Raw genomic sequence first — 56,671 nt, 5'->3', positions numbered from 1 at the left:
TTGATGCCGAGGAAGCGAATCCGCAGGGGGCCGGCCCCGGGAGGCGACGACATCCGGAAGGAGCCGCGCGGCAGGAATCCCAGAGTCTCGGTGTAGAAGCGGTAAGACTCGTCGAAGTTCGTGGTCGGCATCACCACGTGCCCCAGACCCTGCTGACCCGTGACGAACTTCTGACCGTATTTCGTGATCACCGGGCTGTGATCGAGAGCCGGCCCGTGGAACATCTCCAGCGGCGTGCCGCCCGGATCCTTCAGCGAGATACCGGCTTCGATCCTGCGGGCGTCACAGAGGTCTTGCGACATCGGCGCGTACTCGATGCCCTCCGCGTCGAGCGTGGACATCAACCGCCGAAGGGAGAGATTGTCACGGACCTCCCAACCCACCGCGCTGACACGGTTGACATCAGCGCGCTCGACGGTAATCCGCGACGGCCGCTCGTCCATCCGGAAGTGCAACGCGTCCTTCTCAGGACCAGAGCCGGGCGCGAAACCCAGTACGTCGTATCCCAATTCCCGCCAGCGGTCGATGTCGGTGGCGAACACCCGCACGTACCCAAGGCCTTTGATCTCAGTCATAACGTTCTGTCCTCGACTCGTCCGGCTCAGATCAATACTCGAAGCGGTCCGGCAGGGACCTCGACTCCGAGCGACGACAACGCCGATGCGTGATACGTCGTGCTGGTCACATGAATCGCATGGTGCAGACCAGCGTGGGCGTCGCGCCAGAAACGCTGTAGCGGATTGTCCATCCGAAGAGCGTTCCCGCCGGATCGATCGAACACGTCATCGGCGGCCCGCACGGCACGCCATGCCGAACGAACCTGGTTGCGTCGCACCGCTGCCCGGGTCTCGAAGTCGACATCCCTCCCGGAATCGACGAGGTTCCAGACCCGGTCGACGTTGCTCAACAGCTGTTGCCGGGCCGCATCGATCTCCGCGGCGGCTTCACCCAATGCGTGCAATACGTAAGGGTCGTCCTTGATCTTGGTACCGTTGGCGTTCACTCGCGCGCGCTGGTAGTCGATCCCGGCGGCGAGGACACCCTCGCAGATACCGATTGTCGCCGAGGTGATTCCGAGTGGGAACATCGTCGACCACGGCATCTTGTACAGGGTCTCGGTGACGCCGTACTCCTTGGCCGCGGTACCGTCGATGACCTCCTGGGACCTCATCACCCGGTAGTCCGGGATGAAGGCATCGGTAACCACGATGTCCTTGCTGCCGGTCCCGCGCAGGCCGACCACGTCCCACGAGTCGTCGACGATCTCGTAGTCCGACCGCGGCAGGATGACGTGCAGTCCGGTTGGCGGCATCAAGGGCTTGCCGTCGTCACCACCCACCATGGCCCCCAGGAAGATCCAGTCACAATGGTCGGTTCCCGACGAGAACTGCCACCGGCCGGTCATGCGGTACCCGCCCTCGACCGGGATCGCGACGCCACCAGGCATGTACGGCGACGCCTGCCAGGTGTCGGAGTCGCTGCCGAGCACCTCGTCCTGGACCTTAGGGTCGGCGAAGGCCAGCTGCCAGGGGTGCACCCCGACGATGCCGCCAACCCAGCCGGCCGAACCGTAGATGCTCGCCGTCTTCATGACGGTCTCGGAGAACTCCCGCGGGTGGGCTTCGTACCCGTCGTACTTCTTGCGCTGCAGGAGGCGGATGATCCCGGACCGCTTCAGCCCTTTGGCGACGTCATCGGACAGGCGTCCGAGTTTCTCTGATTCCTCAGCGCCGGAGCGCAATTCGTCGGCGCTCTCGACGATCTTGTCGAGGACTTCGTAGCTCATGTTGTTTCTCCTGGTATGTGTCAGGTCGGCCGCGCGGGCGGTCAGGATGCCGAGTCGGCCGAGGCGGATGTCAGGTTCGGCGCGAATGCACTTCGACCGGCCGCGAGGTTGTCATCGACCTCCGCCTGCCACGACTGCAGCGCTCGCTCGGTGTCGATCTCGTACTCGAAGCGGTTGACCATCTCCGGGGTCACATCGTCGACGTCGACGTAGAACTGCTCGTACCAGCGACGGAGCTGGTATACCGGCCCGTCCTCCTCGCAAAGCAGCGGGTTGTCGATGCGCGACTTGTTCTTCCAGATGTGCACGTCCTGCTCGAAGCCGATGGCGACACCCTTGGCCACCGCCTGGGCGATCTGCTCGGCCTGTTCGTCCGCGAGTCCGGCAGGCTTCTCAACGATGACTCCGTACTGGAGTCGGAACGAGGTCGCCGAGATCGGGTAGTGGCAGTTGATGAGATAGATGTTCGGGCCACTCTCGTGGTCGCGGCCACCGCTCCACAGTTTGTCGATCATGTAGGACGGCCCGTAATAGGTGGCGTCCGACTGACTCTCGGTGCTGTAGTTGGTGCTCTGACTGACGCCTGCCGCGTCCGGCCGGGGCCGTGTGCGCATCGATTGTGTCGCCGTGTGCCCCTCGAACACGTTCCGGAAGTACGTCGGCATCCCGTAGTGGACATAGAAGAAATGGGCCATGTCCACGACGTTGTCGACGATTTCACGGCAGTGTGACCCGTTGACCTCGATCGAATTCCAGACCCAGTCGGTCCACCCCGATTCGCCGTAGGTCGGGATCTCGGGGATCGCGAACTCGGCCGGCGGCTTCTTGTTCTGCGGGTCGTGCCAGACGAACAACTGTCCGCTGACCTCGGAGGTGTGCCACGACCGGGTCCGGGCAATCGGTGGGACGCGCTTCGCGTATGGGATGGCCGCGCACTTGCCGTCGCCGCGCCACCTCCAGTCGTGGAAGGGACAGGCAATGGTGTTGCCCTTGATCGTGCCTTGCGCGAGGTTGCCGCCCATGTGCCGGCAGAACGCATCGAGGACGTTGATCTTGCCGTCCTCGCCTGCGAACACCACGAGTTCGGTGCCGAACGCGGAGATCTGATGGGGCTGGCCGTCTGCAAAATCGCGCACCAACCCGAGGCAGTGCCAGCCGCGCGCAAATCGCTCCGGCGGCGCTCCGGCGTCGATGACCCTGACCTCGTCTTTGGTGTCGGTGGTGGAACTCACTGGGCCTCCTGATCGGATTCTGGCGACGTTCGTCGCTGCATCGCGGTGTGATCAGCTTGGCAACCGCAGGTCCACTTGTGACGCGCGTCTCCCATCGAATGGGAAGCCGATTCGAAACCCGGGCGGGTGGGTTTCAGTACTCGATCTCGATGACTGCGCTGACCGGTTCAGCCTGACACGCGAGGACATACCCCTCCGCCACATCTTCTTCGGCCAGAATCTCGTTGTGCGCCATGGTTAACTCCCCCGTCCTCAGAACACAGACACAGGCGCTGCAGGCGCCCTCCCGACAGGAGTAGGGCGCGTCGAGACCGGCCGCGAGCAGCGCGTCGAGCAGCTTCTGCTTCGCCCTCCATTCGACGGTGCGCCGTTCGCCGTCGAGGTCCACCGCGACCGTGCAGACAACCCCACCAGCGTCGGAGCCGATGGTCTCGGGCGACTTGACGGGGTCGAAAGGATTGCCGTGCAACGACAGGAACCGCTCGGTGTGGACGTGGTCATGTGGGAAGCCGACCTGATCACACACGTCCACGGTGAGATCCATCAGCGGTGTGGGTCCGCAGACGTAGACGTTGCGATCGGTCATCGGCCGCAACAGCGCCGACAGCCCCTCGCCGGTCGGGTATCCCTGGACCGACTCCAGGATGTGCACCACGGTCAGTCGCGTGGCGAACCGCTCAGTCAGCAAACGGAGTTCGGCAGCGAAGATCACCGATGCCTCGTCGCGATTCGCGTAGACGAGGAAGACGTCACCGGAACCGCTGAACAGCAGCGATTTGGCGATGGAGATCACGGGCGTGATGCCGCTGCCGCCGGCGACCAGGACCACCGGTTCTGTCAGCGAGCGCGGACCGAAGGTACCTCCGGGCGGGAGGACCTCGAGTTCGTCCCCCACTCCGACGGTGTCACAGATCCAATTCGAGCCGTGCCCGCCGAGAACGCGCTTCACCGTGAACTTCACGTCGGTGTCCGCGTGCGGTGAACTCGCCAGCGAGTAACACCGCGCACTGCCCGTGCCGGCGTCGGGTACCCGAACAGTCAGGAATTGACCGGAGGCATACTCGAACTCGGCTGCGTCCTCGGGCCGGGGACGCACCACGATCGACCGGGCGTCGGCGGTCTCGTCAATGACCTCGACCACGCGGACACGTCGGCCACGACCTCCTTCGGCGGCCGCTCCGGCTGCCGGGAACGCCTCCATGTCGACGTCGGCGATCACGTCGTTGGGCATCAGTCTCCTCATTGGTTCTGGGGGGGTGGCCGCATCGACCGAGCGAAGACCGGACGCGCGCGAACCTACAAACGGTCCGCGAAAGGATAGGCATGTCCGACAAAAAGGAAGCAGGACCGTTCCGCTGGCCGGGAACACGAGGCGACGGGGGGTCGCCTCTACTGCCACCGTCGAGGCGACCGACGTGCCCTGACGAGCCGGTCGCCACGCGAGGGTATCGTGACCGGTATCACACAAGGAGGTCAGGTGAGAACGACACAGACGGGCGGCGCCCCGATTTCCGTGGTGGACAGGGTGTCGACGGTGCTCGAGGCCTTCAACGGGACCGGGCCGTTGACCCTTGCGCAGGTCACCGCGCGGACCAAGTTGCCGCGATCGTCCGTGCATCGTCTGCTCGAGCAACTCGCCGGTGCCGGGTGGTTGGCACGTTCGCCGGATCAGACCTACGAACTCGGCGTCAAAGCCTACGAGCTCGGTCAAGCGGCGCTGAATCAGAACCGGCTCCTCCAAGGCGCGCGCCCCGTGATGGCCGCGTTCGCTCGTCGGACGGGGTACACAATGCAACTCGGCGTCGTCGACGGCGGCGACATGGTTTACCTCGCAAAGGTCAACGGACGACTGTCGGGCCCTACCCCGACCGCCGTGGGCCAACGCATCCCAGCACACCTGACCGCGCTCGGGAAAGTCGTACTCGCCTACGCGGAGATATCGCCGCGACGCATCTCACCTAGAGGTCTGCACACAGACGAGGATGGTGCACTCGTCCGGCGTACCGCGCTCAGCATCACAACGGCATCGCGATTCGACAGCGAGCTCGCGCAGATCCGTGATCGTGGTGGCGCGTTTGATCGGGGAGAGGCTTTCCCGGGGATCGCGTGCGTAGGTGTGTCGATTGGCCCCCCCGACCACATCTACGGCAACATGGCCGGCCTCTCCATCTGCGGCCCGGTGGGAGCGCTCGATCATCGCAAACTCCTCGGCCCGGTCCGGATCGCAGCGCGCGAGATCTGGGACCGGTGTGTCGCCGCCGATCTGGCGGACCACTGAGCTGCAATTCTCCCCCGCCTGAACGCCCACCGAGTGGGAGACGTAGGCGACGCACCCCTCCCCTCGGGGCACGATCGAGGCCCAGAGTCCTCGTGTACTGGACGGGGCGACGAGAAGGAGGAACGGATGAATCGATTCGACGGCCGACGGGTCCTGGTCACGGGCGCAGCATCGGGTATCGGCAGGGCCACCGCTCTGCGACTGCTGTCCGAGGGTGCCACCGTGGTCGGGGCTGACGTCTCGGGCGACGGGCTCGCCGCAACCGCGCAGGCGGCAGCCGACGTCGCGAAACCCGACCAGTTCGTCTCGCGTGCCATCGACATCGGCAACGAGGATTCGGTCCGTGACGGCGTCGCTTTCGCCACCGAACACCTCGGCGGACTCGACGTACTGGTGAACGCCGCCGGGATTCTCCGCAGTGGACACACCGAGCAGGTCACGCTGCAGGAGTGGGATCAAATCATTCGCATCAACCTGACCGGTACCTTCCTGATGATCCGTGAGTCGCTGCCGGCGTTGATCGAATGCGGCCGCGGCGTGATCGTCAACTTCAGTTCCACCTCGGCAAGCTTTGCGCACCCCTACATGGCCGCGTATGCGGCCAGCAAGGGCGGCATCCAGTCGATGACGCACACCGTCGCGCTCGAGTTCGCCAAGCAGGGCATCCGGGCCGTCTCGGTAGCGCCCGGCAGCATCTCGTCCGGGATGACCTCGGCGCCCGGCTTGCCGCACGACTCGGACGCGTCGTTGTTCATGAAAATGCAACCGGTGGTGCGGGTCGAGCGCGCGGAACCACCGGCCGTACCCGGCATGGCGGGACCCGAAAAGGTCGCTGGCGTCGTGGCCATGCTGGCCTCCGACGACGGGGCTTTCATCAGCGGCACCGAGATCCGCATCGACGGCGGCAGTCACCTCTGAAACGGATTCGTCGATCGGCCTGAGACGGACATGGAGCCGGGCCGCGGCGCGCATTCTGCTGCGCCACGGCCCGGAGTCTTTGTGGAACGCGCGTTCCGGATCGAGCTCCAGATCGTTTCGCCGTCAGGCGGTTTCGGCTGCCCGTCCCGCGTCAGCGAGATGTGAGGCCATGTCTGCGACGGCACGGTAGGCCATGACCATCCCGGAACCGAGTGGTGTGCCCGGACCCGGATAGACCTCCCCCGAGATCGAAGCCGTGGAATTACCGGCCGCATACAGTCCGGGCACCACGCCGTTCCCGCCGGAGCTGAGCACGGCACCGTCGCCGTTGATCACCGCCCCGCCCTTCGTCCCGAGATCACCGAGGACCATCCGAACCGCGTGAAAGCGTGACCCGTCCAGGGCGACGAGGCACTGGCCGGCCGTTTGTGCACCGAGGAAGAACCGGCCGTACGGGTCCTCGCCACGCTGGAAGTCGTCGTCGCTGCCCTGCGCGGCCAGCTGATTGAAGCGATCCACCGTTGCGGTGAGCGCCGCGGCGTCGATCCCGATCGCGGTGGCAAGGTCCTCGATCGACGTGGCGGTGTGCCACAAACCGGCCTCGGTCATCGCCTCGCGGTCCGGGGACGGCGCACAGATCGCCGGAAGGTCGTCGCCCGATCGGTCATCGAAGATGTACCAGAACCCGTCACCCTTGCCGGCCAACATCCGTTCGCGCATTGCGCGACCCATCTGGTCGTACGGGAGCAGTTCGTTCGCGAAACGGCTGCCCGTCTCGTCGACGATGATCCCCGCGCGCAAGCCGAGCGTGAACACCGCGTGGCCGTTCGGGAAGAGCGTCGCCGGGCACCACCATGACTGGTCGAGCAGATCCAGCTCGGCGTCGACACTCCGGAGCATCGCGAGGGCGTCGCCCGATCCCGTGGCCGGGTGCGACGAGGTCCACTCCGACGAGGGCATGTGCTGAAGATCGTGTCTCAGCTCAGCGTTGCGTTCGAAGCCACCGGCCGCGAGCAGGACCCCGCCACGCGCCTGAATCCTGCGTTCGTCGTTCGCACTGCGGACCACGACGCCGGTGACCCGTCCGGAGTCGTCGGAGACCAGGGACTCGGCCGCGGTCTCCTTGTACAGATCGGCGCGCCCGGATTCGTCGAGAGCCAACAGCATCCGCGCGATCCACGCCTGCCCGCCGTCGAGCACCGTACGGTCCATGTCGATGCCGAACTGATCGGCAGGGACCATCGGTCGGATGTCGTGGACTCGAACGCCCACCTCGTCGGCGGTGATCGGCTTGGCGAAGATGCTCCGCCCGTAGTCCTTTCGGCCCGGCGCCGGGAAGTAGTCGGGGAACGGTCGGTGTTCGAGCGGAATCCCGATCTTGTTCTCGAGAAAATCGGCAACAACCGGTCCGGTCTCGATGAACGTACGTTGCACGCCGGGGTCGGTCCGCTCGCCGACGGTGTTGCGGAAGTAGGTGAGCCCGGTCTCCACCGAGTCGTCGACACCGTCGCGCGCGAGGACGTGGTTGCCGGGCAACCACACGCTGCCGCCCGAGTAGGCCGAGGTTCCGCCGAACCGGTCGGTCTTCTCGACCACACACACCGTCAGTCCGCGCGAGGTCGCCGCGAGCGCGCCGGCCAGTGCGGCACCGCCCGAACCGATGACGACCACGTCGTAACTGCTGTTCCAAGTCATTGCGCACTCCGTGTTCTGCCGCCGCGCCGGCCGTCCCGGCGCGCGCGGTTGTCGATCTCGCGCCGGCCGCGCTCCTGGTCACAACCGACAGCGGCCACGCTAAAGGCCTCGCGGTGACCCATACCCTTCAGTTCCCGCTCAGTGGTCCTTGTCATGCCCGGGGTTGCACCGGCCCGACAAATTCCAGTTCGTATCCGTCCGGGTCGGCGATCACCCCGATCGTCATCCCGTACTCGGGATACTCGGTGGCCTCGGCGATCACGCTGCCGCCGAATCCGAAGGCACGGCCGATGACCGCCTCCGGGTCGTTCGTGTTGAGGACGAACTTGCGCAGCATGTCGCCGTGCTCGGCGGGTTCGGAGGCCGCGCCGTCGGTGGGCAGGATGAGTTCGAGGCCCGCCGAGCCGGCGCGGACGATCGCCGCGGTGAATGAGGGTGTGGTGAACTCACGCTCGATCTCGAAACCGCAACCCTTCGTGTAGAACTCGACCGACCTCGACAGATCGCTGACCCGGATCGCGGTGAGCGAGAGGGTGACCGCGCCGACGCTCATCGCGTCTGCGACCCGCCGTTGAAGTCGAGGGTCTGGCCGGTGATGCCGCCGGCCTCGTCGGAGGCGAGGTACGCGCAGAACGCCCCGACCTCGATCGGGTCGCCGAGTCGACCGATTGGGATGGTCTGCAGGATGGCGTCGATCATCTCCGCGGGCATCTTGTCTTCGAGATTCTTCTGGTGGCCGAGAGCGACGATGTTCGCGGTGATCCCGTGTTGTCCGGTCTCGGCCGCAAGGTGGCGGATGAAGCCTTCGATTCCGCTTTTGCCCGTCGCGTACAAGGTCTGGTTGATGTTCTGGCCGGTGCGCGCCGAGCCGGACGAGATCTGCACAATGCGCCCCCAGCCGGCATCGCACATCCCGTCCAGGACGACCTTGATGCAGTTCATCGCCCCGAAGATGTTCAGGTCGATGGGCCCCCGCCAGTCTTCCGGTGACAGATCGCGGAACGGTTTGATGATTCGACCCTCCGCGACGCCGGCATTGTTCACCACGATGTTCACCTGCCCGCCGAGTGCGGCTTCGGCGGCGCGGATGTTGTCGCGCGTTGCGTCATAGTCGGTCACGTCGAACGCCGCGGCGACAGCCCGGTTGCCCTCCTCGACGATAGCTGCGGCGACCTTCTCGGCGCGATCGTTGTGCAGATCGTTGACGATGACGGATGCGCCCTGTCTACCAAGAACTTTCGCGATTCCTTCACCGACACTTTGCCCCGCGCCGCTCACGAATGCGGTGCGTCCCGTCAAATCAAACATGTCTACTCCTCTTCTTTTCGGCCGCAGTCGTGCGGCCCGTATTGATCAACGATGACGATGCGATGCGCGCCCGAAGAGCAGGTGACATCCGCGACGCCCTTCAGAATCGGCGACCGATTCCACCGTCGTGGTAGAGCGAGGCTCCGGTGACGAAACGAGCTTCCTCGGATGCCAAGTAGACGAATGCGTGCGCAGTGTCCTCGGGCCGGCTGCTCGTGTTCAGTGGCGCGGCACTCGAGATAGCGGCCTCGGCTGCGTCCCGATCGGACCACAGACCGCCGTCCACGTACTCGACGAGCGCCTCTTCGATCAACGGGGTCATCGTCAGTCCCGGATGGACCGAATTGACGCGAACCCGCTGCGGCCCCAATTCATCTGCGGCACACAGTGTGAGCATTCGCCCGGCGGCTTTGGACACCGAGTAGGCCAGATTGTTGGGATTGGACATGTACGACGACATCGACAGGTTGTTGATGACCACGCCGCCACCGGCGAAGCGCTCGTGGGCAGTGAGCAACTGCTCGAGGCACGCCTGCATACCGAGTAGCAGCGCGTCGTGGTTGACCGCCATCACCCTGCGGATGTCCTCGAGGCTGCTGCTGGCGACCCCTCCATGGACCGAGATCCCCGCATTGTTGACGAGAATGTCGATGACTCCGAACTCCCGAACCGTCGCATCGACCACCGTCGTCCAGCCCTCAGCGGAGGTGACGTCGTGTTGCAGCAGCAGGAATCGTCCCTCGCCGAACTCTGCGCTGATCCGCTCGTTGATCTGTTCGGCTTCGTCGGTGCGGAAGTCGGTTCCCACGACACCCGTGCACCCCTCGCGTAAGAACGCTTCGCACACCGCGAGGCCGATGTTGCCCACTCGTCCCGCGCCCGTGACGATGGCAACTTTTCCTTCGAGTCTTTTCATGTCCATCCTCAAATTCGACGATTGTTCGGTTGTGACGTCGAGGCGACGTCAAGGGCGCGTGGCGCCGCCGCGGTACGGGACCTCAGCCGTCCAGATGGACCCCAGCTTCTCGCGGGCCGACTTCTCGAAGTCGTAGACCTCGACGCCCACCATGACGTAGAGCGTCGACCGTTCGGGGCCACCCAGAACACATGCGGCGGTCGACCCGACCGAGAGCGGGATCGGTACGGCGTCGGTGATGCCGTCTCCGGTCACCCGCACGACGTGGCCTCCTCCGGGTAGCGCCGCCCAAACGCCGCCTTCCTCATCGAGCGCGATTCCGTCCGGCAAGAACGGGCACCCCGCGAACTCCTCGGGCGCGCTGAGACTGCCATCGGACGCTCGGTCCATCATGACGATCCGCGAACGCAACACCTCGGCCGCATACACCTGCGAACCATCCGAGCTGATCCCGATCCCATTGGCGCACTGGAGAGGTCCGACGGCGCCGGCGGTGTGTGGCGAACCGTCCGGCTCGACGACGATCAACGGCGACGAGGCCACCTGAGGGTTCTCGGTGAAGATGTCGAACCCGAGTTGTGTGACATAGGCACGGCCGTCGGCGTCGACGACCATGTCGTTGGCCGCCGACGGGCAGAACGGCGCGAGGTCGGCGTACACCTGCAGGTCGTCCTCGTCGCGCCCGCCGTGCACCAGGACCAGTCGCTCGTGCATGGAGACGACGATCAGTCTGCCATCCGGAAGCCACCCGAAGCCCCCGAGGACGATGGGGACACCGTCTGGGGTCCGGCGCCCCGTCGCATCGACCGCGATTTTCACGTTTCCCGAGCTGTCGAGGGTCTTCAGCGTGGCGGTGTACATGTCGGAGAACCACAAGGTGTCGTCGTGCCAGCGAGGACACTCCGGCCACGAGAATCCGGTGGCGAACTGCCGGGGTTCGACGACTCGAGCTCCAGAAGCGACGACAGCAGGCGCCACGAGCGCAGGATCAGGATAGGTCATGCCCGCCAACGCCTTTCGGACCAAACTCGGCAACGGACGCAGCGCCGGCCTGAGATCTACACGTCATTGCACTTCCCGTCGTCGTCCGGCCTGGGCGCGGGTGGCGGAAGGCGCACACGCGTCGTGCTCGAACCGAGACACTAGTGACGCATGCAACATCTGACCGCCGCCGTCCCATTCAGCGGTCGGATGGGAAATGGTCACGACATATTGGATGTCTTTTTGTATCCAATCTTGTAGAGTCGGCGTCATGACTTCCCGGCCAGCCACCTCCGAGACCATCGACGACCCTGAACAGCCCTCTGTCATAACCACTTTCGCGGACGGCGTCGCGCGCTTGACCCTGAACAATCCGCGCCGCAAGAACGCCATCAGTCTCTCGATGGCAGCGGCGTTCGACGATTTCTGCGACTGGGTGATCGGCGATCCGACGATCGGAGCCGTGGTCGTAGACGCCGCGGGCCAGTACTTCTGCAGCGGCGCCGACACCCGCGATCTGGCGACCTCGTCGTCCGATCCGGCGTCGCCAGAGGCGGTCTCACGTACCTCGGCCGTCTACGGCGCGTTCGTACGGGTCGGGTCGCTGCCCGTGCCGACCATCTCCGTGGTGGTGGGCGGCGCAGTCGGTGCCGGACTGAATCTGGCCATGGCCACCGACATTCTCGTCACCACCCCGGACGCGATCCTCGACAGTGGATTCCTCGCGCGCAGCATCCATCCCGGTGGCGGTCATCTGTCCCTGCTCGGGCGGGCAGTGGGCTGGTCGACGACGATTGCCATGGCCGCCTGCGGACAGAGCCTCACCGGCACCGAGGCGGTCGCGAAGGGTCTCGCACACGCTGCTGTCCCCGCCGAAGAACTGCCCGCACTCGTCGACGGGCTGACCGGCCCGGCCGCACGTGATCCTGAGCTGACGCGCCGGATCATGACCAGCGCCCGACTCGAACTCGGTCCGCCGGCGGTCAGCTGGTCGTCTGCCCTGGAGATCGAACGCGGCGTGCAGATGTGGTCGATGTCCCGTAAGGGGCAGCAGGCTTGGTCGTCGCGGGGCCCAAAGCAGTGACGACCACCTCCTCGCCGCGGCAATCGGTGACCGCCGACGAGCTCGAATCACTTCGGGCCGATGTTCGCGCATTCCTCCGCGACGAGATCGACAGGGGCGGCATCGTGCCCGATGTCGACAGCTGGATGACCGGATTCGATCCCGGTTTCAGTAGCCGTCTGGGCGAGCGTGGGTGGGTCGGTATGACCATGCCGACCGAGTACGGCGGCCACGGCCGCACGCCGGTCGAACGTTTCGTCGTCACCGAGGAGCTGCTCGCGCACGGCGCCCCCGTGGCCGCCCACTGGATCGCCGACCGCCAGATGGCACCGGGGATCCTTGCGAACGGAACCGACGAGCAGAAGCGACGATACCTGCCCGGGATCGCGTCCGGCACAACCTTTTTCGCCATCGGCATGAGTGAGCCGGACGCCGGCTCCGACCTGGCTGCCGTTCGCACGCGCGCCATCGACAATGGTGACACGTGGACGATCAGCGGCACCAAAGTCTGGACCACCGGCGCCCACCTCGCACACGCGATGGTCCTGCTGGCACGCACCGACGGCGTCCCCGATGACCGACAACAGGGATTGTCCCAGCTCGTTGTCGACCTCCCCCACCCGAACATCGAGATCCGGCCCATCCGGAGCATCGACGGACAAGCGCATTTCAACGAGGTCATCTTCCACGACGCGGTTGTCGACAGGTCGGCGCTGCTCGGCGAACGCGGCCAGGGCTGGGCCCAGGTCATGGGCGAACTCGCTTTCGAGCGTTCCGGCCCGGAGCGCTACCTGAGCACGATGCCTCTACTCCGCGCCTGGGCGGGCGAATTGCGTGCACACGGCGCGACACCCGAGCAACGCACGACACTCGGGACGCTCACCGCGGTGGCGTGGGCACTGCGCGGAATGTCGCTGCAGGTGGCCGACGAGCTGTCCGCGGGCGGCAAACCGGACGTCCTCGCGGCGATGGTCAAGGACCTCGGCTCCACCTTCGAGGGCGACCTGGTCAACGCGATCCGGAGCTCCTCCGGAACCGTGGCTCGCCGCGACGGCGGCACTCCAATCGAGCGTCTGCTCGCGCAAAGTGTGCTACACACACCGGCTTTCACCCTGCGGGGCGGAACGAACGAGATCTTGCGCGGGATCGTCGCGCGCGGATTGGGGATTCGATGAGCGACCTGGCCAACGAGTTGACCGCGGCGACCCGCTCGATGCTAGATCGCATCGACATCGACACCGAGACCCCCGCCCGGGGGGTGTCGGACGCACTCTGGGCTGCGCTCGTCGAGGCGGGCTTCACCTCGGTGGACGTCCCGGCCGAAGCCGGCGGCCACGGATGCGACACCTCCGACGCGATCGCGGTGCTGTCCACAGTGATCGGGAGCGGCGCACTCGTACCGTTCATCGAACATGCGATGCTCGCCGCGTGGGTGTCCGGAACGGCCGGACAGGATCTCGGCCAGGGCACCGCGACGATCGGCGTGGCCGACGCCGGACTCGTCGTCGACGATTCCGTCGAGCCACTGCGCGTGAGCGGTATTGTCCGCGACGTCGTGCATGTGTCCGCGGCATCGATGCTCGTGATTCTTCTTCCCGAGAGCGAGAACTCCGGCGCCCGCGTGGCGACCATCTCGCTGGACCACGACGGCGTGTCGGTGACCGCGGGCCGCGACCTCCTCGGCGCATCGATCGGCAGCGTCACCCTGGACTACGTCCCGGCGACCACTGCGAACTGCCCGGTCACTGCCGCCGAGGTGCGACAGCGCGGTGCGCTCATCTACGCCGCCGCGATGGCGGCGGCCGCCGGCACGGTCCGCGACCGGACCGTGCAGTACGCCTCCGAGCGGACCCAGTTCGGCAGGCCACTGACCAAGTTCCAGGCGATCCAGCAACGACTCGCTTCGATGGCCGCGTCGACGACAATGATGGAGATCGCGTCCCGCCGGGCTGCCGCAGCGGCGTCGAGTGCTCCGCAATCCGCGCGAAGTGCCACTGCGGCAGCGAAAGTCGTCACGTCGCTCTACAGCCACGAGGTCGCTGCGGCGGGTCATCAGATCCACGGTGCCATCGGCTTCACCTCCGAGCATCCGCTCGGACGCTCGACCACGGCGTTGTGGGCGTGGCGCGATCGCTACGGCGCCGAGCGAGAGTGGGCGGACGTGATCGCCTCGGACGTCCTGGATGCCGGGTCCGATCCATGGGACCTCATCACCGGCACCGCGCCGCCATCTGGCACCGCGGCCGCACCAGACGACGGCCACGCCAAACCCTCGTCAACAGAACGGATTTCGCAGTGAGCACGACCATCTCCGGCGGCAACGACACCGCACCCGAGCCGGGGACGACAGTCGACCCGCGCGCCGCGTGGAGGGCCGCCGACACCGCTGAGGGCAACGGCGTACTGACCGGCGTCCGGGTGCTCGATCTGAGCCGGGTGCTCGCCGGGCCCTACTGCGCACAGACCCTCGCCGACCACGGCGCCGAGGTGATCAAGGTCGAGGCCCCGAGCGGCGACGAGACCCGGGGCTGGGGACCGCCGTTCGTCGACGACGACACCAGCAGCGCCTACTACAACAGCCTGAATCACAGCAAAGAGAACATCTGCCTGGATCTGCGGACCGACGAGGGACGCGCGGTCCTTGCCGACCTTCTCGCAGGAGCCGACGTGGTGATCGAGAACTTCAAGGCGGGCACCATGGCCCGCTGGGGCTTTGATTACGAGACGGCCCTCGCCGCACGGCATCCCGGTTTGGTGTATTGCCGCATCACCGGCTTCGGGGTGGACGGACCGATGGGCGGCCTACCCGGCTACGATGCGGTACTCCAGTCGTTCGGCGGTCTGATGAGTATCAACGGCTACCCCGACGGCAGCCCGCTGCGCGTCGGAGTCCCCATCGTGGACATCGTGGCGGCGAACATGGCGGTGAGCGGCATCCTGCTCGCCCTCCTCGAGCGAGAACGCAGTGGGCGCGGACAACTGATCGACATGACACTGCTCGACTCGGTCATCTCGATCCTCCATCCGCATGCTGCGAACTGGGTCGCGAGCGGTCGGGTCCCACAACGCACCGGGGACTTTCATCCCACGGTCACGCCGTATCAGGTCTTTCCCGCGCGCGACGGCGACTTCTTCGTCAGCGCCGCCAACGATCGCCAGTTCCGGTCGCTGGTCGAGACACTCGGCATCGCGCACCTCGCCGACGATCCGCGCTTCGCCTCGAACAAGGACCGTTACGCCCACCGCGAGCTTCTCGCCGCGACGTTGGGTGAGCGCATCGCCGAGCACGATCGCGCAGACCTCGCCGCCCGCCTCGAGGCCGCCGGGGTGCCCGCAAGTTCGGTGAACACCATCGACGAGGCGCTGACCTCGCCGCAGGTCCGGCACCGCGGCCTGTTCCTCGAGACCGGGGACTATCGTGGTGTCGGCGTGCCGATCTCGCTGAGCAGCTCGTCGCATCGGAAGCCCCGCCCGGCCGCGCCTCGGGGCGCGCACACGACCGGGGTTCTCGTGGCCATAGGGTACGACCCCGAACGGGTCGCGTCGCTCCGCATGGCGGGAGTGTTCGGCGACGCATGACAGGGGAGGTTTGATGGGCGACGGTTCGGGCAAGCCCGCGGTGTCCCGCGCGGCGACGCGCGTGGTCGTCGAACTCGAGCGGATGATCGTCACCGGCGAACTCCTTCCCGGACACCCGATCCGGCAGGAGCTGATGGCCGAACGCCTCGGCGTCAGCCGAGTACCGGTTCGCGAGGGGCTCCGCCAGCTCACTTCCGAGGGACTCGTTCAGCACGAGCACAATGTCGGCTACACCGTTGCAAGGCTCAACCAGTCGGAGTTCGACCAAATCTACCTCATGCGAGCCGCTTTCGAGCGAGAGGTCCTCGCCGTGCTACCGAGACTCGACAATGCCGCGCTCGACGAGATTCGAAAGCTCCGCGATCTCGTAGAGGAAGCGGCGGAGGCCGCCGACATCCTCGAGATGCGTCTGCGCAACCAGAGGTTCCACTTCGCCGTCTTCGAACGGTCGCCCTTGTCCCTGGTGGTCGCGGAGCTGCGGCGGCTCTGGAACCTGGCCATGCCTTATCACGCCGCCTATCTGTACGACCCGGGCGTACGCCGCAAGGTGTGCGACGAGCACGACGACATGGTCGACGCACTCGTCGCCGGCGACAACAACCGACTCATCGAGCTGATGAATGTCCACCGCAAGGGCGGCGAGACGAGCACAGGCGTGATGCTGGGCACGACGACACCGAGATCCATGGACGAGCGACCGGAACAGTGACGCCCCGTCGACGACCGAACCCGAGCCCGCGCAGTCGCTGGGCACAGCACTACACGACACGACCGAGGTGACACCAAGATGACCGCCAGTACGCCGCACGACGCCGGTCCACCCTGGGATCCGGATGTTGCCGAGATCGTCGACCGGCTTATCGCGGCCGGCGCCAAGGCATCCTGGCAGCGCGGCGTCGAGAAGACCCGGGAGATGCTCGAGTCCATTGTGCGGCCGCCGGGCGCAGATATGGCGTCGGTCGAGGACGCGTCAGCCGACGGCCCACACGGGCCAATTCCGTTGCGAATCTATCGCCCCCACGTCACGCCGGCCGTCGGCGCGCCCGCGCTCGTCTGGTATCACGGCGGCGGCATGATCATGGGTTCGCTCGACTCCTTCGACCGGCTCGCGCGCGATGTGGCCGACGCCACCGGCGCCGTCCTGATCAACGTCGACTATCGCCTCGCCCCCGAAAACCGTTATCCCGCAGGCAATGACGACGCGTTCGCCGCACTCGAATGGACGCACCGCCGCGCGGAGAATCTCGGCGTGGACCCGTCGCGCATCGGGGTCGGCGGCGACAGCGCCGGAGGCGGGCTCGCCGCGTCCACCGCGCTACGCAGCCGAAACCTCGGTGGCCCGCGGATCGCCCAACAGGTGATGTTCTACCCGGGTATCGCACGCCGCGACGACACCGCGTCCATGCGCGAGTTCGGTGACAGCGTGTTCCTCACCGCCGAGGACATCGACTGGATGAAGAACATGTACCTGGGTGAGGACCCGTCCCTCGACGACGAATACGGCACGCCGGCCATCGCCAAGAATCTGGCCGGTCTACCGCCGGCGATCATCGCGGTCGGACAGGGGGACCCGATCCGCGACAGCGTCGAGCTGTACGGCGATCGGCTGCGCGATGCGGGAGTCCAGGTCGCGCAGCTGCGGTATCCCGGTGTCGGACATGGATTTGCGATGCAGACCGCGTCGGTGGCACGGGCGCGCCTGGCGATGGCCGAAGTCGGCGCACTGGTCGCCGCGCGATTCGCCTCCCAGACATCCTGACGCCGGGAGGCGAATCGGCTACATCGGAAGATCCGCGTCCCACGCGGGTCAGGCTCGAACCGGCGCCAGCAGCTTCTTCAGGGGTACTGACGTGTCGGCCAGTATCGCTGCGGACGGACGGGCTCCCCGAGCAAGGGCAGACCGGAGAGCGACAAAATCGGCGGGCGAGTTCAGACACTCAGCCGCGACCAGCACGTCGTCGGCGAAGTACAGTGCGACGCGGCGACGCGGTCGTTCGGGATCGATCCGGACGAGCACCGATGTGTGCCCGCCGATGAGTCCCACGATCTGCAGTTTCTGATCGCCCTGATCCGACCAGAACCATGGCGTTCCGCGTCGCGGGACCTCTGTGCCGGCGATCACGCTCGCCGCGGCGACTGCCTGTTCGGTGGCGTTGTCGACCGATTCCAGTCGGAATCGCCGACCGCTCTCTGAGACATGGATGGTGCAGTCGCCGATGGCGAGTGTCTCTCCGTCCGACGCGACGCAGTTGCCGTCGACCACGACACCGCCATCGGTGTCCAGACCGAGCTGGTCGGCGAGCTCAGTACGCGGACTCGCGCCTACGCCGACCAGAACCGTTGCGGCTGGAACCAGCCGCCCGTCGTCGAGGCGAACCCTGACGAGACGTTCGCCGTCGGCGACGATCTCGGCCGGCACGGCGCCCAGTTCGACGTCGGTCGCCATTGCCCGGTGAGCGGAGAGCAGGGTCTCGGCCGTCGACGGACCGACCGCCCGTGCGAGCAGACGATCGCCTGCCTCGATCACCGTGACGTCGGCACCGAGTCCGCGTGCGGTGGCGGCGACCTCGAGGCCGATGAAACCTCCGCCGATCACCGCAACCGGCCCCCGTGCCACTCGCGCGAGGAGGCGATGCGCGTCGTCCATCTCGCGGAGCACCAGGACGTCGGGATGGTCCGCCCCCGGCAGATCAAGGGTTCGTGCGCGCGCCCCGGTCGCCAGGACCAGTCGATCGACTGACATTGTCTCCGTACAGTTCTCGCGAATCATCTCGAGCGTGTACCGCCCGTCGGTGCGCGTGACCCCGGTGACGTCCGTCCCGATGCGCAGCTCGATGCCGTTGTCCCTGTAGTAGGCGGGGTCGCGCAGCAGCACCGAGTCCGCAGAGGCCTCCCCCTTGAGCATCGCCTTGGACAGCGGCGGTCGCTGGTACGGAAGGTGAGTCTCGTGCGAGATCAGCGTGAGGTCACCGGTATACCCGATCGCGCGCAGCCGGTCGGCGAGGTGGACCGCGGCGTGCGAGGCGCCGACCACCCCGACACTGCGCGGGGCCGGCGCCTCAGAACCGGTGAGGTGGTCGGGTCCCACGGTCACGTCAGACCTGCTCGTCCGGAATGGTGACATGGACATCGACACCCTCGGACAGGATGAGCTGACAGGAAAGTCGCGAGTTGTCCTCCCGGTCGGAGGCCGTGCACTCGAGCATGTCGTCCTCGTCCTCACCCGGTGCGGCGAAGTTGTCCATCTCGGCCGGGTCGAGATAGACGTGACAGGTTGCGCACGACAGCGTCCCGCCGCACTGCCCGACGATCCCGGTGATGCCGTGACGAACTGCTGTGGCCATCACCGAGTCACCAACCGCTGCGTCGATGATCTTCTCGGCGCCGTCTGATTGTGTGTAGAACACCTTGGGCACGAGGTTCCCCTACCAGGAGACAGGGAGGTTGGTGACCGGCTGCGTGAGGTTGGTTTCGTCGACGACGACCTCGCCGGCAAGTCTCAAGTCCGGAAAGCGCTTGAACAGTTCGGCGAGACCCACCTGCATCTCCATGCGTGCCAGCGGCGCGCCAAGGCAGTGGTGTAGTCCGTAACTCAGGGTCAGATGCGGATTGTTGGGACGGGTGACGTCGAAGGGCTCCGCGTCACTCTCGATCACGATTCCATCGTGATTGGTGGATGCCGGGTCGACCAGCACGGCCTCACCTTCGGCGATGAGATGCCCGTCGATCTCTACATCCTCGGTGGCAACAAACGGCACCAAGCCGCTCCCCCCAGCTATTTTGTCGTCGATTGCAAAGCGACCAAAACGAAGCACCTCTTCGACGGTCGTGGGTGCCAGACCGTCCGGGTCACCCAAGAAGACCTTGAGCTGATCGGGGTTACGCAACAACGTCAGTACACCCAAGCAGATGAAGTTCGCGGTGTTGTCGAATCCGGCGATCACCAAAAGCATGGCAATCGGCAGTATCTCGCCGTCGGTGAGGCTATCGTCCTTATCTCGGGCATTGGCCAGATCGCTGATCAGATCCTCCTGGGGATCACGGCGACGCTTCTCGATGAGCTCGAAGATGTAGCCGAAGAGCTCGGTCATGTTCGCGGTGACCTCGTCCTCGGACATGTTCGAGGTGGACAAACTCGCCGAACTCCACTTCTGGAACTTCGCCCGGTCCTCCGGGGGCACCCCAAGCAGGTTGGAGATCATCTGAATCGGTAGCGCGACAGCGTATTCAGAGACGAGGTTGACGGGATCGAGGTTCTCGCCCCTCGAGTCGATCATCGAGTCGATCAGCTGGTTGGCATACTCGACTGCCGAATCCCGCATGGCCTTAACCCGCTTCGGGGAGATGGAGCGCTGCACCAGCTTTCGCAACTTGGTGTGGTGGGGCGGGTCCTCGAACTGAAGGGTCGACTTCAGGAAGTCGGGAAACTCGACGAAGTACGGGACCACCCGCTCGCCGGTACGAAACGGCTTGCGGACGAACCGTCCGTCACCGAGCATCTCGCGGGCGGCTGCGTTGCGGTGGATGACCCAGACGTCACCGCCGTAGGGCATCGTCATCTTGGTCATCGGACGATCGGCGGCGATCGCCCGATACCGCGCAGCGGCCTCGTTCGGCGGGACGGCGACGAACGGATACTCGGTACTCGTCGGGGTGGCTTCGGTTGTGCTCATGTCGTTACTCCAGAAATCGGGGCTGTTCGGACGGTCAAGAAACCGGCATCTGGGCGGGCGCGACCACCTGCGGGATCGCGTCGGGGGTGACGGCCATGATCTGCTCCCACTGCTCGGCAACGGTCTCGACCGTGAGGGAGGGATCGTGGATGCCCACCGTGTTCACTAGGGCGAGCCGGTTCACGATGCCGCCGGCCACGTTGAACACCTCGCCGGTCGCCTCGCACGACGGGTGCACCAGAAACGCGGCAACCGGGGCGACGTGCTCCGGGAGCAGCTGAGTACGCATGTACTCCATGATTTCCGGCGAGAGCGTGTCGGCGGCGGCCTCGGCCATCCGGGTACCTGCCCCGGGGGCAATGGCATTAACCTTGACGCCCGCTTCGAGGCCCTCGAGCGCGAGATTGCGCGTGAGACCGAACAGCGCGCCCTTCGACCCGCCGTAATGCGACATGCCAGGGTTGCCCAGCATCGCCTGCGAGATCGTGTTGACCACGCGCGGGGCCGGTGACACGAGCAGATGCGGCCACGCGGCGCGCAGCAGCCGCATAGGTCCGAGGTAGTGCACGTCGAGGTGGCGCTGGTACTCCTCGTCGGACACATCACGGAACGGCGCCGCCCGCACGATTCCTGCGTTGTTGATCACGGCGTCGAGTCGGCCGAAGTTCGAGATCGCCGCGTCAACGAGCGCCGTTGCGCCCTCGTCGGTGGTGATGTCCGAGTTGACCGCGACTGCCTTGCCGCCGGCAGCGGCTATTTCCGCGACGACATCGGCGGCCGGGTCACCTGATTCCACTCCCGAGCCGTCGGTGGTCGAACCGAGGTCGCCGACCACGACCGCGGCGCCGCGCGAGGCCAGTAGGAGCGCATGTGCGCGGCCGATGCCGCGGCCCGCGCCGGTCACGATCACGACGCGATCGGTGAAGTCGAGTTGTGCTGTCATTTGTCGTCCTTGAAATGGGTCGAAACGATGAGGTGTGCGGTTGGAGGTGATGGTGACCCTGCAGGGGCGGGTCAGGGGCGCGTCTGGCCGCCGTGGTTCTTGACGTCGGCGACAAAGATTCCGCCGAGCGCTTCACGTGCGGACTTCTCGAAGTCGAAGACCTCGTAGCCGACCGTCATGTAGAGCGTGCTGCGATCGGGTCCGCCGAGCAGGCAGGCGGATGCGATGCCCCCTTCGAGCGGCATCGGAACCGCGTCCGTCAGACCGTCCGCGGTGAACCGAGCGACGTACCCCCCACCTGGCATGGCTGCCCAGACCCCGCCTTCCTCGTCAAGGCCGATGCCGTCCGGCATGAACGGACAGGTGGCGAAATCCCGCGCATTCGAGAGCGTTCCGTCGACGGCGCGATCGATCACGGTGATCTTCTGCGCCATCACCTCTGCCACGAAGAGCTTGGTACCGTCAGCGCTGATCGCTATACCGTTGCCGCAGTTCATCTCCGGGACACCCGCGGGCTTCGAGACGGTGCCGTCGGGCTCGACGACTATCAGCGACGAGGTGATCGGGGCCTCCCCCTGGAAGATGTCGAAGCCGAGTTGGGTGATGTAGGCACGGCCCTCGGCGTCGACCACCATGTCGTTGACGGCCTTGATCGCGAACTCGCTGACGTCGGCGTGCTCGGTGAGATCGTCCGGCCCGTTGCCGCCATGGACGAGAACCTTCTGTTCGTGCATCGAGTTAACGATGAGGCGTCCGTCCGGTAGCCATCCGAACCCGCCCAGGACGATGGGGACGTCGGTGTTCGCGGCCCGTCCGTTGGCGTCGACGACCACGGTCGCGTTGCCCTCGGCATCGAGGGTCTTGAGCGTCCCGGTGTACATGTCCGAGAACCAGAAGGCACCGTCGTGCCAGCGCGGGCATTCCGGCCACGAGTACCCGGTCGAGATCTTGCGGGCCTCGAAGGTGGGCGCGTCCGCGGCGGCAACGGCCGCGGCTACGGTATCGACGGGATTGGTCATCGGTGTGAACCCTTCCGTGGGACGAACTGTTGACAACTGTTGTGCGAGAGCCTTTGCGAGCATCCGCTTGGCACAGGCCGCCACGGCGTGGTCCGTTCCCGCCGCTGCCGACTGCTCGCGACATTCGATTCGCGTCGCTCGTGCCCCGCCCGGCGATGCCGGGCCGTGAACTGGGTCACAGGGACGCGCACGAGACGAACATTAGGTGCTCGGCGGCGGGGCGGTTGAGGGCTTCCCATTCAGTGGACGCCGAACGCCGCCCTGCGTCGTCCGAAGCCGTTCAGTCAGGGACGGTCTCGGGGTACACCTGCGCGAACCACGCTCGCTGCTCGTCGTCGAAGGTGCCGAGTTCCATCGCCCGCCGACCCCAGGCCTTGATCAGATCGAGGAAGCTCGTGACGTCGTAGACATCCTGCTGTTGCGAGAACTTCCCGTCCCCCGCGTAGGTGAGGACGCTGATGTGCGGGGCTCCGAATCGACTCCCGTCACCGGGATCGCTCATCACGTTGTCTAACCGTGCCACGATCGTCCCGTTGGTCTCGTCGATGACGTGCCAGTACTCGGGGAAGCTCTCGGTGTGCGAGCCCGGGAACGTCGCTAGGCTCGGTTCAGCCCACGCCCAGATCCCCTCCTTGCCCTTCAGTTCCCCCGCCATCTGCTCGTGATAGACGACATCGTCGGTGAACAGGTCGAGAAAGTCCCGCCAGCTCCCCTCCCCCGAACCCGCACGGTTGATGGTGACGAACCACCTCCGATACGCCTCTTCGAGTTCTTGTCTTGTCCATGTGTTTGCCATACGTCAGAGGCTATTCCCGGAGCACGCTAGCCGCGGCCCGTGCGCCCGGTCACTGGGATAAACTCGAAATACGTTCTCGCAGACTAGAATTCGTCACCAGGCCCGCCCAGGAGGAGCCACGATCGTGCCGATCACACACGGGTTGTTCCCGGTCAGCGGAAGTGTCGCTCGACACCGAGCGTCCCCCGCGGTCGAATGCACTGGAACTCCAGCGCGATGCCATTCTCCTCATCCGACGAAGCCGAGGGCCAATCTGTGTCGTCACTTCCCCACTCAGACAACGACAGTCGGATTCAACCCACAGTCGTTTATTCCTGGCGAGCCCCTGGATTGTCGACTGAATCAAGGAGTGTTTACTGCCGTCATCACCGTGGTGGTATTCGGGGTACTGAACAACCCTCACATTGCCGTGGTATCCGAGGGCGCGAGCTTCTAAGACTCTCCCGGATGCACCACGGTCTATCTCATAATCGCCGCAGTCGCCGTTGCAGGGCTGCTGCTCTAGGCCCTGACATTGCCGAGACCGGTAGGCCCGGCCCACCATGACCGCTCTTTGAATCAAGCTGACAGCTGACCAGCAACACCCCGAAATCGGAAGGGTTACCCGTCCATGCGAACTTTCACCAGCCTTGACGAGGTGAGATCGACCGTCGGCGAAGAACTCGGTTCCAGTGCCTGGCTGGAGATCTCACAGCAACACATTGATGCGTTCGCGAACGCGACCGGCGATCATCATTGGATGCATGTCGATCCAGAATGGGCGGCGGCGGGCCCATTCGGGACCACCATTGCACACGGATATCTGACCATGTCGTTGCTGTCGTCGCTAGCCGGAAGCATCTTCGCGATCGAAGGTCCCAAGCTGACACTGAATTACGGAATCAACAGCCTGCGGCTTCCGAACCCGGTGAGAGTGGGCGCTCGTGTCCGCGCGAACGCGGCGTTCACCTCGGTCGAAGAAACACCGAAGGGCGTCCGGCTGATCATCACCAACACGGTCGAGATCGAGGGCGAAAATAAACCAGCCTGTGTAGCTCAGAATGTGCGGCTCCTGATCTTCTGAGAAATCGGCGAGACCCGTGGGCGTGTAAAAGCCCCAGGACAATGTAAAGGGACCGTGATGACCATTTCTACACACTCGTCGGCCGATTGGATAGGTCGCGAGTTGGGCTCGCGTACAGTGCAATGGGACGAACGCGACGCAATCTTGTTCGCATTGGCTGTCGGTGCGCGAGCCGATGATCTCGACCTCGTGTACGAGCGAGAGCTGCGCGTGCTCCCGACTTTCGGACTCACCCTCGGCCAGTGGGCCCCAGACGAGCTCGGCTCACAGGGGGCGTTCCCCGTCGGGACGTCGCTCCACGGCTCCCAGCATCTCGTCGTACACGGCGAGCTGCCACCAGCGGGTGGGGCGACGCTTTCCGCACGGGTCCACAACGTCTGGGACAAGGGTTCGGCGGCGATCTTCGACGTCAGCGTCAGCTGTGTCTACTTCACCGCCGTGTGGTCCATCTTCGCCCCGGGTTGCGGCGGCTTCGGCGGTGAGCGCGGACCGGGTGTGGCTGTAGCCGAAGCGGTCTCACCCGCTACCTCGGTGCGCACCGCCGAGAACGCAGCGGCACTCTACCGATTGTGCGGGGATCGTCACGCGATCCACATCGACCCGGTGGCCGCACGTGCGATCGGCCAGGACCGGCCGATCCTACACGGCTTGGCCACGCTCTCCACCTCGGTTGTTGCACTGGCGCGGCACCGAGGCGCTCATCCCGCCGATCTGGCCTCGCTCTCGGGACGCTTCCGGTCGGTGGTCTTCCCGGGCGACGAGCTGCGTATTGACGTCACCGATTCCCCGACAGGCGGATTCGTCGTGTCCGGACCTCAGGGAGTCGTCATCGACAACGCGGTCGCCACCTTCGGGCGCTGACCGGGCGGCTCGGGACGACACGACGAGGACCAGAGTCCACAACGACGGCGCCTACGGCGCAGCCGTCGACCCCGACCGGGAGGGCGTCGTCAGTACTGAGCAACCGGACTGGGTTACCTTCTTTCTGGTGCATTCATGGCGCTGTACAGCTTCCTGTCCTACCGCCTGCTACAGCCGTCCTTCTCGCTCCCGAGCCGGTAGTGGGTTGGTGTTCGTCCTGTATTTGGTCGGGACGGTCTCCGCTGCGACCGCCGGCCGCCTGGGCCGCCGGGTGAATCGGAGCCGAATACTGATGGGGGCCACGGTGGGCGTCGGAGTGGCGCGCTCACCCTGTCAGACAAGCTGATTGTGCGATTTGTCGGTGTCGCGTTCAGCCCACTGCCCGCCGGTCTGCTCAGGCGGGACCGCAGCCAGGGAGACTTCGGCCAGACTAGAAAGGCCAAACCCATTGCGATACCGAAGATCGACATGGCACGGACGATGTAAGCCGAGTCGGAGTGGACCAAGGCAATCGGCAGCAGGCTCAGACCCGACTCCGTGACCGAGACCGAGACCTCGTAATCCGAGTCGGCCATAGCCTTGCAGGACTTTCGGCTTGATTCTCTGTCTGCAAACAGTATTCGACGCCGTGTCCGCAACGACTGGCAGGCGTGACTCGAAGGCCGCAGCCTACCGCCGTCGATCCTACCGACGGCCCCCACTCGACGCCCGCAATTGTTGTGCTACAGCGACTTCCGCGCAAGAGTACCACCGAGATCTCACGCTGGGTCTTGCGTTGATACTCTCCGCGCTGCGGAAACACGTCGACAGCACCATCGCTCGCTTCTTATGCGGCAACCTGTCCGCTGATCCAATCGCTCGGACTCGGCTCGCACCACCTGACAAAGGCATCTGCGGCTCCTCGCTGTCACTATCGTCTACACGTCGGCGGCGCGCCTTCCGTCGTGAGCTCGCGGGTTGCATACCGCCTATCGTGGCACCCGCCGGGCGGACGTCATCCGGCGCTCGGTCCTCCGGGTAGCCCTACATGGTAGTGCCCGGCCGACCAGCCGCCGTCCACGGCGATCTCCGCCGCCGTGACATAGGACGCCGCGTCGCTCACCAGGAAGGCGGTCACCTCGGCGACCTCGGCCGGCTCACCGATGCGGCGCAACGGCACCCGGCTGTACGACTGGTTGAGCCCGGCGCCGGACTGCCCCATCGGGTTGCCCAGAGCGGTGTCGATTCCGCCGGGATGCACCGAGTTCACGCGAATCGACGGGCCCAGCTCGTATGCCTGAGCCTTGGTCAGACCCCGCAGCGCCCACTTGCTCGCGACATAGGCACTCATTCCGTTGACCGCGCGTAAGCCGTCGAGCGAAGAAATGTTCACAATGGACCCTGACCCTGCGACGCGGATCTGAGGAACGACGGTCTTCACCCCCAGGATTGCTCCAAGGACATTGATGTCCAGCAGTCGCCGGGCCTTTCCCGCATCAATGTCTTCCACCCCGCAGAAATAGTTGATTCCGGCGTTGTTCACCAGTGCGTTCACGCCACCGTACGCGTCGATCGTCCGATCGAGCGTCGTGCGCCACTGATCCTCGTCGGCGACGTCGAGATGGCTGAAGACCGCTCGGTCTCCGAGTTCTTCGACGAGGGTTTCACCCGCCGCATCAGCGATGTCAGCGACCACGACGCGCGCTCCGCGCGCATGGAGCAGCCGCGATGTGGCCGCCCCCATACCTTGCGCCCCGCCAGTGATGATGGCGACAGTATTCGTGAGATCGGTCATGGCACAAGCCCCTTCGTTGCATTCATTGATCTGGGCGCCGTTCGTGTCGGCGCACCTATCGGGTCTCCTGGCGTATACGCGCCAGACGCATTGCGTCGATCCGCCACGCGCCGTCGACCTTTCGATACTTGTCGTAATAGTGGCCGAAACCGTGCAGACTCTTCATCGCCGCGCCCTCGGGCCACCACAGCATGTCCTCCATGGCCCAAACTCCCGTCGCCGACGATTCCGACTCGACCACGAGCTCCGGAGTGTGGCCGTGATGTACGGTCGCGACGCCGTCGAGTGTCGAGCGCAAGAGTTCGATATAGGCGCCCTTGGAGGTGGTGACTTCGCCCCCGGCCTCGGTCATGTCCACAACCACACCCTCGGTGAACAGCTCGGCCAGTGCCCTCCAGTCCTTCGTGTCCATGAATCGGAAGTACTTGGCCTTGAGCTGATGCATCTCAGTGATCGCGATCGACTCCTGCTCGGCGGTGAGCGATCGTCCGCGCACCGAGGGCGGCTTCAGGACGTCGATGTTTCCCTGAAAACCGCTCATTACCTTCGTGCGGTGGGACATCCGCCAACCACGCTCGGTGAACGCCCACCGGTCGTGGTAGTCCCCGAGGGTGAAAAAGGGTTGCCCCTCCAGGGAACCCGTGCCGAGGTGGAGGTCGGAGACGTAGACGGCGCTCGTCGCGGTCCCTGCCTCGAGGTCGACGTCGACGATTATGTTTCCGAGGAGGTGCTGGGTCGCTCCGCAGTGATCTAGGAAGGAACGGATCAGGTCGACCACGGCATCGGGCCCGTGGAGTGATCCGGTCCCGAGCTCGGCGGTCACATCGGACAGCATGATCGATCTAAGCTCATCCCAGTTCCGGCCGTCCATGGCTCGCGCGAAGCGAACCACCTGCCGGGTGATCTCGCGCTCGGCGAGAATACTCTCGGCGTTCATGGTCTGGTCTGCGTTCCAACAGGACTCGACAATTCGAAACTGCCTTCCGGGTGATTTGGCGTCGGCACTGGCGCGGCGTGCAACGGACCGGCGGGGATCGTCACCGCTAGCTCGTGATGACATCCTCGGGGGCCCAGACCGCGCGCATGCTCGTGATCTTGAGATCGTCATCGAACGTCATCACATCGATGGGCTCCACGACAACCGTCTGGTTGGGCAGGTGCGAGGTGACGCGGAAGTGGAAGGCCGCGGTCGACCCGCCGGACCGGACGGTCAGCAATTCCGCAGTCGAATCGATGGAGTCCAACGCGCTGTAGAACTTCTCGATCTGCGCTCGGCCGACATTTGTCCCGGAACCGATTGGATCCTCGAGCGTCGCATCCTCTGCATACAAGGCGGCGATCTCGGCCGACGTACCAGTGCTGACTCTTGCTATGTACTCGGCAACAGCGTCGCGGATCTGATTGGTTGAGGGAGACATGGCAACTCCTTTGTCGACTGGTCCCGTACGCCTCGAGCGAAGGGCGTGTTCTCCGTTGTGCGTTCGAACCTGATCGAATCAGTAAGCCACCCCACCCGCCACACCCTTTCCCGCTGGACGAGACACGGTCACCGGAGGCCCGTCGACGGCGCGGGCAGCACTGCTCCGCTACCGGAATCCACCCGACCCGTCAGCCCACCGCCGGCATCACATTTCTGGAACGTGTTCTAATTCAGATAGGACACGTTCCAGCTGCCCGCACGCACGAAGGGGACCCGTTGGGCCCCCACGACTACGACGTCAAAGGTGTCGGGTTCAGCCTGGGAGCCGCAGGGACCCGACGGAAACCACTGGGCGCTGGTATATCCACGACGCGGACCCAAAGGCGCTGCTGTACCGGCTGTGTGGTGACCGCAATCCAATGCACTCGGGCCCCGAATCCGCTCTCGCGCCAGCTTTCCCGGCCGATCCTGCGCGGCCTGTGCACTTACGGCTCGGTCTGCAGCGCGATCTCCGACGAGGTTCTCGGTGGCGAGGTGACCGCGGTCGCCGACTACTCGGCATCGTTCTCGGGTGTGGTGTGCCCAGGCGAGACCCTCGCGGTCGAGGTCTGGGAGGACGGCCGCCGACCCAGCCGTGCGGCCGCACAGAACTTCACCCAAATCCTGGGCACCTGTGGCAGCGACGCCTTCGCACGTGCTCCGCGAGCCTGTTTACCTCGGTTGGTGCCATTCCTGCAGGCTGCGCACACTGTCGCTGCGCTGATTGGATTTAGCGCGGAACCTTTATACCGACTGCAAGTGCATAGATCGCAAGAATCACAGCGCTGCAATTGTTCTCAGACACCTGGGGCTGATCCGCCTCCCCATTTTGCGGTTTGGTGTGTCCCGTTCCGCGAGCCTGCCGACCAACGGCTCGAAGCTGAACTACAGGTTTCCGGTGGCTCGCGACCGGAATGCGCAATCCCGGCTGAGCTCAGCCACACCGAGCCACCGGCACAATTTCACATGCCGGAGCCCTTCGGGGGCTTGGACGCCAGGTCGCGAACAGCTGCCATTTCCACCGCCTCGTTGAATGGGAACCACATTCGAGGCGACTGATGGGCAGCCCGTTTTGCCACCGGGGCCGGAGCGGCAAGTTGAGGCACGGACCCTCAATATCCAAAGCGGCTCGACGACGACAACCGAGATCCGACCGGTCATCAACAGGTCCACGACACAGATCGCGGCGTCCCGCCGCCCTGGAGCTGGCGGACCTCTTGCGAGGCGAAGTCCGCTCCAATATGGCCGCCGCGTACCCGAAATCACCCATCACTTTGAGGGCAAAGTGATGGGTTGGACGAAGTTGATCGAGATGTTTTACGGCCCGGACCGCACGAATGTGCAGGTCCAGGCCGTATTCTGGTGCGCCCGAAGGGATTCGAACCCCTAACCTCTTGATCCGTAGTCAAGTGCTCTATCCGTTGAGCTACGGGCGCGTGCTTGTGTTCAGTTGTGGTCAGAGTGGTGCTCTGGCGGAGGCGAGAGGATTTGAACCTCCGGTTCCGTTTTAGCGGAACAACTCATTAGCAGTGAGTCCCATTCGGCCGCTCTGGCACGCCTCCTGGTGGAGTCCTTTCGAACTGCCGAAGCAAAAGGTTACACAGTCCGCAGCGGCCAGAGCAAACCGCCTCGTCGCGCCACCCCCTAAGCCGCAAGAGGCCCTGGTGGGAGCAATCCCGGGCCTCCCCTAGATTGGTTGGGGTGACCCCGCATATCCGCCCCGATCTCGCCGATGTCCCCGCCTACGTCCCCGGCAAGAACGTGCCCGGCGCTCTCAAACTGGCGAGCAACGAGACCACCGACGGCCCGCTGCCGGGTGTCGCTGCCGCGATTGCCGAGGCTGCGGCCGGCGTCAACCGCTACCCCGACAACGGTGCGGTGGAGCTGACCAGCGAGCTGGCAAAGCACTTGGATGTGGCCCCCGAAAACATCCAGACCGGTTGCGGCTCGGTCACGCTCTGCCAGAACCTGATCACCATTGCCACCCGGCCTGGAGATGAGGTGCTGTTCGCGTGGCGGTCGTTCGAGACGTACCCGTTGGCCACCCGGGTTGCCGGTGCAACACCGGTCCAGGTGCCGCTGACCGAAGGACGGGTGCACGATCTGCCTGCGATGGCCGATGCCATCACCGACCGCACCCGGCTGGTCTTCATCTGCAACCCGAACAACCCGACCGGCACCGTCGTCGACTCAGCTGCCTTGCACGACTTCATGGAACGGGTCCCGTCCGATGTGCTCGTGGCGCTCGACGAGGCCTACTACGAGTACGTCAGGCCCACCGATGCCCAACGCTACGACGCCCTCGAACTCCACCGCCGCTACAAGAACCTGGTTGTGCTGCGCACGTTCTCCAAGGCATACGGTCTGGCCGGACTGCGGGTCGGTTATGCGATCGCCGACCCGGCAGTCACCAACGCGCTACTCAAGGTGCATGTGCCCTTCAGCGTCAATTCCCTGGCCCAATCGGCAGCCATCGCGAGTCTGCACGCCAAGGACGAACTCCTGGCCCGAACCGATTCGGTGGTCGCCGAGCGCGAGCGGGTGACCAGCGAGCTTCGCGACGCCGGTTACAAGGTGCCGGCGAGTCAGGCGAACTTCGTGTGGATCGACCTCGCCGACGACACCACACGTTTCGCTCAGGAGGCGATGGACGCCGGTGTGATCATTCGTCCGTTCGCAGGCGAAGGTGTGCGCGTCACCGTGACGCATGCCGCGGAGAACGACCGGTTCGTCGCCTTCGCCCGCGACCGCGCGTCCGGCTGAACCACCGATTCGTCAGAGGCCGGGCGACAGGGCCGGCCACAGCGTCTTGAGGTCCTCGGCCCAGTACGCCCAGGAATGTGTGCCGATCACCTGGAAGTTCTCGGTGGCGGGGATACCGGCGGCCCGCATTCGTACGGCGAACTCGATCGAGCACCGGTAGGCGCCGATCTCCAGGTAGCCACCGACGGCAACGGCCTGGTCCCGGGTGAACCCGGGGTCGGGCACAGTTAGCCGGTCGAGTGGGCCGGGGACTCCGGAGCCGGCCGATATGTAGATCTGCTTGCCGCGCAGCGCATCGAGGCGTCCGGATGGGTCGTGGTCAGCCCAGCCGGGCGAACCCCACGGTCCCCACATGTTGGTTGCGTCGCCACCGTCTTTGGCGACGGTCGCGCGGACGTAGCTCTCGTTGATGGGGCCGCTCACCGGCGGACAGCCGCTCATCGATCCGACGCCGGTGTACAGCGAAGGATGACGCGTGGCGAGCGCGAACGCCGACTGGCCACCCATCGACAGCCCCGCGACCGCGTTGTTGCCGTTGCTGTTGTAGGTCTCGTCGATCAGCGGGGGCAGTTCCTTGGTCAGGAACGTCTCCCACTTGGGCTTGCCCATCTCTGGATCCCGACGCTGCCAGTCGGTGTAGAACGCACCCCGCCCCGCGGGAAGGACCACGTTGACGTCTTTGTCGGCGAAGAACTTCTCCGCCTTGCCTTTTTCGATCCAGTCGCTGACCGTCGACGACTTGCTGCCCGCACCGTCGAGCAGGTACAGGCTGCCACGCGAGGACGACCGGTCTTGGGGCAGCAGCACGGTGACGTGGACGTCCCCGCCCATTGCCGGTGATGTGATGGTCAGGTCTTCACGCTGATCGCCGACTTTGACGACCTTCTCGATCGTCGCCTCACCAGCGACCGGAATGGCGTTGGCGGTGACGGACGTCGATGCCAGGACCGCTCCGCACGTGGCCAATGCACCGAACAAGCGGACCGCAGACATGGTGCGAGGCACGGGACCACTCCTTCAGATAGCCGACTTCTTGACCCGCGAAGGTTACCCAGCGTCAGTACTGAGGGCAACGAAATGACAGAAGCCTCACATATTCGCCGCCTTCGGCGACGACTACTCTCAGCCAGGCGGCCCGCCGGCCTGCGCCGACCGACATGGAGGACATGAACTATGGGTACCGAAACGCGCGAGGATTCAGGCGATTTCGCATTCGTCGCCGATGTTCCGGTGCGCTGGTCGGACATGGATGCGTTCGGACACATCAATCACGCCCGGATGATCACCCTCATGGAGGAGGCACGCGTTGCCTGGCTGCTGAGTGTCGGCGAGCAGTACGCACCGCTGATCAAGAGCGCCATGATCGTCACCGTGGAGGTCCGGTATCAGGCCCAACTGCGCCATGACGACAGTCCACTTCGAATTGCGATGTGGATCAAGGGATTCCGATCAGTCGACTTCACCATCGGTTACGAGGTGAGGTCAGCGGCCGCCAGTCCGGACTCCAAGCCCGCCTGCGTTGCGAGCACTCAGATGGCCGTGGTCGACATCGAGAAGCAACGACTACGACGGCTGTCGGACACCGAGAAGTCGTACCTTCAGGAGTGGTCGCGCAGTTGAGCGGCCGAGGGTCTCAGCTCTCGGTCTCTTTCCGAAGACGCGGATTGGTGGCGGCCCGGCTCGGCGCAGGCAGGACCGGCTCTTCGTACGCCGGCCCGAGAACGCCGGTCACGTTGCCTTGCAATATGTTCCGATAATCACGAAGGTGTGTGCGGCCCATTCCGAGTTGCTCGCCGAGACGTCGGGTGTTCTCGGCCGACAGCTCTCGCTCGCCGGAGCGGCCGATCAGCTGATCGATGCGATGGTCGATGGTGCCGGCGTAGTTGACCTGCTCGAGGATCCGCAGTTCGTGTGCCGCCGCAGCCACCGCGTCAGCGACATCGGCGAGGGCGGCCACCCGCGCGATCAACTGCGACCACACCGGACGCAACTCGGCCTCGCGTGAACGCAGCTGCTCACCCAAGCGCTCATCGGATGCTGCGACCACACGTACCCGGTCCAACTCGATCCGTACGGTACGGAGGTTGATCACGTCGGCGGAGATCTCCGCCAGCTCGGCATGCAGATTGATCTGGGTCCGCTGCACCGAGAAGTGGTCGCTGCGCCACACCGGCGACCGGACGATTCGGTCGTAAGCACTGCCGGCGACGTAGAGCAACGTTTCGTAGCCGTCGACGAATCGTGCCGACGACGAACTGTCGTCGTCGGGTCCCTCGATGATCGCGGCCTTCTCCGCCACCCATTGCCCTGCTCGCGAACGCCCGTCGGTGAGCTGGCCGATCACACCGGCAGCAGTGTTGGCAGCCATCGCACCTGCGCGGCGCAGATAACCGGAATCAAGGCTGTTGGGGGTCGGGGTGAAGAGCAGCGCGTTGAAGAGCCTCTCGCGGTCGGGGATGTCGAGGTAGAGACCTTCGCGACGCTCTCGGCGGATGCCGCGCACGGTGCCGGCGAACACCGGCTTGGAGGCGGTGACAAGATTTCGGGCGGTCTCCCGCCGACGGGTGAGGGTCATGATCCGCGACCGCAGCACCATCGCGCCGACCCGGGGCATCCGGGGATTGCGCAGGTAGTCGTCGAGTTGGTCCAGCTCGCGATGCAGTCGGCGAAGGTCGCCGAAACCGCCGATCGCAGGGATCGGCATCCCGGCGGTGGCACGACGCACCAGCACCGCTCGCGACGAATCGGAAAGGAAGCCGGATGCGATCAGAATCGAGGCAGCGTCCGACAGATCGGGGTGACGGCCGGGAATCTTGGAGTGGTCACACCAACGGCGGATACCCGCGGCAGCACCACCGTCGGCGGTGAATGCAGAACTGTCGGTCATGTGACCTCCCGGTGAAGCGCTTTCAACCAGTATTACCGGACGCTCACGACCGCCGACTTCCGCTTGTGCCACAAAGGGGCGGTGACCTGGTGCAACGCCCAGGCCACGGGGGTGGCCAGAACCACAGTGACGATGAACACCCCGACCACGGATCCGGAGAAGATCGGGTAGCCGAGCATGTCCATCACCAGTTCGAGCACGATGAGATGGACGAGGAAGAACTCATAGGAGATCTCGCCGAACCACACCACTGCCGGCCGCGACATCGCCCGGCTCCACCAGTGGTCCCGTGAGCCGATGGCCAGCGGCGCGATCAGTCCGACCGCGATGACGAGGTACAGCACCGACTTCACGATGGTCGCCGAGAGGGAGTTCGGGGTGATGGTCGGCTCGCCCGCGAGCGACGTGCACGACAACTGGAACGCGAGCACCGCCACCAGTACCGACAGCAATGGATGCCAGTTGCGCATCAGCTGGCCCAGGATCGCCAGCAGCATTCCGCCGGCGAACCAGATCAGGAACGCCGGCGCCCACAACCGAGCCGTGACGTCGAGCCCGTCGATGTGGTGAGTGGCCACCGCCCAGGCCGGCGACACCAGCATCAGCACGATCACTGCACCGATCATCACGCCCGGACACCACCGTCCACCGCACAGTCGAGAGATCACCCACCCGAAAGCGGGCAGCAACAGATAAAAGACGACTTCGGTGGCGAGGCTCCACATATGAGTGAGGCCGGAATGGAGGTAGCCGAAGCCGTAGGTCTGGGTGAGGGTCAGATTGCGGACCAGGCCCTCGGTTCCGTGACCGAGGGTTGAGTTGTCCTCTTTCCACACGAAGACGAGGTAGACGCCGAGCACGGTGAGCCAGTACGCCGGAAGAATGCGCCGGGCCCGGTGCCAAAAGTAGCGGCCGACATCGGGGGCCGCTCCGGATTTGCGCAGCGCGGTGACCCAGGGGGTGAAGAGCAGGTATCCCGAGAGCACGAAGAAGATCGCGACGCCCACCTCGAGCCGCGCGAAGAACCAGCCCTCGACGTTGTCGGTGTACTTGCCGGTCCAGAACGCGGCGTGGGTTGCGCACACCAGTAGCGCTGCGAGAGAACGTATCCCGGTGAGGGAATCGACTCGACCGACAGGCGCGGTCCGTGGTGCCGAAGCGTCGGTCATGGCTGGTTCGGCTCGGCGGCGTCAGCCGGCGGTCAAAGCCGCGGCTACCCGTTCCAGTGCGGCGACACGACTGCCTTTGACGAGCACCGCGTCGCCCGCAGCGAGATCAGACAACGCGGCTACCGCTCGCTCCACGGTCGCCACATGCCGCGCACCCGGACCGTAATCGGGTGCATCGACGGCGATCACCTCCACACCGAGTGCACGCGCTCGCTCGGTGATGGCCACATGTTCTGCAGGCGCCGACTCACCGAGTTCGGCCATCACCCCGAGCACTGCGACGCGACGGGAGGCAGCCAGGGTCGCCAGGGAATCGAGCGCTGCGGCCATGGACGTGGGGTTGGCGTTGTAGGCGTCGTTGAGGATGAGCACGCCACCCTCGGTGCGGGTCAGTTCCATACGCAGGCCGGAGATCGCGGCCTGTCCCAATCCTGCGGCGATCCTGTCCACCGGGACGCCGATGCCGCCGGCAGCGGCCACCGCCGCAAGCGCGTTGGAGATCTGATGCTCCCCGCGGGCTCCGAGGGTGACGGCCGCACTTCCCCACGGGCTGTGCAGGGTGAAACTGCCTCGCAGTTCGTCGTCCAGCGAGATGTTGTCGGCGTAGACGTCAGCGTCGGGGGTGAACCCGTAACGCAACACGGTGGCCGACGTGCGGTCGGCCATGGCCACCACCAGCGGATGGTCGTTGTTGAGTACGGCCAAACCGTCGTCGGGCAGTGCTTCGATCAACTCGCCCTTCGCCCTGGCCACCGACTCGATGTCACCGAAGAGTTCGAGGTGCACACCTTCGACCCTGGTCACGATTCCGACCGTGGGCCGCGCGATGTCGCACAGCAGCGCGATGTGCCCGACGCCGCGTGCACCCATCTCCACCACAACGGCCTCGGTGTCGTCGCGTGCACCCAGCAAGGTCAATGGCAGGCCGAGTTCATTGTTGAAAGAACGCTCGTTCGCCGCGGTGACGTACGACGTGGCCAGCACCGACGCCAGCAGATCCTTGGTGGACGTCTTCCCGACCGAGCCGGTGACGCCTACAACGGGCCCGGTCAGCCGCCCGCGGGCCGCACGTCCGAGGTCGGCGAGGGCCAATGCGGTGTCGGGGACCTCGATGGCCGTACCGCTACCTTCGGCGCCCCGGCTGGTCAGATAGGTGGTGACCCCGGCCTCACGCGCCTTGTCGATGAAGTCGTGGCCGTCGCGATCGGCGACTATCGGCACAAACAGCTGGTCGGGGCGCACGCTGCGTGAATCGATGCTCGCACCGTCGATGGTCGTGTCGGGTCCGATCAGACGTCCACCGGTCGCCGCTGCCACATCACTCGCCTTGAATCGCACGCGTCGACGCTACCGGCATCGCAGAGGTTCCACACGACCCATCCCGTACCTGGGCGTCGTTTGCCACCTCTTCCGGCCCGTATTGTGTCTGCCATGTCTTCGCCCGTACTTTCCGATCGCCTGCGCCTGGTCGTGTTGTTCGGCGGCGTCTCCGCCGAACACGATGTGTCCTGCGTGACCGCGGCGCACGTCCTCGCCGCGGCCGACCGGTCCAAGTACGACCTGGTGCCGGTGGGCATCACCAAGGACGGCACGTGGTTCCGCAATGACAAGGCCATCGCGGCCCTGTCAGACCCCGACGTCTCGCTGCCGGATGCTCTCGAGCCCGCCGGCACCGAAGTCGACCCGCTGTCGGAACTGCTCGCATCACCGGATGGGCTACCCGTCGTCGTGTTGCCGTTGCTGCACGGCCCCCACGGCGAAGACGGAACCGTTCAGGGGATGTTGGAGCTGGCCGGGATCCCCTACGTCGGGGCGGGCGTTCTCGGGTCGGCGGTCTGCATGGACAAAGCGTTGGCGAAAATAGTTGCCGCGCAGGCCGGAATCCCTCAGTGTCGGTGGATCGAGTACCGCGTGGGCGCGTCGGACCACAGCACGCTGGTGGATCGCGCGGTCACCGAACTCGGATTCCCGATGTTCGTCAAACCCGCGAATCTGGGTTCCTCCGTGGGTATCTCGAAAGCCCATGACGAGGCCGAACTCATCGTGGCGGTGGAGCTGGCGCTGCGCTACGACGAAGTCGTGGTGATCGAAGAAGGTGTTGTCGGGCGCGAGATCGAAGTGGCCGTGCTGGGCAACAACGAGCCCGAGACGTCGGTGCCGGGCGAGGTGCGGCCGGGAGCCGAGTTCTACAACTACGAAGACAAATACATCAACGGTGCTGCGGCGCTGATGATTCCGGCTGAGTTGCCCGCCGGCGAGGCCGACCGTGTCCGTGAGCTGGCGGTGCAATCGTTCCGCGCACTCCGATGCTCGGGGATGGCCCGAGTGGACTTCTTCTTCGAAGAGGGAGGTCGCGGCTGGTTGTTGAACGAGGCCAACACCATTCCCGGCTTCACGCCCCACTCGATGTACCCCAAACTATGGGAAGCCACCGGGCTCGACTACAGCTCGTTGATCGACAGGCTGGTCGAGCTGGCTCGCGAAAGACACTCACTGCGAGCCGGATTCAGCACCGAACACTGACCAGTGACCGCACGAGGCGCGGAACACCATCAGGTATCCCGCGCCCCAGCGGTCGGCTGTCCGGTCAGCCGGTTCCCACCAGCTTCGCGAATGCAACAACATTGTCCTGGTAGCTGCTCGCGCCCTCATCGAACGCGCCGCCGCAGGTGATGAGGCGAAGACCCGCGTAGTCGAGCGTGCCGTAGACGAGGTCCGTCGGAAACTCGTCCTTGGGGAACGTCGTCACCTCGGTGACCTCGAATCGAGCGATGCTGCCATCTTCACGGGTCACGGAGATCTCGGCGCCGGGTACGAGGTCGGCGAGCTCGAAGAAGACGCCTGGAACGCCTGCCCAATCCACGTGTCCGGCAATGACTGCCGGGCCCGTCTCCCCCGGTGTCGGCGCACCGGTGTACCAGCCGGCTGGGAAGCCCTCTGCCGGAACCTGCATCGCCCCTTGTGCATCGAGTCCGAGCCCCATCAACGACGAGTCGACGCCGATCGACGGAACCTCGATACGGGTGGGAATCGACTTGGTCAGCCCCGCGGCACTGACCGCAGGATCGACGACGGCGTCCCTGGTCGGTACGTCGACGCCAGGCGAGGACTGACCGGCACATCCTGTGGCCAGCACCGTGATCGCCAGCAACAGAGCCGCGAGCACCGCCGCCAGGCGAGGTGTTGTGCGCCTACCGCCGTTCCCGGTCGACGCGTCCGACGGAATCATCAGGAGACCTGGACACTGGAAGCCGTTGCGCGGCCGAACTGTTGGAGCCACTGAACACTCAGGTCGCTTGCGCTGCTTCCGTCGCCGGTGTTGACCGAACCACGCGGCACGTTGGGAACCTGTCGGCCCGGTGACGGCGTCTGGGGTGTGGTGTACTCCCCCGACTCCGGTGCCGGCTGGTTGTAACCCGGCGCTCCTGGCTGGCCCGGTGCCCCTGGTCCACCCGGCTGTCCTGGTCCACCTGGTGCGCCCGGCTGTCCTGGTCCACCCGGTGCTCCCGGCTGTCCTGGCCCGCCCGGCTGTCCTGGTCCACCCGGTGCTCCGGGCAGGCCCGGGATGTTCGGCAGGCCCGGAATGTTGGGCAGGGCCGGCAGTCCGGGGATCGACGGAAGCGTCAGCGTCGGCAAACTCGTTGTGGTCGAGGTGGTTCCGTTGGGCGGCACAGTTGTTGTCGTTGTTGTCGTGTCGCCTCCCGGGACAGTGGTGGTCGTGGTCGTTGTGGTGGTGTCCTCGGTGGTGGTCGTGGTGTCCGGCGTCGTGGTCGTGGTGTCCGGCGTTGTGGTCGTTGTTGTCGTGGTTTCCGTCGGCTCGTCCTCACACCCCGAATTGAAGATCGTGTTGTTGTTCAGGGTCACGGCAGCGTTGAGCGAGATCAGACGACCGTCGACCGTGGCTCCTTGACCCAGGGTGATGGCCTCAGAGTTGGTGATGATCGTCCCGACAAAGTTCGTGCCCGTGCCAATCGTTGCCGCAGAGGGGATTTGCCAGAACACGTTGCACGCCTGCGCGCCGTTGGTCAGCACAACCCTGCTGTTCGCAGCGGTGGTGAGCGCGGAAGTGCTCTGAAAGATCCACACCGAGTCATTACGACCCTGTCCGTCCAGGGTGAGCGTGCCTGTGAGACCCAGCACCCCGCCTGTGTCGTAGGTGTCGCCGAACAGAGTCTGCCCGCCGAGTTCCACGCCGCCGAGTGTGGTCGCGTCCTGACCGGCGAGGTTGTTGTACGCCGTGTTTGCCGACCCACGCGCGAGCTCCGAATCCGGGACGCTGCGAACGGTCGGCGGAGGGATGATCTGATCTGCGCCGGGGCCGGCGCCGGTGATGGTCGACGTGGTGGTGCCGATGTCGCCGGCAGTGATGGTGGTGGTGTTGGTGTTGGTGATCCCGGAATACGCCAGTACCGCGAAATCCTGAGCGGTGCCCAACGGCGGAGCCACTGCGGCAGCCGTCGCTGTTGTGGCGGTGAAAGTGATGGCGGCAAGTGACATGGCAACAACGGACGTCGCGGCCAGCAGCACCTTCTTGAGGGGGGATTTGCGATCGTTTGCAGGTCTGTATTGAGGGTTCGTGAGCACTTGGCTTCAGCCCAATCATGGGTCTCGGAGATCGATGGCTGAACGAATCTCGAACAGGCACCACTCACGTCCACCCGGCGAACGACGGACCCCGCGCCCCGCTTTGCCTGGCCGTGTCAAGTGGTTCCACTCTGGCGAAACTCTTGTGACACCGGCCGCTTGATCTGAGTGAACGCTTATTCAGACAGGTTGTCAAACAAATTCTATGACGAAGAACGGTCAGCTAATGATAGCCAACATCAATTGATTATCATTATGTGTCACCATTCGTTGTTGAACCCATCCTGCGGCTCCTCGGTGACGAACTACGTACAGATGCGAGCGGTATTCCGATCCGTTCAAAGTATTGACCAGCACCCTTGCGTCTTGCGTACATGCCTTCGTGGTCGACTTCACACCTCGCAAGCGAGACATTTGTGAACTTTTCGGCAGCCTTTTAGGCGACGTCGTCATGCCGATTTTGGCGGTGGCCCCCGTCGGCGCCGCTGAACACCACCGCAATAGACAGCAAGATCATTTGGATATTTTTTCAGATAAACCGCTTTATTAACTAGAATCTCACTGCAGTTGCACGCGACATATGCGGCGCGACCAAGGCGCCCGGCTGGCACGATGGGCAAGTGACCGACAAGGTGAATGGCCGGGTATGGATCCACGGCGAACCGCAGCAGGACTTCGCGCTCGAGATGGTGTCCCATTGCCTCGGCGACGCCAGCAAGCTGGTGTGGGTCGACCTCGTCGATCCCACTCATGAGGCGTTGAGCAAGCTGGCAGCCGAACTCGATCTCAACACCTGGGCAGTGGAGGACGCGTTGGCCGACGCCGAGAGGGTGAAGGCCACCGCGTACCCAACCCACCGCTTTGTCACGGTGTACGCCGTGCATGTCGACGAACCCACAACCGGCAAGGGCGCAGCACTCCACAGCGACCGCATCTCGCTGTTCATCAAAGACAACGTATTGATCACCGTGCGGCTGTCCGACCACTTCGACATGTCCGAGGTGACCACCCGCTGGGAGGAGATGGGAGGCCAGCAGTACGGCATCGGAGCGCTCATCCACGGCCTGCTCGATGTGGTGGTGGACGGGCACTTCGACGCGGTGCAACGACTCGATGACGGCATCGAAGACCTCGAGACGCTGCTCTTCGACGACAAGTACAACAGCCGGGTGCTCCAGCAGCAGACGTATCAACTCCGCAAAGACCTTGTCTCACTGCGCCGGGTGGTGATGCCGATGCGCGAGGTGGTCGCGATGATCCAGCGAAGCCGGTTGGAGAACAACGCCCCCACCGAACTCGATCCCAATTTCTCCGATCTGTACGACCACGTCCTGCGCGTGACGGAGTGGACAGAATCGTTGCGGGACATGGTCACAACGCTTTTCGAGACCAACCTGTCGTTACAGGACGCCCGCCTGAACACGGTGATGAAGAAGCTCACCGGATGGGCCGCGATCATCGCGGTGCCCACCGCCGTCACGGGGTTCTACGGACAGAACATCCCCTACCCAGGGTTCGACCACTACAGCGGTTTCCTCTCCAGCACTGTGGTGATCATCGTGGCAGTGCTGGCGCTGTACATCCTCTTCAAGAAACGCGACTGGCTCTGATTCAGGTACCGCCTCGTGCGGTCGTTCGGCAAGGTGGCCGCCCGAACAGCGAACCGCGTTGGGGTCAGCGGACGCCGGCCGATCGGAGACGGCCCGCTTCGCGTCCGGCAGCTGCGTTGGCCACCCCCGCACGCGACCCCGCGAGTTTGCCTGCGATGTGATCGGCAACGGTCACCGGCGAATATCGGCTCCCGGCACCCACACACGATGGCAACGTGCTGATCGTGGCGTCGATGTTGCCGTCGTGGAAGTAGGCAGCCGACCGACGTCGCTCGATCGTGCCGTCAACGATCGGCGGTTTGACCCGGTGAAGCGTCGACATCCAGCGCTCGTTGGTCCAACGGGCCATCAAATCGCCGAGGTTGACCAACAACGCTCCATCCGCAGGCGACACGTCGTGCCACGTGCCGTCGTGCGCAAGCACCTGCAACCCTTTGACCTGGTCCGCCCACAACACGGTCACGATGCCGTAGTCGGTGTGCTCCCCCATCCCGGTCAGCTCACCGTCGAGCTCCACCTCGCCGGGCGGCAACGCATAGTTGTTCATACGCAACACATCCAGCGAATGGTCGGTGAACCGTTCGAAGAAGTCAGGTTCGAGATCGAGTGCGTCGGCGAACACCCGGGTCAGCGTGCGGGCCACTCTGGCGGCCTCGGCGAAGTAGGGTTCCACGCCCGCTTTGAACTCCGGGGCCTCCGATGGCCACAGGTTGTCGGCATAGTCGTCGGACGGCAGATCATGATCGGGGTACTGCGCTGCCGCGACGCCCACGTTGAACGCTTCGAAGAAATCGTTCATCCGGTTGGCCGCCTCCACTCCCAGACTCAGTGACAACGATTCGGTCTTGGGTGGCGCATACCCGCGATTGATGCGCGGCGGTGTGCGATAGGCCTTTTTCGTCTCGAGTGGGAGCGCGAAGAACTGGTCCATGGCCGCGGTGAACGCGTCGGTGATCTCGGGTGGGATTCCATGACCGAGGATCTGGATGAAACCGACTTGACGGCAGGCCCTGTCGATTTCCCTGGCGACCTCTGCACGTTCCTCATCGGTCCCGCGCCGCACATAGGGCGAGATATCCACAAGCGGGACAACGAAATCGGATTCTGACATGTCTGTCTCCTCGCGGGACACGTGTCGACATCAAGTCAGTTGTGGACGTGAACCGCTGCAGCGGCAATGCTAGGTCACCCGGCCACAAGCCGCATCCTGGGCGAGCAGTGTCAGGCTCCCATCACCGTCTTCACATGGGTGGCGATCGCCTGCACCGCCTGCTCAGCGCCGGGGAGCACGTTGATCAGCTGGAAGAACCCGTGCATCTGTCCTTCGAAGATCGTCAGCTGCACCGGTACTCCCCGATCGGCCATCAATGACGCATAGGCCTCGCCCTCGTCCCTGAGTACGTCGTGTTCGGGCAGTAACACCAGTGCGGGCGCAGTGCCGGCCGGGTCTCCCTGCAGCGGTGACGCTTCCGGGCTGAGCCGGGTGGCCGGGTCGGGAGCGTAGTGATCCCAGAACCAGATCATGGTGTCGCGGCCCAGTAGCAACTGATTCGCGGGGTCGAGATAGCTCACGGTGTTCACGTCGTGACCGGTGACGGGGTACACCAGGATCTGCAGGGCGAGCGGCGGACCCGTCTCGGCCACCGCCCGCTGCGCGACCACTGCGGCCAGATTTCCGCCGGCGCTGTCGCCCGCAACGATGAGCGGCTCGTCCGGCCAGCTCGCCGACGCCCACATCGTCGCGTCCCAGGCATCGCGCACCGCGTGCGGAAAACAATGTTCAGGTGCGAGGCGGTAATCAGGCGCCACCACAACACAATTGGTGGCCTGAGCCAGTCGGCGCGAGAGGGCGTCGTACTGGTCCACCGAACCGATCACCCAACCACCACCATGAAAGAAGACGATGACGCCGCGAGTGCTGTCCGAGGCGCTGTAGACGCGCACGGGGATGTCGTAGCCGTCGTCGGCCGCAATCGTGTCGTCGCGCACAGCATGCAACTGTGGACCGGCTCCGCTGAGGTCTCCCAGCGCCGTACTGACCGACCGCGCCTGCTCCGGACCAAGTTCTGCGATGGGCGGCCCGCCGGCCTTTGCCAACTCGGCGAGCAGAGCGGTGGTCGCGTCATCGAGTGCCATGACAACGACCCTACCGAGCACAGCACCGGTGCACGAGCGTCTTCAGCTCATGCACCGGTGCTGCGTGACAAGGGTTCCCGAAGCTCAGTCGCGCGGCGGCGGCGACACCTGGACGCCACCGGATTCGTGCTCGGGTCCGGCGTTGGGGTGTGAGGCCGGAACGCGGCTACGGAAGCGGGCCGCTTCGCTCGGCCGGGGGTCTTGTCCGGATCCGCTGTGCGGCGGCCGCTGGAACGGGCCCGGCTTGGGACGCGGCTTTCCGCCCGGCAGTGCGAGGCGGAAGATCGTGCGGTGCACCTGGAACCACTGCTGGCCGAAAGGTCCTGTGTTGTAGGGCAATCCGTACCGCTCACAGATGTCCTTGACCTTGGGGGCCACCTCTGAGTAGCGAGTGCTCGGCATATCCGGGTAGAGGTGATGTTCCACCTGGTAACCGAGGTTTCCACTGATCACGTGGAACAGTGGACTTCCCTCGATGTTGGCCGCGCCGAGCAACTGCCGCACGTACCAACCACCGCGGGTCTCGTCCTCGGTTTCCTTCTGACTGAACGTGTACGTCTGGTCCGGGAAGTGGCCGCAGAAGATGATGGCGTGAGCCCACACGTTGCGGATGATGTTCGCCGTGAAATTCGCTGCGAAAGTCGCGATGAAGGTTTGCTCCACGCCCGGGAGGGCCCGATCCATCACATTGGCGACGTTGCCCACCGCACCCTTGCCGGCCTGGACGCGCCGCAGCCTGCGTGCGAGGCGCGAGGTCTTCGGCTGCTCGATGCGCCCACCGGACGCGATCTGGGTGAGCGCGAATGCGCCGGCGCTGATGGCAGGCCAGCCGATGTAGTCCTTGATCACCTGGCGGCGCGCCTTCACGCCGATGCCCTTGATGTCGTGCCACAGCTCCTTCATCGACTTCTCGCGCTTGCGGATCGCTTCAAGGTCGAGATCGTGCAGCGCCACACCCCATTCGAAGAATGCGGTGAGGAGCATGTTGTAGAACGGCTGAGCGAGGTAGACGGGATTCCATGGCTGATGCGGATCGATCCGCATGATCTCGTAGCCGAGATCCTTGTCCTTGCCGCGGATGTTGGTGAACGTGTGGTGGATGTAGTTGTGGGAGTGGCGCCAGGATTCGCCGGTGGATGCGGTGTCCCAGTCCCACACCGACGAGTGGATGTCCGGGTCGTTCATCCAATCCCACTGGCCGTGCATCACGTTGTGGCCGATCTCCATGTTCTCCAGGATCTTGGCCATCCCGAGGCACGCGGTACCCGCCACCCACGACACCTTCGACCGCGACCCGAGCAGCAGCACGCGGCCGGCGACGGCCAACTGACGCTGGGTGGCGATGACGTTCTTGATGTAGGCCCGGTCGCGCTCACCGAGGTCGCCGTAGACCTCGTCATGGATCGCGTCGAACTCCTTGCCCAGCTGTTCGATTGTCTCGTCGCTCAGATGCGCCAGCGGGTTCTCTGGGTCCGGCGTGATCGGTCGGGTTCGTTCGGCATTGATGGTCATGGTGACTCCTAAAAGTTCTACAGTTCGATTTCTACGTCGCCTTCGGCGGTGTTCACGCAGATACGCACCGACGAGTTGATCGGTTCGCTGACATCCCCTGTCCGCAGATCCCTGATCTGACCGGACCGGAGGGTGCCCGTACAGGTGTGACAGATTCCGATGCGGCATCCGAACTTCAGTTCCAGTCCGGCTTCTTCGCCTGCAGTCAAAATCGGTGTTCCCGGAGAACACTCGACTTCCTTCTTACTCTTGGTGAAGGTGACGTTGCCGCCTTCACCTTCGCCGGCCGCTCCACCGATGATCGGCTGGAAGCGCTCGAGATGGATCTTGTCGGACGCATCGTGGCGGTCCCAATGCTCGACCAACGCATCCAGCAACTCGCCCGGCCCGGAACACAGCGTCTCCCGCTCACGCCAGTCCGGAACCAGATCATCCATGTCCTCCGGCTTGATCCGGCCTTCCTCTCCGGTTCGCCGGATGATCAGTCGCAGCCCCTCATTCCGGTCGTCCATGTCCTGGAGGTCCTTGAAGAACATGCACTGCTCTTCGGTGCGGGTGGAGTGCAGTACCACCACATCGCGCACCTCATCGCGGTGATCAAGGCTCCGCAGCATGCTCATGATGGGGGTGATGCCGCTACCGGCACTGATGAACAACATCTTTTCGGGTAACGGCTCGGGAAGGGTGAACACACCCTCGATCTCGCCCAACCGGACGATCTCACCCGGCTTGATCTGCTTGACCAGATAGGGCGAGACGACGCCGTTCTCGACCAGCTTGGGGGTGACGCCGATCAATCCATCCCGTGGTTCCGGGTCGGACGTCAAAGAGTAAGCGCGCCAATAGAACACGCCATCGATGACAAGTCCGAGACGCACATACTGTCCTGGCAGGTGGCCCGGCCAGTCGTAGCCCGGACGAATCCAGACGGTGGCAGCCTCAGCCCCTTCCGGACGCACTTCCTCGACGCGGCCACGGAGTTCTTTCGTGGTCCACAGCGGATTGATCATCTCCAGGTAGTCGTCGGGTTCCAACGGGCTGAAGAGATGACTTATCGCGCGCAGGGCTCGCCTGCGCAATGTTGGCACATTGGGTGTTGCACCGCGCTCAGCCATTACTGCCTCCGCACCGGTGCAGCAGTGTCTTCGATGTGGGGTTACTTCGAACGGTTCTCGGCACTTTTCAGACCCCTCGGCCGGCCCGATCACGGGCCTCATAGGACACCCTCGCCGTGGGCTCGACGTCAGGGTGTGGCTGCCACGTTGCCGCCCGCTACCAGCGGACTATGGCGACCTTACGTTCCGACGAACGATGACACCACCGATTGGTCGATTACGCTGCGAAGTAGGGATTCCAGGGCGGTTTTGTCTCACTGATTGAGAGCGCATTCCGTGGGTACTCACCGGTCGAACAATCCATGTCCTACCAGGAGCGACCATGACCAGATCCATTGCCGACCAGACCGAGTCCGAATTGGGCGGGTCCCGGAGTGTGCTGGTACGCCAGAAACGCGACCACATCGAACTCGACCGACTGCTGCATGCCATCGACGCGTCCACCGGAGCGCAGCGTCAGGACCTCATCAACAGCCTCTGCACGTTGGTGTTTCCCCACGCTTTCGCCGAGGAATCGGTGCTGTGGCCCGTCGTACGTGCCGAACTGCCCGATGGGGAGGCACTCACCCTCCAGATCGAAAGAGAACACCAGGAGATCAACGAGCTGTTCACCGAGTTGGAGCAGATCGACCCCGATGCCCCTGAGCACCGTGAACTGTTCAACCGCATCGCAGCAGTGCTTCGCGAAGATGTGCGCGATGAGGAAGATGTCTTGCTGCCGAAGCTGCAGGACAAGGTGTCACCCAAGCAGTTGCGCCAGATCGGCATCCAATGGGAGATTGTCCGCCGGACTGCACCCACGCGGCCTCACCCGGTGGTCGCCCGACGCCCACCGGGGAACGTGCTCGCGGCCCTCCCCCTGACCATCCTCGACCGGAGTCGCGATCAACTCGACCGCGCATCTCGACGAACAACCGGATCGACGGCCGCACGCCTGCGTACTGTGAGTGGGGCGCTGGCCGGTGCTGCCGGCCGCATCGAACACCTACCACTCCTCACCAGGGGAGACCGGGCCGAGACACATCGCGAGTAGAGGCGTCATGAACACGAATCGCCGCGGCTGATGAGGGGCGTCTACCTTGCTCAGCTGAGTGCACTGCACGACCTGCTCGGTCAGATGTGCGACCTGGCCGGCGAGGCCATGGCCAGATCGACGCACGCGCTGTTGCGTGCCGATCTCGCCGTGGCCGAAGAGGTCATCACCGACCACGAGCAGATCGTCCGGATGTCGGCTGACGCTGAGGAGCGCGCCTTCGCATTGTTGGCACTGCAGGCTCCCGTGGCCGGTGATCTGCGCGCCATCGTCTCGACGTTCCAGATCGTGGCCGACGTCGACCGGATGGGTGCCCTTGCGCTGCACGTCGCCAAGGTCGCCCGGCGCCGCCATCCGGAGAAGGCCGTGCCGGAAGACGTTCACGGATATTTCGCAGAGATGGGGCGCCTGGCCGTCAACCTCGCCAACAACGCCAGTGAGGCGCTCAAGAGCCAGAACCCCGAGGATGCGATGCGTCTACGCGAGGACGACGACGCGATGGACGCGCTGCACGAGCACCTCTTCACCGTGTTGCTTGACCGCAACTGGCAATATGGCGTGCCGTGCGCGGTGGACGTGACCCTGCTCGGCCGCTACTACGAGCGCTTCGCCGACCACGCAGTCCTCATCGGGCAACGGGTGGTGTTCCAGGCGACGGGTAAATCGCCGGCACCGATCAGGAAGTCGTAGGAAGCGGGTCTCGACTACCTGCCGCTACTCGTCTTGTTTGACGGGTGATCGGTGTCCACCAGCTGGCGCGCGATGTCCGCGATCGGGGTGTTGGAATCCTGGGAGAGCTTGCGCAGTAATTCGAAGGCCTGGAGGCTGTCGATGTTGAACCGCTCCATGATCATGCCCTTGGCCTGCCCGATGACGTCGCGGCTGGCCAATGCGCTGGTGAAATGCTCTTTTTCTCTCGCCCGGTAAAGCGCGAGGGCGGCGTGCGTGGCATAGACCAGGCCTGTTTCCTCGGCTGCGAGTGAGAACGCGTTCGTCTCATCCGAGAAGAGATTGAGGGCACCCATCGACGACTCGTTGCTGTACAGCTCGAACGACAGGCTGGACTTGATGGACGTCTGCGCCAATGCCTCGGCGATGAACTTGGGAAACCGTTTCTCGGTGGTGAAGTCATCGAGCCTGAAGGTGGTGTGCTCCCAGGCGGCTTCGAGACAAGGGCCTTCGCCGACGTCCATCTGGATGGCGTCGAGTTTCTCCACAACCGGATCGCTGGCCGCGACGGACTGGGTCTTCTTCTTGCGCTTTTCAACGAGCAGAATGCCGGCGTACATGGTGCCGTCCACGTGCTCGACGGCTCCGGCGGTGATCGATTCCAGGACCGAATCCACATCGCTGCCTGCCAGCGATGAATTGTGCAACCCACGTGCCAGATTGGCGATCGCGATGTGGATTCCGTTGTCCTGATTGTCGACCACGTGCGGCTCCCTCGATTGGTTCGCACGCGTTGAAGCGTGCAGGCGCACCGCGCGCCTGAACTCGCTATGCCGAAGCGCGACGAGTGGCTGGGGCCAACTCTTCGGTCAGCGCCTGCAGTGCGTCCTCAATGGTTGCATACAGGCTGATGGTCTGGTCGAGTCCGACGAGCTTGATGGGACGAGCCGTCGACGAACCCTCGGCAACAACGCCGAATCGTCCGCCGGACGGAAGAACCGCGTCGTGCGCGTTGACCAGCGCGGCCATGCCGACCGACGAAAGAAAGTCGGTGTAGGTCAAATCGATGATCAGGCCTTCGGGACGTCCGGCGACTGCTTCATCGACCGCCTCGGCAAGCTGGGGGACTGTCAACAAATCGATGCTGCCCCACACTGTGAGGGCAAGGATGCTTCCGTGCGACACAGTCGCGATGGTGAGTGTTCCGCCGGCGAGTTCAGCACTATCGGAAACGAAATCTGATTTAGAAATTTTATGCGCCACGATCGACCCCTAAAAGTTGTCGGGCTAGAAGCGCTACGGCAGCTTATTTACCGGTCCACGCGGGACGGCTCCTCTTCAACCGACTTCTCCATAATGTCACATCGGGCACCGATGGCAATAGCCCGGCAACCACAGACAGCTTCCCGACGACCCTGGAAAGGGCCATCGGGAAGCCGAATGTAATTGTCGCGCAGTATCTTAGGTAGTCGACACGCTATCGTGACGTGGGTTTGAACTGCCGTGACCGAATCCCGTTGTTCACACGCGAGACGTGTGCCGGTTGCGTCCGAGCAGCACCCCGAGAGCGACCATGCCGACACCCAGGACGAAGTGCAGCCAGTCGTCCGCCGAGTTGACCGGAACGAAGTTGGCTGCGGAGTCCTTGTCGATGACCAGGCCATACAGCCAAAGAGCCAGGTAGATGACGCCGCCGACGATCAAGTACGACTTCGCGGTGGCTGCCGCCCTTGCGAGGACAATTCCTGCGACACCGAAAGCCACGTGCACCAGGTTGTGCAGGATCGAAACGTTGAAGATCCCGAGCAGTTTCGCTTCTGAATGGTGGCTGGCGAACGACATGGTGTCGTAGTCGGTGGTGATGCCCGGAATGAAGCCCAGGATCCCCACCAGCAAGAACACCGCGCCGACCGCGAGTGCGGCCAGTTGGACCGGGGACCGCTTGGTGGTGCCGGGGGTGCGGGTACTCCGTGTACTCATTGTGCTAACCCTTCACATTGATGGAGCTGTTTCTCTGGGCAAATGCCCGTCCGACCGTCAATCGGGTCTCAGCGCGGCCGATCCTCTTGCACCCGCGCCTGTACCGTGCCGGCCGAATACCCGCCCACCCGCCGGTTAAACGCCCGTAACCAGGTTGTATCCATAGCTAAGCCGAAGCTTGACGACAGACCGCCATTGCTGGTGCGATGGCCCGTTCCCCTTGTCACCTACACGGGTCGGGCCTAGGCTTGACCCACGGTCTATGGCCAGGGTTGTTTGTCCCTCCCAGACCGTTCTGGCTCAAGAAGCGAGCTACCCCATCATTTGCCTGACAAAACGACAGGCCTCAGCGACACCCGCCCTGACCGCCCGGCCGGGGACGCAACCATTGGCTCCAGATCCCGGCCGGCTCCGCGAGCCACGGCGAGCACGTGGTGAGTGCCTGATTCGACTGCGCTGCACGAGATCTCCTGTCAGGACTACAGTCCACCGAGTTGACCACAAAAACTGTTGCGTCGGAACGTGATTCCTACGAAGCAAAGCGTATAACCGTTTGCCGGTGGCTCACACGGGGTAGATGCACCCCAACAACGAAAGGCGTGGAGGACGAATGAAGGCGATGGTTTACCGGGGTCCCTACAAGGTGCGCGTTCAAGAAAAGGACATCCCTCCGATCGAGCACCCGAACGACGCCATCGTGAGGGTGACCCGCGCTGCGATCTGCGGCTCAGATCTGCATCTGTATCACGGCATGATGCCCGATACCCGCCCCGGAATGACGTTTGGTCACGAGTTCATCGGGGTGGTCGAATCGGTCGGCTCGTCGGTTCAGAATCTGACCCCCGGCGACCGGGTGATGGTGCCGTTCAACATCTACTGCGGCTCCTGTTACTTCTGTGCGCGCGGACTGTATTCCAACTGCCACAACGTCAATCCGAACGCCACCGCAGTCGGGGGCATCTACGGCTACTCGCACACCTGCGGTGGATACGACGGAGGCCAGGCAGAGTTCGTGCGCGTCCCGTTCGCCGACGTCGGCCCTGCGATCATCCCTGACTGGATGGACGACGAAGACGCTTTGCTGCTGACCGACGCTCTGGCCACCGGGTACTTCGGCGCGCAGTTGGGCAGCATCCGCGAGGGCGACACGGTGGCCGTCTTCGGTGCGGGACCGGTGGGTCTCTACGCCGCCCTCTCATCGTGGTTCATGGGAGCCGGACGGGTGATCGTGATCGATCACCTCGAGTACCGACTCGAGAAAGCCCGCACCTTCGCGCACGCCGAAACACTCAACTTCGCGGAGTACGACGACATCGTGGTCCAGATGAAGAAGTCCACGGACTATCTCGGCGCCGATGTGGCCATCGATGCGGTGGGCGCAGAAGCGGACGGGAACTTTCTGCAGCACGTCGCGGCGTCGAAGTTCAAGTTGCAGGGCGGGTCTCCCATTGCATTGAACTGGGCCATCGATTCGGTCCGCAAAGGCGGGACGGTGTCGGTGATGGGTGCTTACGGTCCGATGTTCAGCGCCGTCAAGTTCGGCGACGCGATGAACAAGGGACTGACACTCCAGATGAACCAGTGCCCCGTCAAACGGCAGTGGCCGCGGCTGTTCGAGCACATCAAGAACGGCCACATCAAGCCGAATGACATTGTCACGCACCGCATTCCGCTCGAGCACATCGCCGAGGGATACCACATCTTCTCGTCGAAGCTGGATGAGTGCATCAAACCGATCATCGTCACCGACGCGGCCTGAGGAGAGTCATGACATCGCCATCCCCGAAGAAGCCGACCGATCAGGTGCCCACCTACACCTCGCAAAGGCCCCCCGTCCCCTCCAGTGACGAGTTGCGGGCGAGGATTCCCGGGTGGGGCGTGGACCTCGACCCGAAGGACCGGCCGGCGGTCCCACAGCAACGGTTCGACCCCGAAGCGACCGGCGCACATTGGGACTTCCCTGAGCGGCAGCCGGAGAAATGGCCGCGGGAGAGATCCATCGAACATAGATTCCTCACGCCTGTTTTCGGTACCTCGACACCCCCGTCCGGGTTGTCTGGGGTCGTTCGCAAGGTCGCTTATCGGTATAGCGAAGGTCGCGCAGCGCACTGGTTGCTCCTGCTCGGAGCCGATCGCATCAACGCCGTAGAAGCCCATCTCGCGTCCTTCCTCACGATGCGGCCGGACAATCCGATCACCCAGACCGGAATCCGAAGCGAGTTCACCCACCACGGGCTCGCGTCGCGCACCGGGACCAAACGAGTGGACAAGAATCACGCGTGGATCGATCCGATCCTCGTGGGCGGGCCATGGATCGCCGCGGGTGCTGCCATCGGCTACGCGGCCCGAGCGGCGGCGACGAAGAGGCGCTGACGTCTACCCCCAGTTCGGGTCAGGTGGGGTCTGATCCCGCCTCTACGACTTGTTTGGCGATCTCGGCAACCTTCGTGTTCGACTCCTGAGACAGCCTTGCCAGCAGCGCGAAGGCCGCATCGGCATCGATGCCGTAACGCTCCATCACCATCCCCTTCGCCTGACCGATGAGATCGCGGCTGGTGAGCGCGACGGAGAGATTCTCGCGCTCGCGCAGCACCGAGAACGCGACGGCAGTGTGTGCCGCGAACACCTCGCCGAGTGTGCGAGCGCGTTCATCGAACGCCTTCTTGGCCGAGCTGTAGAGATTGAGAGTTCCAAGGTCGTCCTTGCCGGAGAACAGCCGGAAGCTCGCCATCGACGCGATCCCGAGCTCCTGCGCGCGTGCAGCAAACCGTGGCCACCGGTCCTCCGAGTCGAAATCATCGATCCACACGGTGGAGCGATCGGCCTTGGGGCGCACGGCCGGGCCCTCACGTAGCTCATGTTGCAGCTGATCAGCCTGACTTGCCAGTCCGTTGCCCGCCACGGGCTCGCCGTGTGGACCCAGACAAGCGATGACACCTGCACATTCGGTGCCTGGAATGCAGTCCACCGCCGTCTTGGTGACGGCCTGTGCAAGCGTGTCGACGCCGTTGCTGTTCGACCGCAGTGTGCCCGCCACGGCAACCATCCGAGCCGTCAGGTCGAGTTCTATGTGGGGGTCTTCCACGGCACTCCTCAAAATCCATGTGCTGTTCACTGGCTTTGATGCAATTCGGTGCCGGGCACCCGGGTGGATGGGCCGGACAGCAATTCGGTGCGTGAGAAGATGCCGACTCCGCCCAGCCCCGATGTCGAGAACGCGAGATCAGAACCGTCTCCCGGGTGGAAACCCGGACAACGCGGTGCCCGGTGAGGGCTGACCGTGGCGCGCCGAAACCCCCGACCAACATGAAGGAGACCCCTGATGACCATCAAGCTGGAAAACGTCGGCATCGCGGTACGCGACATCGAGGCCACGATCAGTTTCTTCTCCGATCTCGGACTCACGGTTCTCGGCCGCGACACGGTCAGCGGCGAGTGGGCCGACACCGCTGTCGGCCTTGACGGGAACCACGCGAAGATCGCGGTTCTACAGACTCCGGACGGACACGGGCAGATCGAACTGTTCGAGTACATCCACCCCGAGGCGATCGATACGCCGCCCACACTGCCCAACGAGATCGGCATGCATCGCATCGCCTTCTCCGTCGACGACATCGACGAGGCCCTCGCAATCGCAGCACGGCACGGCCACCACCCGCTCCGAGGCGTCGCCAACTATCAAGGGATCTACAAGCTCACCTACGTGCGCGGGCCGAGCGGGATCCTCGTCATGTTCGCCCAAGCGCTCACAGCGGCTGGTGATCAGGCGTAGTCCCAGAACTGCAGCCATCGCACCGACGCGAACACGGTGAGCGTCAGCGCGTAGAGCACGCACACGGCGACCGCACCGATGACGGAGACTTTCACCGTCGAGCCCCGGGCTGGATCGAGCCAGAAGCCGAACGCCCACGTGGCCAACGGCATCAGCGCATAAGTCAGCAGCGACACCGACAGGATCTGGCTGAGCCACATCGACAGCCATGGGTCGGCGCCCCATCCGTCGAGCACCGGTCCGACAAACCGGGACAGGGTCATCACGGTCGGATAGAGCACCAACAGCACCATCATCGCGACCTTCCACTCGGGCGTGACGGTTGGTTTACCGTCGGTGACCCGCATGATGGATCCGAAAGTGTTGTGTTCGAACGACGCCGAGTAGTCCTCAGACAGATGCGACCGCAGCTGCGTCAGGGCATCGGCACGGTCGGGTGAGTCAACCCATGCGGCGAGCGACTCGTCATTGCGGAATTTGAGAACAGCGCTCCATTCGTCGGTACCGTCAGCCAGCTCCCTGGGGCCGAACAAGACCGCGAACTCGTAGCCGGGTGCGGCTGCGTTCAGGTCCATCAGGGTGCGCTGTGCGTCGATGAACCCGGCGACGTTTTCCTGATCGACCTTGTGACGGAACAACGCCACTCCGGTGGGAGGCACCTGGCCTTCGACGATCACGAGGTCGCTGAACTCCCGCCGGATTCCGTTCTCGGCGGCCGTCTTCAACGCTTCGGCCCACTCTGCCGAGTCCAGCCAGCGGTGCAGCGACTCCTCGGTGTCGAAGGTCAGGGCCACTGCCCGTTGTGCGTGTTCCGCCGACAGCGTGTGCAGATGACCGGGCGTCGATTGGACTCGAGCTGCGAGTTCCTCGAACCACGACTCGAACTGGGCATCCGGTACATCGTGGAACGGAACGAGTACCGTTGCCTCAGTCGAACTTTCGGTCACAACAGCGGAGTCAGACGTCGTCGATCTTGCGGCCCTTGACGTAAACGGCGCTGATAGCGGGCTCTCGGAGTTGCATCAGCAAGGCAAACAGCATCTGATCACGGGCCATCTTCTCTTCATCGGCGCGGGCTCCGTTGTCGATGGCGTTGGCCAACGACGGCCAGCGCTCGGGATCGATGACGAGAAAGTCGGCTTCTTTGCCGGTGTCGAAGTTGCCGAACCGATTTTCCATGTCCAACGCGCGGGCCCCGCCGAGGGTCGCGACGAACAACATCTCGGCCGGATGCATGGATACCCCGGCATCACCAGGCTCTGTGATGTGAACCTTGAAGGCGTCGTTCGCAACTCGCGAGATCAACCATTCGTCACCGCCACCGTGGTCGGTCCCGAGTGAGATGTTGACACCTGATGCCACCGTCCGCAGCCACGGCATCGTGCCCGACCCCAGGAACAGCTGGGACACCGGACAGTGCGAAATGGAGGTGCCTGTCTCGGCCATCCGCGCGAGCTCACCGTCTTGGCAGTGCACCGAGTGGGCCATGATGGTGCGCGGCCCGAGCAGCGACTCGCCACCGACCTTCGAGCCGGGGAGGAACTTGCCGTCGTAGGTGTCGAGGTACGAGTTCACCTGATAGTCGGCCTTGGTGGCGTCCACCTCACCGGTGCCGGGACGGTTGTTCTCGTTGAGATGGGTGTGGACGTAGACGCCCTTCGACCGCAGGTCGGTGTAGAGCTCACCCAGCGCTGCCATCGTCGTCGGGGTCACCGACAGCGAGAACCGGGGCACAAGAGCCACATGCAGCAGCGCAGTGTCGACGTCTCCGGTGTCGGCGGCGTGCCACTTGTCCACCTCCGCAGCGGTCAGTTCGATGGCCTTCTCCTCGCTGGTGATCAGCGGGCCGGCCGAGTCGGGTCCTCGTGTCTGGATGCCGCGACCACTGACGACCCGCAGTCCACGGCGCTGCGATTCCTCGAACAGCGCATCCTGCGCGTCAGGGAATGCCGAGCCGAACACCATCGCCGCGGTGGTGCCCGCGCGCACCCGCTGATTGGTGAACTCCACTGCCGCGGCCCGACCGAAGTCGCGGTCGCCGAACTTGGATTCGGAGGGGAATATGCATCTTTCGAGCCATTCGAGCAGTTGTCCGCCACCGTAGGAGTCACCGGCGTAGGTCTGCGGGAAGTGGATGTGGGTGTCGACGAACCCCGGCAGGATGAAACCGGGCCGGTAGTCGACGATCGCCGCATGCTCGTGCTCGGTGGGCAGGTCGGCGAACTCGCCGCACCACTCGATGCTGCCCTCGCTGTCCACCACCAATGCCCCGTCTGCGACGAAAACCAGCGCTTCTTCAGCCGTGGTGACCTTCGCCGTACCGGCGACATGAAAGATTTGACCGCGATAGACATGTTTCACGCGTTAAGCAAAGCATTCAACGGACCGGTTCGTGTGACGAAAACCAAATCGTCCAACAGACACGATGCAACACCGCTTTCATCTTCGGCGACGGGGCCGGCGCCGTGGTCGTCGGACCGAGCGAGGACAACGGCATCGCCCCCACCGTGTGGGGCAGCGACGGTGAGAACAGCGATACGATCTCCCAGTACTACGACATCCCCGAGTACATGGACCGCGCCGAGGAGTTCCAGTCGAAAGACTCGGAGACCGACCCGGTCGGGCGCATGGTCGTCGCCATGCAGGGCACCCGCGTGTTCCGTTGGGCCGCAATCACTCTGCCCAAGGCGCTGTCGAGTGTCATCGAACGGTCAGGTGTGGCCCTCGAGGACATCGAGGTCTTTATGCCCCATCCGGCCAATGCCCCGGATCAACACCCTGATGAAAGCGAATCTCGGTCTGGCCGACGATGTCCCGGTTGCCAACGACATCGAGACCACCGGCCCTCCGGAAATGGGTCCTTTTGGCGAAGAAAAGCCCAGGTGGGCACCGCCAGAAGGGCACATCTTCGGAAGTCCGGGGTTTATCGCCGCTTGCGTGAACGTGGCCGGTCGGCAGGAGGCGTCGACTTTGGTGCGGCCGCTTCGGCGCGAACCTCAACCTGCGTGGCGCGCTCGGCTTCGAGCCAATCGGGCATCTCGGACAGGAGTTCGTTGATCTGCTCGGTGGTCAGTGCCTCGGTGATCTCATGGCGCAC

Annotated in this window: 54 protein-coding genes, 2 tRNA genes and 2 pseudogenes (2 of these 58 running past the window's edge); 21 read left to right on the top strand and 37 right to left on the bottom strand. The window is 64.4% G+C overall.

Annotation, left to right across the window (positions count from 1 at the left end):
* The 4 genes from CSW57_RS12805 to CSW57_RS12790 all read right to left on the bottom strand — a co-directional run.
* A protein-coding gene (locus CSW57_RS12805) for a VOC family protein (protein ID WP_099383075.1) crosses the window boundary here: on the bottom strand, positions 1 to 575 show its 5' portion. The gene continues 367 nt to the left of window position 1, outside the view; 575 of the gene's 942 nt are visible here — the first part of the coding sequence; its start codon is at positions 573 to 575; the stop codon falls past the left edge of the window.
* A 26-nt stretch (positions 576 to 601) separates the two neighbouring features.
* Entirely contained in the window at positions 602 to 1,786 is a 1,185-nt protein-coding gene (locus tag CSW57_RS12800) for an acyl-CoA dehydrogenase family protein (RefSeq protein WP_099383074.1), read from the bottom strand.
* A gap of 41 nt (positions 1,787 to 1,827) precedes the next feature.
* Positions 1,828 to 3,018 (bottom strand): Rieske 2Fe-2S domain-containing protein, encoded by a 1,191-nt coding sequence (locus CSW57_RS12795; protein WP_099383073.1) that lies wholly within the window; start codon positions 3,016 to 3,018, stop codon positions 1,828 to 1,830.
* 133 nt (positions 3,019 to 3,151) lie between these two features.
* A complete protein-coding gene (locus CSW57_RS12790) occupies positions 3,152 to 4,219 on the bottom strand; it encodes a ferredoxin--NADP reductase (RefSeq protein WP_099383375.1) in 1,068 nt (355 codons plus the stop codon).
* A gap of 276 nt (positions 4,220 to 4,495) precedes the next feature.
* Between CSW57_RS12790 and CSW57_RS12785 the strand changes: the two genes are divergently transcribed.
* The gene (locus CSW57_RS12785) at positions 4,496 to 5,296 is read left to right on the top strand and encodes an IclR family transcriptional regulator (RefSeq protein WP_099383374.1); all 801 of its coding nucleotides are present in this window, start codon (positions 4,496 to 4,498) and stop codon (positions 5,294 to 5,296) included.
* 126 nt (positions 5,297 to 5,422) lie between these two features.
* Positions 5,423 to 6,214 (top strand): SDR family NAD(P)-dependent oxidoreductase, encoded by a 792-nt coding sequence (locus CSW57_RS12780; RefSeq protein WP_099383072.1) that lies wholly within the window; start codon positions 5,423 to 5,425, stop codon positions 6,212 to 6,214.
* A gap of 123 nt (positions 6,215 to 6,337) precedes the next feature.
* Here the strand turns inward: CSW57_RS12780 and CSW57_RS12775 are convergent, their stop codons facing one another.
* The 5 genes from CSW57_RS12775 to CSW57_RS12755 form a co-directional block, all read right to left on the bottom strand.
* On the bottom strand, positions 6,338 to 7,909 hold the full coding sequence (locus CSW57_RS12775) for an FAD-dependent oxidoreductase (protein WP_099383071.1): 1,572 nt from the start codon (positions 7,907 to 7,909) through the stop codon (positions 6,338 to 6,340).
* A gap of 151 nt (positions 7,910 to 8,060) precedes the next feature.
* Positions 8,061 to 8,462 carry a VOC family protein gene (locus CSW57_RS12770; RefSeq protein ID WP_099383070.1) on the bottom strand — a complete coding sequence of 134 codons (402 nt, stop codon included), beginning with the start codon at positions 8,460 to 8,462 and terminating at the stop codon, positions 8,061 to 8,063.
* Positions 8,459 to 9,217 carry an SDR family NAD(P)-dependent oxidoreductase gene (locus CSW57_RS12765; RefSeq protein ID WP_099383069.1) on the bottom strand — a complete coding sequence of 253 codons (759 nt, stop codon included), beginning with the start codon at positions 9,215 to 9,217 and terminating at the stop codon, positions 8,459 to 8,461. The genes CSW57_RS12770 and CSW57_RS12765 overlap by 4 nt, the downstream gene beginning before the upstream one ends.
* 100 nt (positions 9,218 to 9,317) lie before the next feature.
* The gene (locus CSW57_RS12760) at positions 9,318 to 10,133 is read right to left on the bottom strand and encodes an SDR family NAD(P)-dependent oxidoreductase (RefSeq protein WP_099383373.1); all 816 of its coding nucleotides are present in this window, start codon (positions 10,131 to 10,133) and stop codon (positions 9,318 to 9,320) included.
* 48 nt (positions 10,134 to 10,181) lie between these two features.
* A complete protein-coding gene (locus CSW57_RS12755; RefSeq protein ID WP_099383068.1) occupies positions 10,182 to 11,135 on the bottom strand; it encodes an SMP-30/gluconolactonase/LRE family protein in 954 nt (317 codons plus the stop codon).
* A 250-nt stretch (positions 11,136 to 11,385) separates the two neighbouring features.
* Between CSW57_RS12755 and CSW57_RS12750 the strand changes: the two genes are divergently transcribed.
* The 6 genes from CSW57_RS12750 to CSW57_RS12725 all read left to right on the top strand — a co-directional run bounded on the left by CSW57_RS12750 (position 11,386) and on the right by CSW57_RS12725 (position 17,515).
* A complete protein-coding gene (locus CSW57_RS12750; protein WP_099383067.1) occupies positions 11,386 to 12,198 on the top strand; it encodes an enoyl-CoA hydratase-related protein in 813 nt (270 codons plus the stop codon).
* A complete protein-coding gene (locus CSW57_RS12745; RefSeq protein WP_099383066.1) occupies positions 12,195 to 13,352 on the top strand; it encodes an acyl-CoA dehydrogenase family protein in 1,158 nt (385 codons plus the stop codon). The genes CSW57_RS12750 and CSW57_RS12745 overlap by 4 nt, the downstream gene beginning before the upstream one ends.
* Positions 13,349 to 14,476 (top strand): acyl-CoA dehydrogenase family protein, encoded by a 1,128-nt coding sequence (locus CSW57_RS12740; protein WP_099383065.1) that lies wholly within the window; start codon positions 13,349 to 13,351, stop codon positions 14,474 to 14,476. The genes CSW57_RS12745 and CSW57_RS12740 overlap by 4 nt, the downstream gene beginning before the upstream one ends.
* Complete coding sequence (locus CSW57_RS12735) at positions 14,473 to 15,756, top strand: CaiB/BaiF CoA transferase family protein (protein WP_223249221.1); 1,284 nt, start codon at positions 14,473 to 14,475, stop codon at positions 15,754 to 15,756. Before CSW57_RS12740 ends, CSW57_RS12735 begins: the two co-directional genes overlap by 4 nt.
* Before the next feature lie 13 nt (positions 15,757 to 15,769).
* Positions 15,770 to 16,465, top strand: coding sequence for a GntR family transcriptional regulator (locus tag CSW57_RS12730; RefSeq protein WP_099383063.1), 696 nt, complete (start codon positions 15,770 to 15,772; stop codon positions 16,463 to 16,465).
* A gap of 78 nt (positions 16,466 to 16,543) precedes the next feature.
* Positions 16,544 to 17,515, top strand: coding sequence for an alpha/beta hydrolase (locus CSW57_RS12725; RefSeq protein WP_099383062.1), 972 nt, complete (start codon positions 16,544 to 16,546; stop codon positions 17,513 to 17,515).
* Between the two features lie 48 nt (positions 17,516 to 17,563).
* On the opposite strand, the gene CSW57_RS12720 is transcribed toward CSW57_RS12725, so the two are convergent.
* The 6 genes from CSW57_RS12720 to CSW57_RS12695 form a co-directional block, all read right to left on the bottom strand.
* Positions 17,564 to 18,850, bottom strand: a complete 1,287-nt coding sequence (locus tag CSW57_RS12720; protein WP_223249220.1) for an NAD(P)/FAD-dependent oxidoreductase — start codon at positions 18,848 to 18,850, stop codon at positions 17,564 to 17,566.
* 1 nt (position 18,851) lies between these two features.
* Entirely contained in the window at positions 18,852 to 19,172 is a 321-nt protein-coding gene (locus CSW57_RS12715) for a 2Fe-2S iron-sulfur cluster-binding protein (protein WP_099383060.1), read from the bottom strand.
* A gap of 9 nt (positions 19,173 to 19,181) precedes the next feature.
* A complete protein-coding gene (locus CSW57_RS12710) occupies positions 19,182 to 20,429 on the bottom strand; it encodes a cytochrome P450 (RefSeq protein WP_099383059.1) in 1,248 nt (415 codons plus the stop codon).
* Between the two features lie 34 nt (positions 20,430 to 20,463).
* On the bottom strand, positions 20,464 to 21,372 hold the full coding sequence (locus tag CSW57_RS12705; protein ID WP_099383058.1) for an SDR family NAD(P)-dependent oxidoreductase: 909 nt from the start codon (positions 21,370 to 21,372) through the stop codon (positions 20,464 to 20,466).
* 71 nt (positions 21,373 to 21,443) lie between these two features.
* Positions 21,444 to 22,391 (bottom strand): SMP-30/gluconolactonase/LRE family protein, encoded by a 948-nt coding sequence (locus CSW57_RS12700; protein ID WP_099383372.1) that lies wholly within the window; start codon positions 22,389 to 22,391, stop codon positions 21,444 to 21,446.
* 280 nt (positions 22,392 to 22,671) lie between these two features.
* The gene (locus tag CSW57_RS12695; protein WP_099383057.1) at positions 22,672 to 23,187 is read right to left on the bottom strand and encodes a nuclear transport factor 2 family protein; all 516 of its coding nucleotides are present in this window, start codon (positions 23,185 to 23,187) and stop codon (positions 22,672 to 22,674) included.
* Between the two features lie 610 nt (positions 23,188 to 23,797).
* Between CSW57_RS12695 and CSW57_RS12690 the strand changes: the two genes are divergently transcribed.
* Both CSW57_RS12690 and CSW57_RS12685 read left to right on the top strand, forming a co-directional pair.
* Positions 23,798 to 24,250 carry a MaoC family dehydratase gene (locus CSW57_RS12690; RefSeq protein ID WP_099383056.1) on the top strand — a complete coding sequence of 151 codons (453 nt, stop codon included), beginning with the start codon at positions 23,798 to 23,800 and terminating at the stop codon, positions 24,248 to 24,250.
* A 57-nt stretch (positions 24,251 to 24,307) separates the two neighbouring features.
* Positions 24,308 to 25,111 carry a MaoC/PaaZ C-terminal domain-containing protein gene (locus CSW57_RS12685; protein WP_099383055.1) on the top strand — a complete coding sequence of 268 codons (804 nt, stop codon included), beginning with the start codon at positions 24,308 to 24,310 and terminating at the stop codon, positions 25,109 to 25,111.
* Positions 25,112 to 26,105: 994 nt separating this feature from the next.
* Here CSW57_RS12685 and CSW57_RS12680 read toward each other — a convergent pair.
* From CSW57_RS12680 to CSW57_RS12670, 3 genes are all read right to left on the bottom strand, one after another.
* Complete coding sequence (locus CSW57_RS12680) at positions 26,106 to 26,885, bottom strand: SDR family NAD(P)-dependent oxidoreductase (RefSeq protein ID WP_099383054.1); 780 nt, start codon at positions 26,883 to 26,885, stop codon at positions 26,106 to 26,108.
* A 55-nt stretch (positions 26,886 to 26,940) separates the two neighbouring features.
* Positions 26,941 to 27,822, bottom strand: coding sequence for a nuclear transport factor 2 family protein (locus tag CSW57_RS12675; RefSeq protein WP_099383053.1), 882 nt, complete (start codon positions 27,820 to 27,822; stop codon positions 26,941 to 26,943).
* A gap of 106 nt (positions 27,823 to 27,928) precedes the next feature.
* Positions 27,929 to 28,303, bottom strand: a complete 375-nt coding sequence (locus tag CSW57_RS12670; protein WP_099383052.1) for a nuclear transport factor 2 family protein — start codon at positions 28,301 to 28,303, stop codon at positions 27,929 to 27,931.
* A 382-nt stretch (positions 28,304 to 28,685) separates the two neighbouring features.
* Between CSW57_RS12670 and CSW57_RS24715 the strand changes: the two are divergent.
* Positions 28,686 to 28,932: pseudogene (locus CSW57_RS24715) on the top strand (MaoC/PaaZ C-terminal domain-containing protein); the annotation flags it as partial.
* Between the two features lie 772 nt (positions 28,933 to 29,704).
* Here CSW57_RS24715 and CSW57_RS12660 read toward each other — a convergent pair.
* Positions 29,705 to 29,780, bottom strand: a tRNA-Arg gene (locus CSW57_RS12660).
* Between the two features lie 34 nt (positions 29,781 to 29,814).
* A tRNA-Ser gene (locus CSW57_RS12655) sits at positions 29,815 to 29,906 on the bottom strand.
* A 139-nt stretch (positions 29,907 to 30,045) separates the two neighbouring features.
* On the opposite strand from CSW57_RS12655, the gene hisC reads away from it, so the two are divergent.
* Positions 30,046 to 31,107 (top strand): histidinol-phosphate transaminase, encoded by a 1,062-nt coding sequence (hisC, locus tag CSW57_RS12650; RefSeq protein ID WP_099383051.1) that lies wholly within the window; start codon positions 30,046 to 30,048, stop codon positions 31,105 to 31,107.
* 12 nt (positions 31,108 to 31,119) lie between these two features.
* Here the strand turns inward: hisC and CSW57_RS12645 are convergent, their stop codons facing one another.
* Positions 31,120 to 32,100 (bottom strand): alpha/beta hydrolase, encoded by a 981-nt coding sequence (locus CSW57_RS12645; RefSeq protein WP_099383050.1) that lies wholly within the window; start codon positions 32,098 to 32,100, stop codon positions 31,120 to 31,122.
* Between the two features lie 180 nt (positions 32,101 to 32,280).
* Here CSW57_RS12645 and CSW57_RS12640 point away from each other — a divergent pair, with 180 nt between their 5' ends.
* On the top strand, positions 32,281 to 32,727 hold the full coding sequence (locus CSW57_RS12640; protein WP_099383049.1) for an acyl-CoA thioesterase: 447 nt from the start codon (positions 32,281 to 32,283) through the stop codon (positions 32,725 to 32,727).
* Between the two features lie 13 nt (positions 32,728 to 32,740).
* Here CSW57_RS12640 and CSW57_RS12635 read toward each other — a convergent pair whose 3' ends face one another.
* From CSW57_RS12635 to CSW57_RS12625, 3 genes are read right to left on the bottom strand one after another with little or no spacing between them, the layout of a single operon-like run.
* Positions 32,741 to 33,994 (bottom strand): hypothetical protein, encoded by a 1,254-nt coding sequence (locus CSW57_RS12635; protein ID WP_223249218.1) that lies wholly within the window; start codon positions 33,992 to 33,994, stop codon positions 32,741 to 32,743.
* 32 nt (positions 33,995 to 34,026) lie between these two features.
* Positions 34,027 to 35,163 carry an acyltransferase family protein gene (locus tag CSW57_RS12630; RefSeq protein WP_099383048.1) on the bottom strand — a complete coding sequence of 379 codons (1,137 nt, stop codon included), beginning with the start codon at positions 35,161 to 35,163 and terminating at the stop codon, positions 34,027 to 34,029.
* Between the two features lie 21 nt (positions 35,164 to 35,184).
* Positions 35,185 to 36,501, bottom strand: coding sequence for a UDP-N-acetylmuramoyl-tripeptide--D-alanyl-D-alanine ligase (locus CSW57_RS12625; protein WP_099383047.1), 1,317 nt, complete (start codon positions 36,499 to 36,501; stop codon positions 35,185 to 35,187).
* Between the two features lie 93 nt (positions 36,502 to 36,594).
* Here CSW57_RS12625 and CSW57_RS12620 point away from each other — a divergent pair, with 93 nt between their 5' ends.
* Positions 36,595 to 37,686, top strand: a complete 1,092-nt coding sequence (locus CSW57_RS12620) for a D-alanine--D-alanine ligase family protein (protein WP_099383046.1) — start codon at positions 36,595 to 36,597, stop codon at positions 37,684 to 37,686.
* Positions 37,687 to 37,750: 64 nt separating this feature from the next.
* Here the strand turns inward: CSW57_RS12620 and CSW57_RS12615 are convergent, their stop codons facing one another.
* Both CSW57_RS12615 and CSW57_RS12610 read right to left on the bottom strand, forming a co-directional pair.
* The gene (locus tag CSW57_RS12615) at positions 37,751 to 38,392 is read right to left on the bottom strand and encodes a class F sortase (protein WP_099383045.1); all 642 of its coding nucleotides are present in this window, start codon (positions 38,390 to 38,392) and stop codon (positions 37,751 to 37,753) included.
* Positions 38,392 to 39,690 (bottom strand): ice-binding family protein, encoded by a 1,299-nt coding sequence (locus CSW57_RS12610; RefSeq protein WP_189339233.1) that lies wholly within the window; start codon positions 39,688 to 39,690, stop codon positions 38,392 to 38,394. The genes CSW57_RS12615 and CSW57_RS12610 overlap by 1 nt, the downstream gene beginning before the upstream one ends.
* Positions 39,691 to 40,367: 677 nt before the next feature.
* On the opposite strand from CSW57_RS12610, the gene CSW57_RS12605 reads away from it, so the two are divergent.
* Entirely contained in the window at positions 40,368 to 41,357 is a 990-nt protein-coding gene (locus CSW57_RS12605; protein ID WP_223249217.1) for a magnesium transporter CorA family protein, read from the top strand.
* 64 nt (positions 41,358 to 41,421) lie between these two features.
* Here the strand turns inward: CSW57_RS12605 and CSW57_RS12600 are convergent, their stop codons facing one another.
* The 4 genes from CSW57_RS12600 to CSW57_RS12585 all read right to left on the bottom strand — a co-directional run bounded on the left by CSW57_RS12600 (position 41,422) and on the right by CSW57_RS12585 (position 46,120).
* Entirely contained in the window at positions 41,422 to 42,468 is a 1,047-nt protein-coding gene (locus CSW57_RS12600) for an isopenicillin N synthase family dioxygenase (RefSeq protein WP_099383043.1), read from the bottom strand.
* Positions 42,469 to 42,578: 110 nt separating this feature from the next.
* A complete protein-coding gene (locus tag CSW57_RS12595; protein WP_099383042.1) occupies positions 42,579 to 43,493 on the bottom strand; it encodes an alpha/beta hydrolase in 915 nt (304 codons plus the stop codon).
* A gap of 84 nt (positions 43,494 to 43,577) precedes the next feature.
* Positions 43,578 to 45,005, bottom strand: a complete 1,428-nt coding sequence (locus tag CSW57_RS12590) for a fatty acid desaturase family protein (RefSeq protein WP_099383041.1) — start codon at positions 45,003 to 45,005, stop codon at positions 43,578 to 43,580.
* A 17-nt stretch (positions 45,006 to 45,022) separates the two neighbouring features.
* Positions 45,023 to 46,120 carry a ferredoxin reductase gene (locus CSW57_RS12585; RefSeq protein ID WP_099383040.1) on the bottom strand — a complete coding sequence of 366 codons (1,098 nt, stop codon included), beginning with the start codon at positions 46,118 to 46,120 and terminating at the stop codon, positions 45,023 to 45,025.
* Positions 46,121 to 46,442: 322 nt separating this feature from the next.
* Here CSW57_RS12585 and CSW57_RS12580 point away from each other — a divergent pair, with 322 nt between their 5' ends.
* Together CSW57_RS12580 and phoU are read left to right on the top strand one after the other, a co-directional pair.
* The gene (locus CSW57_RS12580; protein ID WP_099383039.1) at positions 46,443 to 47,153 is read left to right on the top strand and encodes a hemerythrin domain-containing protein; all 711 of its coding nucleotides are present in this window, start codon (positions 46,443 to 46,445) and stop codon (positions 47,151 to 47,153) included.
* 30 nt (positions 47,154 to 47,183) lie between these two features.
* Positions 47,184 to 47,843 (top strand): phosphate signaling complex protein PhoU, encoded by a 660-nt coding sequence (gene phoU, locus CSW57_RS12575; RefSeq protein WP_099383038.1) that lies wholly within the window; start codon positions 47,184 to 47,186, stop codon positions 47,841 to 47,843.
* Positions 47,844 to 47,857: 14 nt separating this feature from the next.
* Here the strand turns inward: phoU and CSW57_RS12570 are convergent, their stop codons facing one another.
* From CSW57_RS12570 to CSW57_RS12560, 3 genes are all read right to left on the bottom strand, one after another.
* Positions 47,858 to 48,586 carry a GAF and ANTAR domain-containing protein gene (locus CSW57_RS12570; protein WP_099383037.1) on the bottom strand — a complete coding sequence of 243 codons (729 nt, stop codon included), beginning with the start codon at positions 48,584 to 48,586 and terminating at the stop codon, positions 47,858 to 47,860.
* Between the two features lie 64 nt (positions 48,587 to 48,650).
* Positions 48,651 to 49,016 carry an STAS domain-containing protein gene (locus CSW57_RS12565; RefSeq protein ID WP_370623955.1) on the bottom strand — a complete coding sequence of 122 codons (366 nt, stop codon included), beginning with the start codon at positions 49,014 to 49,016 and terminating at the stop codon, positions 48,651 to 48,653.
* Positions 49,017 to 49,343: 327 nt separating this feature from the next.
* On the bottom strand, positions 49,344 to 49,802 hold the full coding sequence (locus CSW57_RS12560; RefSeq protein WP_099383035.1) for a DUF4383 domain-containing protein: 459 nt from the start codon (positions 49,800 to 49,802) through the stop codon (positions 49,344 to 49,346).
* 610 nt (positions 49,803 to 50,412) lie between these two features.
* Between CSW57_RS12560 and CSW57_RS12555 the strand changes: the two genes are divergently transcribed.
* Positions 50,413 to 51,561 carry a zinc-dependent alcohol dehydrogenase gene (locus CSW57_RS12555; RefSeq protein ID WP_099383034.1) on the top strand — a complete coding sequence of 383 codons (1,149 nt, stop codon included), beginning with the start codon at positions 50,413 to 50,415 and terminating at the stop codon, positions 51,559 to 51,561.
* Between the two features lie 8 nt (positions 51,562 to 51,569).
* On the top strand, positions 51,570 to 52,175 hold the full coding sequence (locus tag CSW57_RS12550) for a hypothetical protein (protein WP_189339232.1): 606 nt from the start codon (positions 51,570 to 51,572) through the stop codon (positions 52,173 to 52,175).
* Positions 52,176 to 52,194: 19 nt separating this feature from the next.
* On the opposite strand, the gene CSW57_RS12545 is transcribed toward CSW57_RS12550, so the two are convergent.
* A complete protein-coding gene (locus CSW57_RS12545; RefSeq protein ID WP_223249216.1) occupies positions 52,195 to 52,887 on the bottom strand; it encodes a GAF and ANTAR domain-containing protein in 693 nt (230 codons plus the stop codon).
* A gap of 237 nt (positions 52,888 to 53,124) precedes the next feature.
* Between CSW57_RS12545 and CSW57_RS12540 the strand changes: the two genes are divergently transcribed.
* Positions 53,125 to 53,574 (top strand): VOC family protein, encoded by a 450-nt coding sequence (locus CSW57_RS12540; protein WP_099383032.1) that lies wholly within the window; start codon positions 53,125 to 53,127, stop codon positions 53,572 to 53,574.
* Here CSW57_RS12540 and CSW57_RS12535 read toward each other — a convergent pair.
* Entirely contained in the window at positions 53,565 to 54,521 is a 957-nt protein-coding gene (locus tag CSW57_RS12535; protein ID WP_099383031.1) for an antibiotic biosynthesis monooxygenase, read from the bottom strand. The genes CSW57_RS12540 and CSW57_RS12535 overlap by 10 nt on opposite strands.
* Positions 54,522 to 54,531: 10 nt before the next feature.
* Positions 54,532 to 55,935: a guanine deaminase gene (locus CSW57_RS12530; RefSeq protein ID WP_099383030.1), complete on the bottom strand. Its 1,404-nt coding sequence runs from the start codon at positions 55,933 to 55,935 to the stop codon at positions 54,532 to 54,534.
* Between the two features lie 59 nt (positions 55,936 to 55,994).
* Between CSW57_RS12530 and CSW57_RS12525 the strand changes: the two are divergent.
* Positions 55,995 to 56,418, top strand: a pseudogene (locus tag CSW57_RS12525) (3-oxoacyl-ACP synthase); the annotation flags it as partial.
* 79 nt (positions 56,419 to 56,497) lie between these two features.
* Here CSW57_RS12525 and CSW57_RS12520 read toward each other — a convergent pair.
* Positions 56,498 to 56,671, bottom strand: the final stretch of a protein-coding gene (locus CSW57_RS12520) for a DUF5997 family protein (protein WP_099383369.1). It continues 201 nt past the right edge of the window; the window shows 174 of its 375 coding nt (coding positions 202-375); its start codon lies beyond the right edge, outside the window; it ends in the stop codon at positions 56,498 to 56,500.

Origin of the sequence: Williamsia muralis (assembly GCF_002735905.1) — a bacterium.
Taxonomy (GTDB): domain Bacteria; phylum Actinomycetota; class Actinomycetes; order Mycobacteriales; family Mycobacteriaceae; genus Williamsia; species Williamsia muralis_A.
This window is presented reverse-complemented; position numbering and strand designations above follow the sequence as displayed.

Excerpts from the sequence above, each read along its gene's own strand:
- CSW57_RS12705 (WP_099383058.1), bottom strand. The coding sequence starts at position 21,372 with ATGACAGCACAACTCGACTTCACCGATCGCGTCGTGATCGTGACCGGC.
- CSW57_RS12615 (WP_099383045.1), bottom strand. The coding sequence starts at position 38,392 with ATGATTCCGTCGGACGCGTCGACCGGGAACGGCGGTAGGCGCACAACA.
- phoU (WP_099383038.1), top strand. The coding sequence starts at position 47,184 with ATGAGGGGCGTCTACCTTGCTCAGCTGAGTGCACTGCACGACCTGCTC.
- CSW57_RS12540 (WP_099383032.1), top strand. The coding sequence starts at position 53,125 with ATGACCATCAAGCTGGAAAACGTCGGCATCGCGGTACGCGACATCGAG.
- CSW57_RS12620 (WP_099383046.1), top strand. The coding sequence starts at position 36,595 with ATGTCTTCGCCCGTACTTTCCGATCGCCTGCGCCTGGTCGTGTTGTTC.
- CSW57_RS12585 (WP_099383040.1), bottom strand. The coding sequence starts at position 46,120 with ATGGCTGAGCGCGGTGCAACACCCAATGTGCCAACATTGCGCAGGCGA.
- CSW57_RS12580 (WP_099383039.1), top strand. The coding sequence starts at position 46,443 with ATGACCAGATCCATTGCCGACCAGACCGAGTCCGAATTGGGCGGGTCC.
- CSW57_RS12725 (WP_099383062.1), top strand. The coding sequence starts at position 16,544 with ATGACCGCCAGTACGCCGCACGACGCCGGTCCACCCTGGGATCCGGAT.
- CSW57_RS12595 (WP_099383042.1), bottom strand. The coding sequence starts at position 43,493 with ATGGCACTCGATGACGCGACCACCGCTCTGCTCGCCGAGTTGGCAAAG.
- CSW57_RS12750 (WP_099383067.1), top strand. The coding sequence starts at position 11,386 with ATGACTTCCCGGCCAGCCACCTCCGAGACCATCGACGACCCTGAACAG.
- CSW57_RS12710 (WP_099383059.1), bottom strand. The coding sequence starts at position 20,429 with ATGAGCACAACCGAAGCCACCCCGACGAGTACCGAGTATCCGTTCGTC.
- CSW57_RS12775 (WP_099383071.1), bottom strand. The coding sequence starts at position 7,909 with ATGACTTGGAACAGCAGTTACGACGTGGTCGTCATCGGTTCGGGCGGT.
- CSW57_RS12600 (WP_099383043.1), bottom strand. The coding sequence starts at position 42,468 with ATGTCAGAATCCGATTTCGTTGTCCCGCTTGTGGATATCTCGCCCTAT.
- CSW57_RS12560 (WP_099383035.1), bottom strand. The coding sequence starts at position 49,802 with ATGAGTACACGGAGTACCCGCACCCCCGGCACCACCAAGCGGTCCCCG.
- CSW57_RS12555 (WP_099383034.1), top strand. The coding sequence starts at position 50,413 with ATGAAGGCGATGGTTTACCGGGGTCCCTACAAGGTGCGCGTTCAAGAA.
- CSW57_RS12740 (WP_099383065.1), top strand. The coding sequence starts at position 13,349 with ATGAGCGACCTGGCCAACGAGTTGACCGCGGCGACCCGCTCGATGCTA.
- CSW57_RS12770 (WP_099383070.1), bottom strand. The coding sequence starts at position 8,462 with ATGAGCGTCGGCGCGGTCACCCTCTCGCTCACCGCGATCCGGGTCAGC.
- CSW57_RS12635 (WP_223249218.1), bottom strand. The coding sequence starts at position 33,994 with ATGACCGACAGTTCTGCATTCACCGCCGACGGTGGTGCTGCCGCGGGT.
- CSW57_RS12680 (WP_099383054.1), bottom strand. The coding sequence starts at position 26,885 with ATGACCGATCTCACGAATACTGTCGCCATCATCACTGGCGGGGCGCAA.
- CSW57_RS12760 (WP_099383373.1), bottom strand. The coding sequence starts at position 10,133 with ATGAAAAGACTCGAAGGAAAAGTTGCCATCGTCACGGGCGCGGGACGA.
- CSW57_RS12755 (WP_099383068.1), bottom strand. The coding sequence starts at position 11,135 with ATGACCTATCCTGATCCTGCGCTCGTGGCGCCTGCTGTCGTCGCTTCT.
- CSW57_RS12730 (WP_099383063.1), top strand. The coding sequence starts at position 15,770 with ATGGGCGACGGTTCGGGCAAGCCCGCGGTGTCCCGCGCGGCGACGCGC.
- CSW57_RS12800 (WP_099383074.1), bottom strand. The coding sequence starts at position 1,786 with ATGAGCTACGAAGTCCTCGACAAGATCGTCGAGAGCGCCGACGAATTG.
- CSW57_RS12695 (WP_099383057.1), bottom strand. The coding sequence starts at position 23,187 with ATGGCAAACACATGGACAAGACAAGAACTCGAAGAGGCGTATCGGAGG.
- CSW57_RS12790 (WP_099383375.1), bottom strand. The coding sequence starts at position 4,219 with ATGGAGGCGTTCCCGGCAGCCGGAGCGGCCGCCGAAGGAGGTCGTGGC.
- CSW57_RS12590 (WP_099383041.1), bottom strand. The coding sequence starts at position 45,005 with ATGACCATCAATGCCGAACGAACCCGACCGATCACGCCGGACCCAGAG.
- CSW57_RS12700 (WP_099383372.1), bottom strand. The coding sequence starts at position 22,391 with ATGACCAATCCCGTCGATACCGTAGCCGCGGCCGTTGCCGCCGCGGAC.
- CSW57_RS12685 (WP_099383055.1), top strand. The coding sequence starts at position 24,308 with ATGACCATTTCTACACACTCGTCGGCCGATTGGATAGGTCGCGAGTTG.
- CSW57_RS12630 (WP_099383048.1), bottom strand. The coding sequence starts at position 35,163 with ATGACCGACGCTTCGGCACCACGGACCGCGCCTGTCGGTCGAGTCGAT.
- CSW57_RS12670 (WP_099383052.1), bottom strand. The coding sequence starts at position 28,303 with ATGTCTCCCTCAACCAATCAGATCCGCGACGCTGTTGCCGAGTACATA.
- CSW57_RS12780 (WP_099383072.1), top strand. The coding sequence starts at position 5,423 with ATGAATCGATTCGACGGCCGACGGGTCCTGGTCACGGGCGCAGCATCG.
- CSW57_RS12550 (WP_189339232.1), top strand. The coding sequence starts at position 51,570 with ATGACATCGCCATCCCCGAAGAAGCCGACCGATCAGGTGCCCACCTAC.
- CSW57_RS12765 (WP_099383069.1), bottom strand. The coding sequence starts at position 9,217 with ATGTTTGATTTGACGGGACGCACCGCATTCGTGAGCGGCGCGGGGCAA.
- CSW57_RS12675 (WP_099383053.1), bottom strand. The coding sequence starts at position 27,822 with ATGAACGCCGAGAGTATTCTCGCCGAGCGCGAGATCACCCGGCAGGTG.
- CSW57_RS12645 (WP_099383050.1), bottom strand. The coding sequence starts at position 32,100 with ATGTCTGCGGTCCGCTTGTTCGGTGCATTGGCCACGTGCGGAGCGGTC.
- CSW57_RS12690 (WP_099383056.1), top strand. The coding sequence starts at position 23,798 with ATGCGAACTTTCACCAGCCTTGACGAGGTGAGATCGACCGTCGGCGAA.
- CSW57_RS12640 (WP_099383049.1), top strand. The coding sequence starts at position 32,281 with ATGGGTACCGAAACGCGCGAGGATTCAGGCGATTTCGCATTCGTCGCC.